Source organism: Streptomyces sp. NPDC002787 (genome assembly GCF_053592095.1).
Window position 1 is genome coordinate 1 of the sequence record NZ_JBSFVC010000018.1, and the last position, 57,671, is coordinate 57,671.

Genomic DNA, 57,671 nt, shown 5'->3' on the forward strand with positions numbered 1-57,671 from the left:
CAGCACGAAGCCCCCGGAACCAAGGGTTGGTCATACCCTTGTCTCCCCCCAGGCTCTCCCCAGAGCCCGCTATGAAATTGATGTGGCCATGCCGTACAGCAGTGGCGCAAGAAACGTATGGGACGCCTTTGACCGAATCAAGGGCATTTCGAGAGTGAGCCACCCCACGCCGCTTCCTGCCGGTCGGTCAGGTTCTCGCACGGGCGCCACGTCCTTGTCGTCGCCGACGGCCGTGATGACGACGGAGCGGACCGCGAGCGCCTCGGTCGCCGGGCGGCGCGCGCCGGTGTGGGTCCGGGCGTTGCGGACGACGAGGTCCGCGGCATCGTCCGTGGTCCCGGGGCGGGCGAGCCCTCCGACCGGCATCATGGACGACTTCGGGACCCCCCTCGTCAGGGTCGGCGTCGCCCTCGAAACCAGGCGGGGTCTCGCCGCCCATGTGCCCCGGCAGCGCACCGTGTTCGTCCTGCCGGCGCACAACGGTTCGCCGTCCACCGCATGTCAGTGCGCTCTCGGATCAACTCCGGTGCGTTGTCGGGCAATCCCCCCTCCCCTTCCGGTTCTAGCGTGCTGACCGAAAGCGCTGACCGCGTTTCACGCACACCACATCGGGAGAACCACATGTCCGACACCTCCGCGCCGACGCGGCCGGTCCTGGAGCCGGCGGCCGCCGCGTTCGCGGAAGCCACCGCCAACCCGCCCTTCCTCTTCGAACTGCCGCCCGCGGAGGGCCGGAAGGCGGTCGACGAGGTGCAGTCCGGCGAGATCGAGAAGCCGGCGATCGACGAGGAGTGGATCACGGTCTCGGGCGGCCCCACGGGAAGTGTCCGGGCGCGGATCGTGAAGCCCGCCGGTGTCGGGGGCACCCTGCCGGTGATCCTCTACATCCACGGCGCCGGCTGGGTGTTCGGCAACGCCCACACCCACGACCGGCTGGTGCGCGAGCTGGCCGTCGGCGCGAACGCCGCCGTGGTCTTCCCCGAGTACGACCTCTCCCCCGAGGCCCGCTACCCCGTCGCCATCGAGCAGAACTACGCGGTCGCCAAGTGGGTCGTCGAGCAGGGCGCGGCCAAGGACCTGGACCCGGCCCGCGTCGCCGTGGCCGGCGACTCCGTCGGCGGCAACATGACCGCCGCGCTGACCCTGATGGCCAAGCAGCGCGGTGATGTGCCGCTGGTCCAGCAGGTGCTGTTCTACCCGGTGACGGACGCGAGCTTCGACACCGGCTCCTACCACCAGTTCGCCACCGGGTACTTCCTGCGCCGGGACGGGATGCAGTGGTTCTGGGACCAGTACACGACCGACGAGGCCGAGCGCGCCCAGATCACCGCCTCGCCGCTGCGGGCGAGCGTGGAACAGCTCAAGGACCTGCCCCCGGCTCTGGTCATCACCGGAGAGGCCGACGTGCTGCGCGACGAGGGCGAGGCGTACGCCAACAAGCTCCGCGAGGCCGGCGTACCGGTCACCGCCGTGCGCTTCCAGGGCGTCATCCACGACTTCGTCATGCTCAACGCCCTGCGCGGGACGCACGCCGCCGAAGCCGCGATCACGCTGGCCACGGGCACCCTGCGCACCGCCCTGCACGGCCGCTGACCCACCAGACCCACGCCGGCCGCCCGACGGAGACCTACTGCCGCCGTCGCACCCGAACCCACGCCGGCGGGCCCACCGAGGCCCACAGCCGCCGCCCCACCCAGACCCACGGCCGCCGCCCCACCCAGACCCACGGGCGCCGGAGCCACCCGGCGCCGAGAAGGAGAACCGAGCATGTCCCCCACCCCCACCGTCCTCCTGGTGCACGGCGCCTTCGCTGACGCCTCCAGCTGGTCCGGCGTCGTCGAGGAGCTCCAGCGCCAGGACATCCCCGTCCGTGCCCTCCCGAACCCGCTGCGCGGCCTGGCCTCGGACGCCGCGTACGTCGCCTCCGCCGCGGCCCAGGTCGACGGCCCGGTCGTCCTCGTCGGCCACTCCTACGGCGGCGCCCTCATCACCGTGGCCGGCGCCGCCGAGAACGTCGTCGGCCTGGTCTACGTGGCCGCGTACATGCCCGAAGAGGGTGAGAGCCTGGGCGAGTTGCAGGGCCGCTTCCCGCTGTCCCCGCTCGTCGCCAACCTCGACGAGTGGACGTATCCGGTAGAGGGCGCCGACCCGGCCGTGGAGGTCACCATCAAGCCGGAGGCCTTCCCCGGCATCTTCGCCGCCGACGTCCCGGCCGAGGCCACCGGGATCCTCGCCGTCTCCCAACGGCCCCTGGCCGCCTCGGTCTTCACCGAGAAGGCCTCGACCGCCGCCTGGCGGACCAAGCCCTCCTGGGCCGTCGTCGCCGGCGCCGACGAGGCCATCAACCCCGACGTCCAGCGGTTCGGCGCCAAGCGCGCCGAAGCCACCGTCACCGAACTCGAGAGCGCCTCCCACGCGGTGGCGGTCTCCCGCCCCAAGGAGGTGGCGGCTGTGATCCGCGACGCGGTGAACGCGACAGGCTGACGGGACCTCTCGTTCACGCGCGTGCCGGTCAAGTGGCCGCCGGGCTCCCGTGATGTGCCTGGTTCGCCAGGGATGCGCCGTGGTTGACGGCGCTGAATCACGACGTCTGTCGGCTCTTGGCGCGCTCGGCGCGGACCGCGCCCTCGACGACGCCGGCCCGTACGGCCCGGGACATCCGGATGAGGGAGGGCTGGCCCGTGTCCAGGGTCTGTCCGCCGGCCACGGGACCCGCGTACCCGGCGGTGACTCCGGCGACGGCGGCGCGGGTGACGCTGTCCAGGGCGGCCGGATCGAGCCCCCCGGTGCGGTCGTCGCCGCCGGAGAGCGCGGCGACGGCGACCATGGCCGCGTCCCCGATGGCCCGGGCCTCGCTGATGCTGGAGCCGAGGGAGAGCGCCTGGCGGTAGGCGCGCTCGCGGACCGTCTCGTCGAAGTGGACGGACACGTCCCGCAGGCCGTCCCGGATGGCCGTCGCGCGATGGGTGAGGCGGAGTTCGACGTCGCCGAGGGAGCGCCAGGACAGCAGGGCGCCGCGCCTGTTCCGGCCGTTCCTGGAGCCGACGAGCCGGAAGAGCGGCCCGAGCCGGAGGAAGGCGACGAGGCTGTCGATGCGGGGTCCGAGCAGTGGCAGGACGTAGCCGACCGAGGTGAGGGCGGCTCCGACGGTGGCCAGGATCGGGGCCAGCCGGGTGCTCAGCGGGTCCCAGTCGTACCCGCTCCAGCGCCCGGCGACGGCGACCATCTTGACGACGCCGTACGTGCTGTTGCACAGCCATCCGACGGCGAGCACGGCCAGGGCCCGGCTCGTCCACCCGCTGATCTGGAGGGTCCAGCGCCAGCACAGGGTCGTGGTGGTGACGGCCGCCACCAAGTGGGCCACGAGGTAGAGGACGATCATCTCGCGGACGAACGGCGTGTCGGCGTAGTAGGTGTCGAAGTCCGTGAGCCGCTCGACGCGCGCGTCCCCGACGGCGAAGAGCGCGGTCTGCACCGCGATGACCACGGCGTACGCCAGCAGCCAGCCGCGGGAGACGCGCCGCAGGCGGGCCGGGTCGTCGGCGCCGCGCCAGTGGACGATCAGGACGAGGGACGCGGCCGAGAAGGCGTTCACGACCCCGTAGGTGACGCAGGCGGCGGCGTTGGGCACGCCGACGGCGCGGTTGATGAAGCCGACGGTGGGCGGGGCCCCGAGGGCGAAGCAGAAGCCGGCGAGGAAGATCACCGCGCAGAGGGCGCGTTTGAGCGGGTCGCGCCGGTGGTGCCACAGGTCGGGCAGCTGGGCGGCGAAGCCGGTCCACAGGACGGCGGCCGCCATGAAGTAGACCAGTCCGTTCACGTCAGGCCCACGGGCCTCGGCCGAGGGACGTCTCGGTCAGGGCGAGACCAGTGACCAGCCGGGCACTCAGCCTCTTCGTTTTTCGTTCGATATGCCCCGTCAACACCCTTCACACAGTAGTCACGTCGTCAACCCGGCAACAGGCGTACGAGCGACGACAGGTGAAGAGGCGTCGACAGGTGAAGAGCCGTCCACGGGTGAAGAGCCGTCGACAGGTGAAGAGGCCTCCACGGGTGAAGAGGCGTCCACGGCGAACCGGTCCGGCGGTACCGTGTCAGCCCTCGTCGGCGGTGAGCGTCAGCGAGATGCTGTTGATGCAGTACCGCTGGTCGGTCGGGGTGGCGTACCCCTCGCCCTCGAAGACGTGCCCGAGGTGCGAGCCGCACCGGGCGCACCGCACCTCGGTGCGCACCATGCCGTACGACCGGTCGTCGATCAGCTCCACCGCCGCGCTGTCCTTCGGGTCGTAGAAGGACGGCCAGCCGCAGTGCGACTCGAACTTCGTGTCGGAGGTGAAGAGTTCGGCACCGCAGGCGCGACAGGAGTAGACGCCCTTGGTCTTGGTGTCGGTGTACTCACCGACGAACGCGGGCTCCGTGCCGGCCTGCCGCAGCACGGCGTACTCGGCCGGTGTCAGCTCCGCGCGCCACTGCTCGTCCGGCTTCTCGACGTCGTACGACATGAGCCTCAGCCCCTCAGCTCGAAAGACGGTCCAGGATCTTCGGGCCCAGGTCCGTCACGTCACCCGCGCCCATGGTGAGAACGAGATCGCCCGGCTTCGCCATTCCCGCGATCACGGCGGGCACCTCGGCCTTGTCGTGAAGGGCCGTGACGTCCGCGCCCGCGCGCCGGGCCGCCTCGATGATCAGCTCGCTGGTCACACCGGGGATCGGGTCCTCACGGGCCGGGTAGATGTCGAGGACGACCGACGCGTCCGCCAGCGCCAGGGACTGCCCCATCTCGGCGCCCAGCTCCTGCGTGCGGGAGAACAGGTGGGGCTGGAAGACCACCAGGATCCGTGCGTCCCCGGCCGCGGCCCGCATCGCCTCCAGGTCGGCGGTCATCTCGGTCGGGTGGTGCGCGTAGGAGTCGATGACCTGCACTCCGGCGGCCTCGCCCTTCAGCTGCAGCCGCCGCTTCACCCCGGTGTACGCCGCCAGCGCCGGCGCCAGCTCCGCCGCCGGCACCCCGAGGGCGACGCCCGCCGCCAGCGCGGCCACGGCGTTGTGTGCGTAGTGCCGCCCGGGCACGGACACCGTGAAGACGATCTCCCGCCCGTCCAGCAGGACCGTGACCTCGCTCTTCAGTCCCTGCGCCACGACCGACAGCACCCGCACATCGGCGTCCTCGCGCTCGCCGTACGTCACCACGCGCACCCCGGAGAGCCGGGAGGTCAGCTCGCGCGCGCCCTCGTGATCGGCCGAGATCACCAGCGTGCCACCGGGCACGATCCTGCCCGCGAACGTCTCGAAGGACTCGTAGATCTCGTCCATGGAGGCGTAGTTGGCGTGGTGGTCCAGCTCCACGTTGAGGACGATCGCCACCTCGGGCGCGTACTTGTGGAAGCTGCGGTCGCTCTCGTCCGCCTCGGCGACGAAGATCTCCCCGTCCCCGTGTGTCGCGTTCGACCCGGGTACGTCGAGGTCGCCGCCGATGGCGTACGACGGCTTCAGCCCCAGCTCGCCCAGCGACACCGCCAGCATGGACGTGGTCGTCGTCTTCCCGTGCGTCCCGGCCACCGCGATCGGCCGCAGCCCGTCCATCAGCCGGGCCAGCGCGTCCGACCGGTGCACCACGGGAATCCCCAGCTCGGCGGCGCGTGCCAGCTCGGGGTTGTCGGCGCGGATGGCCGACGACACGACCACACACGTCGCGTCGTGCGCGAGGTGCTCCGCCGCGTGCCCGATGTGCACGGTCGCCCCGAGCGCCCGCAACGCCTCGGCCGTCTCCGACTCCTTGGCATCGCTGCCGGCCACCTTGGCCCCACGCTGAGCCAGGATCTTGGCGATCCCGGACATCCCGGCCCCGCCGATCCCGATGAAGTGCGGCCGATCCATGGCGGTAGGCAGTCCGGGTGCCATGCGTGTTCTCCAAGCGACGGTACGAAGACGATCCACGCCTCACAGCAGGCGCGCCCCCACCTTATTGCCTCTGTGGCTGCAGGCACGGGGCCACTTGTAGCGACGGGCCCGGGGCCGCGCTCCGGAGGGCGGGGCAGCCGCCGAAAAGGGGCGCCCCTCGCCTAGGCCCGACTGTGCGAGAACAACTTCAACACCGGCACTCCGACCTTGTGCCGAGCCCGCGACGCCCAGTCCCGGTGGAAGAACTCCTCCACGTAGTGAGGATCGGTCAGCACCAGCACCTCGTCGGCCCCGACCTCCTCCACCAGCGACTTCAACGCGTCCAGCGGATGGTCCTCGATCAGCCGCCCCTCCGCGGTACTCCCCGCCCCCCTGAGCGCCTGCAGCGACACCTCGAGCGCCCGCTCCCCGGCGTCCAGCGCCTGCTCCCCCTCCGGCGTCTCCCCCTCTCGCGCCGCCTCGTCCAGCTCACCGAGGGCGAGGTCGTCGATGGCCCGCAGCAGCCGGTCGGCCTGGTTGCCGCGCGGCTGGAGCAGCACGTGGAAGGCGGCCGGCTCGTCGCCGTGCAGGGTCGTGACGAACTCCACGTCCGCGGACGTCAGGGCCTTCTCGATCATCAAAACGCTCGTGAACGACACCTCAGGCGCCCTTCTCCTCGGAGGGCCCCGCGGGCCCTCACTCCTCAGGGTTCTAGTGTGCCCGGCGAAAGCTAAACGGAACGGCAGATTCCGCTCGCTTTCGCGTACGACGGCCCCGCCTTCACGTACGACCCTTCACGTACGACGGTCCGGTTTCACTTACGACGGTCCGGCTTTCACGTACGACGGTAACGACCGAACAGGAACCCGGCCTCCTCCAGCAGCGATGCCAGCGCGAAGCGCTTGGGCACGGGTACCGAGGGGCCCCCGGCGATCCGCTGGGCGTCTCCCGCCGTGAGCATCGGCGAGATGGTCAGGCAGAGCTCGTCCAGGACATCGGCGGCGATCAGCTGCCCCAGCAGCCGGGGTCCGCCCTCACTGAGCAGCCGGGTCAGGCCCAGGTCGGCGAGGGCCCGTACGGCCCGGGCGGGGTCGACGCCCATGCCGTCCCCGGCGACCACGACCCGGACGCCCGCCTTCTCGGCGGTGGCGACCCGGTCGGGGGCCGCGGCGGCTCCGGTCAGCAGGATCGTGGGGACCGACGGCGAGGAGAACAGCGGCAGCGAGAAGTCCAGATCCAGACTCGCGCTCACCACGGCGACGGCGGGTGCGGGCGTCTGCCCGGCCGCGCGGCGCGCCTCGGCGAACGCCTCACGCGCGCGTGCCGGGCGGTACCCCTCCTGGCGGACCGTTTCCGCGCCGACGATCACCACGTCGGCGAGCCCCCGCAGCGTGCCGAAGATCCGCATGTCGGCGTCGCTGGAGATCGGCTGCGAACGCCCGCCGTGCTGGGCCGCGCCGTCGAGCGTGGACACCATGTTGGCCCGCAGCCACGGCTCCCGCCCACCCGGCGACGGCTCGGGATAGGCATACGCCGCCGCCAGCTCGTCGAGCCCCCACTCCCGGTCGACGAACACCGCCCCCCCGACCGCACCGGACGTCCGTACCCCAACCGCACCCGCCCCCTCGCCGGGCCCACGAGCCCCGGCCGCATCCGGCCCCTCACTCCCACCCGACGTCCGGAGCCCCGCCGAGGCGTCACCACCACCCGACGTCCGAGCCCCCGCCGGGCCTTCACCACGAGCCGACCTCTTGGCCTCAGCCGAGCCGTCACCACCCCCCGGCATCCCGGCCCCCGCCGAGCCCTCACCACCCCCCGGCGTTCGAACCTCAGTCGCATCCGCACCACCGGTCGCTTCCGGTGTCCGGGCCGCTGTCTCTTCGGTCACAGGGAACAGGCGTCGCATGTCGTGCAGTGTGGCACGGCCCTTAGACTCGGTAACCGTGTCGTCGTCCTCAGCCACCGTGTCCGGAATCGGCCCGACAGCCGAAGCGGCCCCCTCGTCCCTGTGCACCCGCGAGCCCCACGTCCCCGCGGACCGGCTCGTCGCCGAGATGGTGCCGCCGCCCCGTTTCGACTCGGTCCGCTTCGATACGTACATCCCGGACCCGAACCAGCCCAGCCAGACCGAGGCCGTCCGCGTCCTGAGCGGCTTCGCCGCGGGCCTCGGCGGCGCCCACGCGACCGGCACCGGCAAGCGCGGCTTCTTCGGCCTCGGCAGGGCGAAGGCCCCCAAGGTCCCGGCCGGCCCGCGCGGCGTCTACCTGGACGGCGGCTTCGGCGTCGGCAAGACCCATCTGCTCGCCTCCCTGTGGCACGCGACCCCGGCCGAACCGTCCCTCAAAGCCTTCGGCACCTTCGTGGAACTGACGAACCTGGTCGGCGCCCTCGGCTTCCAGAAGACGGTCCAGACCCTCTCCGGGCACCGTCTGCTGTGCATCGACGAGTTCGAGCTGGACGACCCGGGCGACACCGTCCTGGTGTCGACGCTGCTCGGCAAGCTCGTCGACGCGGGCGTGGCGCTGGCCGCCACCTCGAACACCCTGCCGGGCAAGCTCGGCGAGGGCCGGTTCGCGTCGGCCGACTTCCTGCGCGAGATCCAGGGCCTGTCGGCCCACTTCCGGGCCCTGCGCATCGACGGCGAGGACTACCGCCACCGCGGTCTGCCCGAGGCCCCGGCGCCTTACTCGGACGAGGAGGTCACCAAGGCGGCGTACGCCACCGAGGGCGCCTCGCTCGACGACTTCCCGCATCTGCTGGACCACCTCGCGCGCGTCCACCCCAGCCGGTACGGCGCCCTCACGGACGGCCTGAAGGCGGTCTGCCTGACGGACGTCCAGCCGATCCCGGACCAGTCGACCGCGCTGCGCCTCGTGGTGCTCGCCGACCGGCTGTACGACCGCGAGGTGCCGGTGCTCGCCTCGGGACGGCCGTTCGACCAGCTGTTCAGCGAGGAGATGCTGAACGGCGGCTACCGCAAGAAGTACTTCCGCGCCATCTCCCGCCTCACCGCCCTCGCACGCGACGCCAAGCGACTCGTGGAGCACTGACCCCAGGTCAAGAGCCAATTCCAGCCAACCTGACCTCGCTTTTCAGGCTCTCTTCAGCTCGCAACGTTAAGTTAACCCTGCAAACAACTTTGCAGGGTTAACGTGTTTCTTGACCAGCGGTTGACCATCGGTTGACCAAGTCGAGCAACTGCCGACGCGTGGGAGACACCGAGAACTGCCAGTGGGGAGGCACATATTGCGAGGTACGACGACCCGGACCGCCCTTTCGGCCCTAGCCGCCGTTCTGCTCGCCCTCACGTTCTTCGCTCCCACGACATCCTTCGCAGCCGCGCACACGCTCAGTCATGTCAAGGCCAAAGCCGAGCCCGGAAACACCCCCAAGGTCAAGCCGGTGCGTGACAAGGCCGTCACCTACCGCACGTGCGGACCCTCGCAGGACCCGACCGGTCCTCTCCGCACGCGGGACCGGCACCGTACGGTCACCCACACCGTTCCCAAGGCGCCCGCGCGTCCGTCGCTGGGGGAGAACCCGGCGGCCGCGAGCGAACCGGAACGGCTCTCGACCCGGCACCCCCGGGCGTCGAGACCTCTCACGGCCCACACCCCGGCCGTTCTTCAGGTCTTCCGCTGCTGAGCCGCGGAGCCTGTTCCCCCCACACACTCTGTCGTGCAAGCCCGACGCGCCGCCGTGGCGCGCCAGGAGGAGTCACCACATCATGCAGCCCCTCATCGACAACGCCCGTACGTTCGGACAGCGCCCTGAGGAGTTCGCCAGGCTGGCCGAAGGCCAGTCCCCCGAGGTCCTGTTCATCACCTGCTCCGACTCACGGGTCGTCCCGGCCCTGATCACGGGCGCCCGCCCCGGCGAGCTCTTCGAGCTGCGCACCGCCGGCAACATCGTCCCCCCATACACCCCCGCCCACCCCACGGGCGAGACGGCCACGATCGAGTACGCCGTGGAGGTCCTCGGCGTCACCGACATCGTGGTCTGCGGCCACTCCCACTGCGGCGCCGTGGGCGCCCTGGTGCGCGGCGACGACCTGGACGCCGTACCCGCCGTACGCGACTGGCTGACCAACGCGACACCGCGCCCCCAAGGGGCGGTCGAGGACCCCACCGTCGCGGACGGAGTCCAGAACCACGTCCTCAGCCAGCTCCTGCGTCTGCGCTCCTACCCCTGCGTGGAGAAGCGCCTCGCGGACGGCCGACTGCGGCTGCGCGGCTGGTACTACGAGGTCCACACCGGTGCCGTGCGGGAACACCGCGTGGACACCGACAAGTTCGAGACGCTCTGAGCGGCGGCCAGGTGTCTGCAATGAATTCCCAGACCTCCACCACACCCGTCACGCCCGTCACGTCCAAGTTCCCTCATCTCCGGCAGGACTTCGGCGCCTCGCTCGTCGTGTTCCTGGTCGCGCTGCCGCTGTGCGTGGGCGTCGCCGTCGCCTCCGGGGTGCCGGCCGAACTCGGCCTGGTCACCGGCATCGTGGGCGGCCTCGTCGCCGGCATGATGCCCGGCAGCAGCCTGCAGGTCTCCGGCCCGGCGGCCGGTCTGACCGTGCTGGTCTTCGAGGCGGTGCGCCAGTTCGGCCTGCCCGCCCTCGGGGTGATCGTGCTCGGCGCCGGTCTGCTTCAACTCGCCATGGGCGCACTGAAGTTGGGCCGTTGGTTCCGCGCGATATCCGTATCCGTCGTCGAGGGGATGCTCGCCGGCATCGGCCTCGTGATCATCGCCGGCCAGCTCTACGCGGCGGCCGGTCTGAAGGCTCCCGCCTCCGGCATCGACAAGATCGCGGGCCTGCCCGGCGCCTTCATCGAAGCCGTGAGCAGCACCGCCGCGCTCGCCTCGATCGCGGTCGGCGCGGGCACCATCGCCGTGATGGTGCTGTGGAAGCGGCTGCCGAAGAAGGTCCAGCTGGTCCCCGGCGCGCTCGCCGCGGTCCTCCTGGCCACCGTGGCCACCCTGGCCTTCAGCCTCCCGGTGGCGAACGTCGAGGTGAAGGGCCTGCTGGGCGTCATCCAGCCCCCGGGCGCGGACGCCTTCGCCCAGCTCGCCGATGTGGCGCTGCTCGGCACGATCCTCGCCTTCGCGCTGATCGCCTCCGCCGAGAGCCTGTTCAGCGCGGCGGCCGTGGACCGGATGCACGACGGTCCGCGCACCGAGTACGACAAGGAGCTGATGGCGCAGGGCGCCGGCAACACGGTGTGCGGGATGCTGGGCGCACTGCCGATGACCGCGGTGATCGTGCGCAGCTCCGCGAACCTCCAGGCGGGCGCGAAGACGAAGACGTCCCGTGTCCTGCACGGCGTGTGGCTGCTCCTCTTCGTGGCCCTGCTGCCGGGCACCCTCGCCCTGATCCCGCTTCCCGCCCTGGCCGGCATCCTCGTCCACGCGGGCTGGAAGCTGATCCCGTTCCGCGAGGTCGCCTCGCTGTGGCGCGCGCACCGGGGCGAGGCGCTGATCCTGGTCGCCACGGCCGTCGCGATCGTCGCGGTGAACATGTTCGAGGGCGTACTGATCGGTCTGGCGCTGTCCGTGGCCAAGACCGCCTGGGAGGCCTCGCACATCAAGCTGGAGGTCATAGACAAGGGCGCCGGCCCTGTGCAGGCCTACCTGTCGGGCAACGCGACCTTCCTCCGCCTCCCGAAGATCCTCGACAACCTGGAGTCCCTCCCCCAGGACCGCCCGGTGGAGCTCCACCTCACCGGCCTCCACCACCTCGACCACGCCTGCCGCACCGCCCTCGAGAACTGGGCGACCCGCCACAGCGCGACAGGCACGGAACCGGTACGCATGACGGTCCCGGAACCGGAAAGGGCGACGTCACCAGCGCCCTGACCCGCCCGCACAACCCTGGAACGCATCCGTAGAACCCTGGTGCCCCGGTCCGAGGACCGGGGCACCAGCCCGTCGCCGGCCGGCTCGACCCACCCCTCCTCCGACGGAGGTCGACCAGCCACCACCACCGGCATATCGTGGTAATCCACCGCTGAAGGGACGGACGACTCGAAGGGGGTCGTCATGGTCGAAGAGCTGGTCGTAGCCGCCGCAGCGGTCGGCGCCACCGCCCTCGCATACGTCGTCGCCGCCGCCCGAGTCGTCAAACAGTACGAACGCGGCGTGGTCTTCCGCCTCGGCCGCCTACGGGGCGCCCCCCGGCTCCCGGGCTTCACCATGGTCATCCCCGGCATCGACCACATCCGCAAGGTGAACATGCAGATCGTGACGATGCCGGTTCCCGCCCAGGAGGGCATCACCCGCGACAACGTCACCGTACGCGTCGACGCGGTCGTCTACTTCAAGGTCGTCGACGCGGCGAACGCCCTGATCACGGTCGAGGACTACAAGTTCGCCGTGTCCCAGATGGCCCAGACCTCCCTCCGCTCGATCATCGGCAAGAGCGACCTGGACGACCTCCTCTCCGACCGCGAGAAGCTGAACCAGGGCCTGGAGCTGATGATCGACAGCCCCGCGGTCGGCTGGGGCGTCCAGGTGGACCGCGTGGAGATCAAGGACGTGTCCCTCCCGGAGACGATGAAGCGCTCCATGGCCCGTCAGGCCGAGGCCGACCGCGAACGCCGCGCCCGCATCATCAACGCGGACGCCGAGCTGCAGGCCTCCAGGAAGCTGGCGGAGGCGGCGAAGGAAATGGCCGACACCCCCTCCGCCCTGCAACTCCGCCTGCTGCAAACGGTGGTTGCCGTGGCCGCCGAGAAGAACTCCACCCTCGTACTCCCCTTCCCGGTGGAACTGCTCCGCTTCCTGGAACGAGCCCAGGCAGGCCCGCCGCCGGACCCCGCACCTCCGCGGCCCCGTCCGACGTCCCCGGCACCCCCCTCCCCACCCCCTCCAAGCGAGTGACGCGGGGACGACTCCCCCACCCCTCCTCTACGCGCGTGGTTCACGCGGCCGTAACCGCGTGATACACACAGGCGGGTCACATCCTGTCCGCCAACAGGAAGGTTGTCCCGTGTCAGTGACCCGCCGCCAGGCCCTCGCCCGTACCGGTGCCCTGGGAACAGGCATCGCAGGCATCGCGTTCACCGGAGCCCTGTCCGAACTCTTCGCGGGCACGGCGGCCGCGCAGAGCAACCTCGGCCACTCCGGCTACGGCCCGCTGATCCCCGACCCGAACGGCCTGCTCGACCTGCCGAAAGGTTTCCGCTACACCGTCCTGTCCCGCGAGGGCGACGCCCTCCGCTCCGGTGAGGGCCAGGTCCCCAGCAACCACGACGGAATGTCCGCCTTCCCCGGCAGACATGGCAGTGCTCGCCTCGTACACCTCGTCCGCAACCACGAGAACCGCCACAACGGCCGTATCCCGGTCCCCACGGTCAAGGGCCTCACCTACGACCCGGCGGGCAAGGGCGGCTGTACGTCCCTGACCCTCGACGCCCGGGGCAAGGTCCTCTCCGAACGCGTCGCCATCGCCGGCACCGCCGTCAACTGCGCGGGCGGCCCCACCCCCTGGGGCACCTGGCTCACCTGCGAGGAGACCGAGGACAAGGCCGGTACCAACGGCTACACCAAGGACCACGGCTTCGTCTTCGAGGTCGACGCGGCGAACCCGCACCGCTCGGGAGCCGTCCCCCTCACCGCGATGGGGCGCTTCCAGCACGAGGCGGTCGCGGTCGACCCGCACCGGGGCGTCGTCTACGAGACGGAGGACGCCTTCGAGAAACCCTTCGGCCTCTTCTACCGCTTCCTCCCCGACAAGCCCAAGGGAGGCCTCGGTTCACTCCGCGCGGGCGGCCGCCTCCAGGCGATGCGCGTACCGGGCGTACCGGACCTCTCCTCGATCCAGGAGACAGGCGCCTGCTTCGAACGGATCGAATGGATCGACGTCCCCGACCCCCTCGCGGCCCGAACCCCCATCCGCCACCAGGACTTCGGCCCCCAGGGCATCACCCACGCCCAGAAACTCGAGGGCTGCTACTGGGGCGACCGCTGCGTCTACTTCGTCTCCTCCTTCGCCCGCAGCGCGGAGGGCTCGGCCGCCGACCACTACGGCCAGATCTGGCGCTACGACCCCGACCACCGCACCCTCACCCTGGTGATCGTCTTCGGCCCCGACACCGACATCCAGCTCCCCGGCGAATCCCCCGACAACATCTGCCTGGCCCCCACCGGCGGCCTCATGGTCTGTGAGGACGGCAACGGCACCCAACACGTCTACGGCGTCACCCGCCAGGGCCACGTCTACGCGATGGCCCGCAACGCCCAGAACATCGGCACCCCCGACGAACCGGAATGGGGCGAGTTCGCGGGAGTCACCTTCTCCCCCGACGGCCACACGATGTACGTCAACTGCTACACGCCGGGCACGACGTTCGCGGTGACGGGGCCGTGGCGCCGATGACGGCCGCCTGATCGCCGACCAGAAAGACGACCAGAAGGACGACCAGAAAGACGTCGCCGCCTGGGCCCTCTTCATCGCCCAGGCGGGTGACTTCGTGTCGGACTCCAGGTGGTCCGGCGGCCAAACGGACACACCGCGGAGCCCCCGCCCTTACTTTCATGCGGTGATCAGTCCTGTACGAAGAATCACCGTGCTCCCCACGCTCTGCGTGCTCGGCGCACTCGGTGCCGCCCTCGTCGCCTGTGGCGCGCCGCAGGCCTCGACCCGCATCGTCAACGCCACCGCCACCGCCACGGCGCGCCCCACGGCCGTGTCGTCGTCCCGGCCGCCCACGCTCGCCCCGGGCCCCGCCGGGCTCACCCCGGTGTTCGAGCACGGCCTGCGTACACGTACCGACAAGACCGTCGCGCTCACCTTCGACGCGGACATGACCGTGGACCAGGGGGAGAGGGCCGCTGCGGGCGAACGGTTCGACAATCCGCAGCTCATCGCCGCTCTGCGGCAGCTGAAGGTGCCGGCCACGGTGTTCATGACGGGGCGGTGGGTCGAGGAGTACCCGATCCAGGCGCGGTCCATCGGGCGGGACCCCCTGTTCGAGGTCGCGAACCACTCGTACAGCCACTACGCCTTCACCGAGAAGTGCCCCGGCCTGCCCACGATGGCGCCGGGGCGCATGCGGGCGGACCTGGAGCGGGCCTATCGGGTGTTCCGGGCGGCGGGCGTGACGGACCCGATGCCGTACTTCCGGTTCCCGGGCGGCTGCTACGACGGCCGCGCCCTGCGCACGCTCAGCGCGTCCGGGGTGACGGCGGTGCAGTGGGACGTGGTGAGCGGCGACGCGTTCGCGACGGACGCCGACGACGTGGCGCGGGAGGTGCTGGAGGGGGTACGGCCGGGATCGGTCGTGGTCATGCACTGCACGCGGAGTGCCGCGCCGGTGACGGAGAGGGCCGTACGGAAGATCGTGCCGAAGCTTCGGGCGCGCGGGTTCCGGTTCGTGAAGGTGTCGGAGCTGGTCGGGGCGGCGACGGCACGGTAGGAGGCCATTCAGCCAGTCGTTCTACGCTGGACATATGAGCGACTACTGCGGCACCGACCCGAACCCGGAACCCCGGCCCGCATCGGCCGCGACCGCAGCGCGGACCACGGCCGACGGTCCGCCCTTCGCCGAGTGCGTCCTGTGCCGGAAGCCCACGGAGTACCCGGAGTCCCACAAAGGGATCACGCTGTGCCCGGTGTGCGAGTGGCGGGAGGCGGAGCGGATCGCCTGCTCTGGCTGAGGCGCGGCCCGCTCATACGGCGCGGCGGGTAGTCAGGGCGCAGGCCACGGTGGCGGCGGCCGCCGCGATGAGCCCCGCCGCGATCAGGGGCAGCACGGGCACCGGGATCGTCGCGTGCTGCGAGCCGTCGACCAGGGCGGTGACCGCGACCCGGGCCGGGGACCCGGCCACCACCAGGGCCAGCAGCGCGCCGAGGAGGAGAGCGGGGACGGCCCGACCCGGCGAGCGCAGCAGCGGCCAGTTCGTGAGCGCGCCGACGGCCGTGCCGAGGAGGGCGCAGACGAGGGCGACGAGCAGTCCGGCACCGCCCGCCGGGAGCGCCTCGACGCGTGTCTGGTGGTCCGTGCTCGTGGGGGCGCTGATGATCGTGACGGCGACGGTGGCCACCGTCCCGAGGAGCGCCGCCGCGGCGAACGCGACCAGGACGCAGGCCAGGTGCGCCCGGAAGGGTCCGGCCGCCGCTCCTGTGCAACTGCGGGCGGCCGGTGGTTCGTTGGTGACGCAGATCCGCATCAGCCAGGCGGAGACGGGCAGCAATGCGGCGGCCGTGTAACCGAGCGAGTCGAGTACCGGCTGCCCGTTCTGCACCCCGATGCCGAGGAACGCCGCGTACAGGATGACGGGCGGCAGCCAGCGCTGGGAGCGGACGAGGAGGGCCGCCTGGTAGCGGAGGAGGGCGGTCATCAGGAGCTTTCCACTTCCATTTCCGGTTCCACTTCCGGTTCCAGATCGGTGAGGGCCACGGATGCCGGTGGGTCGGACGGTTCGGACGGTTCGGGCGCCTCGCCCACGCTCACCACGTGCCAGGGCGGACGGGCCCCCAGCAACGCCCTGAGCAGCGCGTCCGAGGCGGCCTGCGGGGCGGTGAACCGGTGGACCCCGGAGCCCGTTTCCTCGATCGCCGTCGCCAACTTCCGCACTTCCTCCGGTACTTGAGCGCTGGACGGTCCACGCCCCTCTACGACGACAGACGCGGAGACGGCTGCCGAGGAGTCGCCCGCCTCCGTCCCAGAAGTCCCTTTCACTGCAAGGAGATTGAGCACTCCGCCGACCACCGCGTACACCGCGTCCGGCAGCCCGGCCAGGCGTCGCGGGTCATGGTCCACGAAGACCGCGGCGGCTCCGGCGGTCGTGCGCTCGACGACCACCCTCTCCAACTCCTCCCGGGCATCGGCGTCCAGGCCGGTCCACGCCTCGTCGAGGACCAGCAACTCCGGTTCGGCGAGCAGGGCTTGGGCGACGGCGACCTTCTGGCTGCTGCCCTTGGAGAGCTCCGCCATCGGCGTACGGGCGTACTCGGCCGCCCCGAAGCGCTCCAGCCACTCGTCGGCGGCGCGGGCGGCGGCCGGACGGTCCAGGCCGTGGACGGCACCGAGGTGGGTGAGGTACTCGGCGGCGGTGAACGGCAGCGCCGCGGGGAAGCGTTCGGGGACGTACGCCGTGCGCGGGCGTCCCCTCACCCTGCCCTCCGTGGGCGCGTCCAGCCCGGCCAGGACGCGGAGCAACGTCGACTTGCCGGTGCCGTTCGCGCCCTCCACCCGGATCAGCGCGCCGGGGCCGATCTCCAGGTCGACGTCACGCAGCACCCAGGAGCCACGGAACCCGTAACGGCGACCGACCCCCTCCAGCCTCAGCGGCAACTCACGTTCCATGCCCCCATCTTGGTACAACCGCGCGAGTACATGCCGGGGGAAGACGTCCGCATGCCGGGGGGAAGACGTCCGCATGCCGGGCGAACGCGTCCCCCACCCACCGACCTCGCTCCCTCGACTTCCGGACGCGGATCTTCCGCCTGGCAGACTGGGCGGGTGACCACGAGCGACCCGACCCCTGCCCAGGCCCCTGCCCCGGCCGCCGTCCCGGATTCCGCGGAGGACAGCCCCTTCCGGCACGAGCGGACCTCCCGCGACGACGCGCCGCAGTTCGTGCTGCCCCTGGTCGTGCGCATCGAGAAGACCGCGCCCCCGGCGCGTACCGACGCCCTGGAGACGGCGGCACGGGCGGTGCTGGTGATGCTGAGCGACGCGCGGTCGCTGGGGGACGGGGAGTGGGCCGAGGTGATGCGGGACTGGCAGGACGCCCGGATCCGCAAGGTGGTGCGGCGGGCGCGCGGCGCGGAGTGGCGCCGGGCCGAGGCGCTGCCGGGCATCACGGTGACGTGCGGGTCGGCCGAGGTGCGCGTCTTCCCGCCGGTCCCCCTCGACGGCTGGCCCAAGGACCTGGCCCGGCTGCAGGTCTCCGGCACGGACCTCGACGACCCGGAGCCGCCGGCCGGGCCCGACCTCTCCGTCCCGGTCATCTGGATGAGCCCGGACCTCGACATGTCCGCCGGCAAGGCCATGGCCCAGGCCGGTCATGGCGCCCAACTCGCCTGGTGGGCCCTCTCCGACGAGGCCCGCACGGCCTGGCAGGACGCCGGCTTCCCCCTCGCCGTCCGCACCGCCGACCCGGCGGACTGGTCCGCCCTGACCGGATCCGGCCTGCCGCTGGTCCGCGACGCCGGGTTCACGGAGATCGCCCCGGGTTCCTGCACGGTGGTCGCGGACCATCCCGCGTTGCGTTCTTGAGACATCCCGTGCCTGATTTCATGACTTTCTGATCGTCCGCCCGCACCAGCCGGAAGAATTCTGACCGCTTGCGACAATGAGGTGTGGACCCCACCCCGAGTGGAATAGAAACCGGGCACATCACATTCCGCCCGGGTCGGGCTCGATGTATCGGGGGGCGTCATCAGAATTTCCTTGGTCAGGGGCTCGGCGGTCGCGGCACTTCTCGTCGCACTCCTCAGCGGATGCGGTGGCGACGATTCATCCGGCGATTCCGGAATCGACGATCCGCGACCGCCCATCAGCGAGCCCGTGGACCCCGAAGAGACCGAAGACCCCACAGAGACAGCCGATCCCGTCGAGACGGAAGATTCCGCAGAGACAACCGACCCTGTCGAGACCGACGATTCCGCAGAGACAACCGACCCCGTCGAGACGGAAGACCTCGATGAAGCCGTCGTCGGGCAGGTGCCCGATGAACTCGTGGGCGAATGGGACGGGGACGGGGACGGCTCCGCCCGGATCGACAAGATCGCCTTCTTCGGCGACGGAACCGTGAGCCTCCTCTACAACAACAGGCAGGTCCTGGAGGGCCCGGCGGTCGTGGAGGAATCACGGATGACCCTTTACGTTCCCGGGGGGCCGATCACCTACGAGAGCTGGTACATCCAGCAGTCGGACATCGGATACGAATACGGATACGCATTCGAATCCCTCTTTCTGGACGGCGTGAGTTACGTACGCCAGATCAGCTGATCCACATCCACGCACAGAAAAATAAGGGGGGCGGCCATGAGTGATCAATTCACCGTGGTGGACGAAGACGTGGTGCGCGATGTGGCCCGAGCCGTGATCTCACGGGTCGCGCCCGAGGAACTGGTCCTCTTCGGAATGAACAGCCGGGCCTATTTCCGGGACCCCGCCGGGACGCTCGAAAAGGCGGCCGGAGACGGAGGTGGGTCGAGGGAGAGCATGATCGGGGCCGGGGGCGCCGAGGTCGTCGTGCTGCTCACTCCGTTCGCCCTCGCGATGGTGCAAGGGGCGCTCTCCTCGTTCATCGGGGCGTTCGCCGCGAACCTCGCCGACGGCAGCGGCACGGCCGTCCGGAGATGGTTCGGCGGACTGCTCGGACGGACCGACGGCGCCGAGACGGCCGACGGCCCGGGCGAGGCGGACGCGGACAGCGCACTGACCCCCGCCCAGGTGGAGTGGCTGCGGGAAGAGGCGTACCGGACCTTGCTGCGGGCAGAGCTCAGGGAGGCACAGGCCCGGCTGCTGGCGGACGCCCTGGCGGGCGCGGCCCGCGTACGCCGGTGACCTGCCGGAGGCCCCGGTGTCGACCGCTCCGCCCGACCCGTTCGCGCTGCCCAGCGGCGCCAAGTTCCGGTTCGTCCTCGTCGTCACCGCTCTCGTGGGGACGATGGTCTTCATCCACAACCTGCTCTACTTCACCTTCTCGCCCGACCGCGACCGGGCCGTCGCGCTCTACCAGCGCTGTGCGGCGGCACCGGCGGACGCGGACCAGGGCGCCGGGACGGATGCCCTCTCCCACGCCCAGGCCTTCCTGACCTGCATCGCCCCGTACGAGCGGCAGAAGGCGTGGTGGGTCCTCGGCGGGCTCCTGTTGCTGGCGGTGACCGCGACGGCGATCTACCTTCTGCTGCCCAAGTACCTGGTGCGGCGCGGCCGGTTGGAGCCGGTGTCGCCGTACGACCCCGATCAGGCCCCGCTGCTGGCGCGGTTGCACTCCCTGTGCCAGGAGGCCGGGCTGCCACGGGCTCCCGAGTTCCTGGTGAGCGATCTGGACGACCGCAAGGTGGACGCGTACGCGTTCGGGCGGAGCGGCCGGCACCGGGTGGCACTGGCCCAGGGCACGGTGTGGGCCTTCGGGCGCGCCCCACGGCAGGCCCGTGCCGTCGTCCTGCACGAACTGGCCCACCTGCGGAACAAAGACGTCGACATCACCTACCTCACCGTCGCCCTGGCCCTGGCCTTCGTGCCCACGGGACTGCTGCCGCTCGCCGTCGCGCTGATCGGCACGCCGGCCTCGAACGTCCTCTCGGTGGGCTGGCGGGCCCTGGTGCTGGTCGCCCTCGTCTGGGTGACCTGCGCGTCCGTGCTGCGCACCCGTGAGTACGGCGCCGATGTGCGGGCCGCCGGCTGGGGTGCGGGACCGGGGCTGCTGGACGTGGTCGGCACCGGGTCCGGCCGTCCTGTGCCCTGGTGGCGTCGCGGGCCGTTGGCCCCGCACCCGTCCGGGGCCGCGCGGGCGGCCGAGATCGTCCGGCCCCGGGAGCTGTTCCGTCTCGGCTTCACCGAGTGCTTCGCCGCCGGCCTGGCCGTCTCGGTCGCCGCGGGCGGGCTGCTCACTCTGCTGTGGCTGATGGTGAACCGGCTCGACGCCCTCGACGCGCGGTGGACGGTCGTGCTGCTGTGCGCACCCGCCGCCCTCGCCGTGGTCGGTCTCGGAATCTGGCGCGCCGTCCTGTTCGGCGGTGACACCCCGGCGGTCCTGCTGCCGGGCCTGGGCCTCGGTCTCGGACTGGTCGTCGGCGGACCGCTCGCGCCTCAGAACGGCATCGTCCTGACGGGCCGGCCCCTCGTGCCGGGACCGGCGGCCCTGTTGTGGTCTCTCGCGCTGTGCGCGCTCACGGTGGCCCTGTCGGCGTGGATCGCCCGGTCGGCGGCGGTCTGGTACGCGGCCGAGGAGCACCCGCCCGGAAAGGGCTGGCAGGCCGGGCTGCTCGCCGCCGCGCTTCCCTTCGCGGTGCTCCTGAGCGGGTGGATGCTGCTGTACGACACCGCCGACGGGCTGGATCCGGTCCACGCGTACGCCCGGGACCTGTACGGCATGGTCAGCGGCGCGGCACCGGTGGGCCCGTACTGGCTGTGGGCCCTCGTGGAACATCCCATGACGCTGCGGTTCACCCAGTGGACGCCGCTCGTCATGGCCCTCGTGGCCGTGTGGCTGTTCCCCCTCGCCGTGCTGGGGAAGCGCCGACTGCCGTGCGACGCCGGGTCGTTGCGGCACGTCCTGACGACGAGCACGGCCACCGCCGGCGTCTTCGCGTGGTTCCAGCTCCTGGAGCGGGTGGCGCTGCACGAGGGCGTGAGCCCGGGGGTGCGCGGCCAGGACGGGTTCATCCTCGCGTTCGCCTACTGGCAGATCGGCGCCGCGATGCTGTTCCAGGGAGTCGCCGCCGCGGTGGTGACGGTACGGGTACGGCGGCACGGCCGGCTCGCCGTCCCGTTCGCCCTGCTGACCGCCTTCCTGACCGGCTGCCTGCTGACCGTGGTGTTCTTCGCCGGGGTCGTCCTGGCCGGCTGCGCGGACGCCTTCGCCGTCGCCCCGGGTCCGTGCGCGCTGGACCTGCCGCTCTCCCTCGTACGCGACACGCTGCTGCGGATCCTGGTCGGAGGGTTCCTCTGCGCACTGGCGGGGGTGGCGGTGTCACTCGGCCTGCCGCGGCTACGGGGTGAGCGCCATCCCGTACCGCCGCCACCCCCCACAGCCCCCGCACCGCCCGCGCCACCCATGCGTCCCCCGTCCCCCCACCCGCATCTGACACAACGGCACCAAGGGCACCAAGGGCACCATCAGCACCCGATCGCCCTGGCCTGTCTTCCGGTGGCTCTCGTGCTGGGGTTCGCGCTCGCCGTCAGCCCCACCGAGCGGACGTCCGCCGGCTCCGACGGCTCGTCCCCGTCGGACGGCGCTCCCGTCGCTTCCTCGGCTGCCGCCTGCCGGAAGTTCGACGGTCTCCTGGGGTCCATCGACTCCCTGAGCCCGGCCGAGACCGACGCCCAGCTCTACGAAGCGGTCCACCTCGCCCTGCTGGCGGACGACAACCGGCTCGCCACCGCGTTCCAGGGGCTGTTCGCCGCCGCCCAGGCCGGGGACGCGGAAAGGTTCGGCTCCCTGACCGACAGCATCGACACCCGGTGCGCCGCCGAAGGAGCCCCGCTGCGGAACCTTCCCTAGCGAATTCACCGTCCGTGGGGGTGCGTTGCGCCGGGTCCGCCTGACCTGGACGTACTCAGCCCGTTCAAAGCTCGTTGAACAACTCCACCACTCCGCACGTATCTCCCTGCACTGGCCAAGCAACTGCCCCAACGACCAGTTGGCATCACCCGGGAGGATCACTTTGCGGCGTCTCAACGGCTCGCTCATCGCCAGTCTGGCTCTCGTCGTCACCGTCGGCGCGCTGGCTTTCCCCGTCTGGTCCTACGCCGACCGTTCGGGCACCGCTCAGGCCAACATGGCCTCCGGCACGGTGAACACCCAGTGGGGACCGCTGACGGCGGCCGACCGGGACCTCATCGTCCGCGTGCGGCTCGCCGGGCTGTGGGAGCTGCCCGCCGCCGAGCAGGCGATGCAGCGCTCCAGCAGCCCGGAGGTGAAGGAGGCGGCGGACCACCTGATCGTGGGCCACAAGGATCTCGACCAGCGGGTGCGGAACGTGGCGGCCCAGCTGGGCGTCGAGATTCCGAACGTGCCGAACGCCCAGCAGCAGGGCTGGCTGCAGCAGATGAACAACGCCACGGACGACCAGTACGACCGGGTGTGGGCCAACCTGCTGCGCTCCGCGCACGGCAAGATCTTCCCGGCCATCGGGCAGGTGCGGAACATGACCGAGAACACCCTGGTGCGCCAGCTGGCCTCGGACACCAACCAGACCGTGCTCGACCACATCACGATGCTGGAGAAGACCGGCCAGGTCGACTTCGACGCGATCGCCAACGGCACGATCTGACGCGGCCCCGGCGCCCACCCCGAGCGGCGGGCGCGGCCCCGACATCCACACCCGCGGTCACCAGCCGCACTTCAGCCAAAGTTCAGTCCCCAACGATCAGTTGGTTTCCTCCGGGAGGCTCATTTGCGACGCTCCAAGGGCTCAGTCCTCGTCGCCCTGGCGATCGCCGGCACGCTCACCGCGGTCGCCTACCCCATCTTCTACTCGTACCCCAACCGCAACGCCACAGCCGCGGCCGCGCTCACCGGTGACACGGTGACCACGCAGTGGGGGCCGCTCACCCCCGCCGACCGCGACCTGCTCATCCGCGTGCGGCTGGCGGGTCTGTGGGAGCTGCCGGCCGGTCAGCAGGCCCTGGAGCGCAGCGGCAGCCAGTCCGTCAGGGAGGCCGCCGACCACCTGATCGTGGGCCACACCGACCTCGACAAGCGGTCGCGGATCATCGCGGCGAAGCTGGGCGTCGAGCTGCCGAACCAGCCGACGGCGGAGCAGCAGGGCTGGCTGGACCAGATGACCGCCGCCAAGACCGAGGCCGAGTACAACAAGACCTGGGCGAACCTGTTGCGCGCCGCGCACGGCAAGATCTTCCCGGCGATCGCCACCGTGCGGAACTCCACCCGCAACACGCTGATCCGCCAGCTGGCCTCCGACGCCAACCAGACCGTGCTGGACCACATCACGATCCTGGAGGGCACCGGCGTGGTCGACTTCGCGACCATCGCCGACAACTCGGTCAGCGGTACCGCCAGCCCGACCGGTCCGCCGCCGCCCGTCCCCGGCCAGGTACCGCCCGCCGCGCCCCCGGCCGAGCCGTCCACCAACCCGGATGTGCAGTCGAAGCCGTCGCCCTTCGAGTCCAATGCGGTCCCCACCGGCCGTCCGGACCCGGAGGAGATCAACCAGGACCAGGGTCAGCCGCAGGTCCAGTAGCCCGACCGCTCGAGAGGCCCGAAAGCTCAAATGTTGCTCTGAAGGTCCCCTCCACGGGGTTCGGCCCCGGCTGCCGGGGCCATGACTCCGTCACGCCGGAACACAGGTCCGTCGTAAGGAGACACAGAGGGTCCTGGTGAAGCCGTGACCGACGTGACCGAGGAGGGGACGGGGACGATGGAGCAGATCGCACAGTTGGGAACGGGCATCGGCTGGCGGCCGGAGATCGCCGACGCCGTCGAGCGCATGGCCGGGCCGGCGGGCGGTGTCGACTGGGTCGAGGTCGTCGCCGAGAACGTCTGTCCCGGCCACATCCCCGAGTCGCTGCTGCGCCTGCGCGAGCGCGGCGTCACCGTCGTGCCGCACGGCGTCTCCCTCGGCCTCGGCGGCGCCGACCGCCCCGACGAGCAGCGCCTGCGCTCCCTCGCCGAGCGCGCGGAGGCCCTGGGCGCCCCCCTCGTCACCGAGCACATCGCGTTCGTACGGGCGGGGGGCGCCCTCACCGCTTCGCCGCAGCTGGAGGCCGGGCACCTGCTGCCGGTGCCGCGCACCCGGGACGCCCTCGACGTGCTGTGCGAGCACGTCCGCATCGCCCAGGACGCGCTGCCCGTGCCGCTCGCCCTGGAGAACATCGCGGCCCTCATCAACTGGCCGGGCGAGGAGATGACGGAGGGACAGTTCCTCTACGACCTCGTCGACCGGACCGGGGTCCGGCTCCTCATCGACGTGGCGAACCTCCACACCAACCACGTCAACCGGGGCGAGGACCCCGCGAAGGCGCTCGACGAGCTGCCGGTCGAGGCCATCGCGTACGTCCATGTCGCGGGCGGTTTCGAGCGCGACGGCGTCTGGCACGACAGCCACGCCCACCCCGTCCCCCAGCAGGTCCTCGACGTCCTCGCCGACCTCGCCTCCCGCGTGTCCCCGCCGGGCGTTCTTCTGGAGCGCGACGAGAACTTCCCCGAGCCGGGCGAGCTGGAGCGGGAGCTGGGGGCGATCCGGGGGGTGCTGGAGAAGGCCGAGGTGCGGGGGTCTGACACGCGGACCCCCGCCGCCGGGTCGGTCTCCGTCGCGGAGGCCGAGCCCGCCACACGGCAGCGGCTCGGGCTCGCGCAGGCCGCGCTGCTGTCGGCGCTGGTCGCGGGGACGCCGGTACCCGAGGGGTTCGACCGGGTGCGGCTGGGGGTCCAGGCGCGGGCCCTCGCGGCCAAGCGGGCGGACGTCGTGGCCAAGGTGGCCCCGGAGCTCCCGGAGATCCTCGGCTCGTCGTACCGGCCGGCCTTCGTCGCGTACGCGCAGGGCCACCCGATGACCGACGGCTACCGGCGTGACGCCCTCTCCTTCGCCGAGCACGTGCTGCTGACGGGCCGCCCCGCCGACGCGGACGTCCTGCGCGAGGTGCGCCGGTGGTGGCTGGAGCGTTCGGGCCCGGCCCCGCTCTCCCAGCGTCCGACGGCCCGGCTGGCCCGGGCGACCCGCAGGGTGCTGCTACGCCGCTGAGCCGGGGTGTTCACGCCCAGATGTGCTGCGATTAACAAACCCGTGCCCCACCCACGGGTTTGGCGTCCCTTTCGCTCCGCTTTCATCTGACCTGTCCGGCGCTCCGCGTACCCCATCCGACGCGCTTTGCCCCCTCCTCAACCATTCCTCCTCATACGGCAGTTGGCGTAGACCGGGCAGTAACATGCCAGATCGAAGGCCAATCAGCACCCGAGCGCATTAGCGTGCGGTGCCGCGAGCAGGAGGCACCATGCGAACCACCGACCGCCGAGGAGGACTGTTCAGTGGCACAGGGCTCATCGTCGCCGGACTGACGGCGACACTCCTCGCGCTGATCTTCCCGATCTGGTCCTACGCGGACCGCTCCGGCACCGGCGTCAGCGTGCTCAACGCGTCGACCGTGACGACGCAGTACGGTGCGCTGTCGGCACTGGACCGGGAGTTCATCACCAAGGTCAGACTGGCGGGGCTGTGGGAGCTGCCCGCCGGACAGCAGGCCCAGGCGAAGGGCACCACCGCGGCCGTACGGACCGCCGGGGACCATCTCATCGAGGGCCACACCTTCCTCGACGCCCGCGTCCGCAACGTCGCCGCGCGTCTCGCCCTGCCGCTGCCCAACCAGCCGACCGATCAGCAGAAGGCCTGGCTGGACGCACTGACGGCGGCCCAGGGCGAGCAGTACGACCGCGAGTTCGCCAACATCCTGCGCCTGGCGCACGGCAAGGTGTTCTCCGTCGTCGCCCAGGTCCGCGCCACCACCCGCAACTCGCTGGTCCGCGACCTCGCCGACGACGCCAACGCCACCGTCCTCGACCACATCAGGGTCCTGGAGGCCACCGGGCTCGTCGACTACGACGCGATCGCCCGGGACACGGCCTCCGCGGGCGCCCCGCCCCTCACCAACTCCCCCGCCACATCGGACCCGTCGGCCGACCCGGGCTCACCGATCCCGGTGACCCCCTCGCCGACGCCGCCCGCCCCGGCCCCCGCCGACGCGTCGCCGCGCTACCCACTGCCGCCGGCCGCGAACGGACCGGCGGAGGACGACGGCTAGCGGGACCGGTCGTTCACCCGTCGCGGTGAAGCCCCTCGCGGTGAAGCCCCTCGCGGTCCGTCCCTCGCGGGGCCCCCGCGGTCGCGCGGCCCGACCAATTGCGGGCCGCGACGGCGAACAAACGGAAGAGACCGGGAACCTTCCCTCCGGATTACGGACATCGCGCGCCGACACCCCCGGCCGGCGCATAGAAACACGCCATGTTCTGGGTTCTCTTCCTGCTCATGGCCTGGGCCGCCGCCGGTGTGTCCTGTGCCCGGCTGTGCCTGACCTCCCTGCGCGCGGCGGCGGCCGACACCGACGCCCACCCCGCCCACGCCCATCACTGCCACCGGCTCACCCTGTACGAGGCGGCGTTCCTGTCCGGCGGCCCCGCCCGCGTCGCCGACCTCACCCTGGTCGCCATGGCCCGTCAGCGCCGGCTCCTCCTCGCCCACACCGGCTGGGCGACCGTCGTGGACCCGGACGGCCGGGACGAGATGGAACGCTCGGTCATCGGAGCGATAGGCCCCGGCGGGCAGTCCCGGATAGCGCCCGTACGGCAGAGTGCCGCGGGCGCGGAGTGCGTACGGCGCCTCTCCGACCGGCTCGTCGCGGCCGGGCTGGCCGTGCCGGACGCGGCGCGGACGAGTGTGGCCGACGCGGTCACACAGGTGCGGGGCGCCGCGCTGGCCGTGTGCGGGCTGGGGGCGCTGGCGCTGATGCTGCCCTCGCAGGGGTTCGCGGAGCAGCGCGTGCTGGTCGCGTTGTGGTTCGCGCTGCCGCTGGCGCTGACGTTGTGCTGTCTGGTCATCGCGCGGGTCGAAGGGCGGCCGTACACGCGGTGGGCGTCGCCGGAGGGGCGGCGGGTGCTGGGGGCCGTGGCGGGGCGGGGCGGGCGTGAGGGGGCGGACCTTGTCTCGGTGGCCGTCTGGGGGGTGGGGGCTGTGGAGTCCCCCGAGGTGCGGGCGGCGTTCGCACATCGGTAGCGCCATGGTCCACGGTCCCGCGCCTCGGCGAACACACTGCTGGACGGTGCTTTACATTCGACCCCTTTCATAAGAACCATCCCTTTTGTCACTGTCGTGCTTCGAAGGGATTCTCGATGCGGGCTGCCGTTCTCTACGGGACCGTCGGGGCGGTGTTGCTGAGTGCCCTCGGCGCCGCGCCGGCCAGAAGTGACATGGGCCGGGCGGAGTGGGCGGTCGCCGTCGCGGCGGAGCGGGCCGCCGATGAGGGGATCGAGTTCGGGAAGTGTCCGGCTGAGGAGGGGCTGCCGGACGTGGTGGAGTGCGGGACGGTCGAGGTGCCGCTCGACTACGCGCGTCCGAACGACGAGCAGATCGCGCTGACCGTCAGCCGGGTCGAGGCCCGTGCGAAGGACGCCAAGGGGAAGAAGGTCGAGCGGCAAGGAGCCCTCGTGTTCAATCCCGGTGGGCCCGGGGCCTCCGGGATGTCCTTTCCGCTCATCGGCCACCTCCCCCAGTGGAATCGGGTCGCCGCCGCGTACGACCTCGTGGGATACGCCCCGCGCGGGGTCGGCCGGTCCGCGCCGCTGTCCTGCCAGGATCCGCAGCGGCTGCTCCGGGGGCCCTCACCGGCGCCGACGCACCCCTCGGAGTCGTACAAGAGGGAGCGGATCGCGCGCGCGAAGGCGTACGCGCGGGGGTGCGCCGAGCGGGGCGGGAGCGCGCTGCGGCACTACCACTCGCTCAACAACGCCCGCGACCTGGACGTGCTGCGCGCCGCGCTCGGCGAGCACCGGCTGACGTTCATGGGAGCGTCGTACGGGACGTACTTCGGGGCGCTGTACGCGTCGCTGTTCCCCTCGCGTGTACGCCGGATGGTCTTCGACGGCGCGGTGAACCCCGATCCCGATCAGATCTGGTACGAGAACAATCTCGACCAGTCGGCCGCGTTCGAGGAGCGCTGGGCCGACCTCCGCGCCTGGATCGCCAAGCACCACAGGGTGTACGGGCTGGGTGACACCTCGGAGAAGGTGCTCCGCAGCTACGAGCGGGCGTCGACCCGGCTGGCCTCTCGACCGGCCGGGGGCAAGGTGGGACCGGGACAGCTGCAGAGCACGTTCCTGCAGGCCGCGTACTACGACGACTACTGGCCGCAGCGTGCGCTGGCCCTCTCCGCGTATCTGAAGGGCGATCCGAAGCCGCTGGTCCAGATCGCCGGGCCCTCCCCGGAGGGGGCCGTGGAGCAGGAGAACACGCACGCGGTGTACACGGCCGTCGAGTGCAACGACGGGCCCTGGCCGACCGAGTGGCAGGTCTGGGACCGCGACAACACGCGGCTCGCGCGGACGGCGCCCTTCGAGACGTGGGACAACGCGTGGACGAACCTGCCGTGCGCGTACTGGACCGGGCCGCGTCAGCGTCCGCTGGATGTGCGTACGGGACCGGGCGAGCTACCGCCGACGCTGATCCTGGCCGCCGAGCGGGACGCGGCCGCGCCGTACGAGGGGGCGCTCGAGCTGCATCGGCGGCTGTGGGGATCGGTGCTGGTGACCGAGCGGGACGCGGGCAACCACGGGATCGCGGGCGGGCCCAACAAGTGCGTCAACGCGTACGTGGAGGCCTACCTGTTGGAGGGGAGGCTGCCGGAGCGGAGGGCCGCCTGTACGGCGCGGCCCGAGCAGAGGCCGAGCGCCTCGCGCGTCGCGGCCGCCGGGGAACTGCGGGTCGGTCGTGGCTGATCGCGCAGTTCCCCGCGCCCCTGTCGGGACTCAGGCCAGGCCCGCCACCAACTCGGCCACCGACTTCCTGCGGCCCGTGTAGAACGGGACCTCCTCGCGGACGTGCATACGGGCCTCCGAGGCACGGAGGTGACGCATGAGGTCGACGATGCGGTAGAGCTCGTCGGCCTCGAACGCGAGGATCCACTCGTAGTCGCCCAGGGAGAAGGAGGCGACCGTGTTGGCGCGGACGTCCGGGTAGCCGCGGGCCATCTTGCCGTGGTCGGCGAGCATACGGCGGCGGTCCTCGTCGGGCAGCAGGTACCAGTCGTAGGAGCGCACGAAGGGGTAGACGCTGACGTAGTCGCGGGGCGTCTCGTCGGCGAGGAACGCCGGGATGTGCGAGCGGTTGAACTCGGCGGGCCGGTGCAGCGCCATGTTCGACCACACCGGGGTCAGGGCGCGGCCCAGCCTGGTGCGGCGGAAGAGGTTGTACGCCTCCTGGAGCTGGTCGCTGGTCTCGGCGTGCCACCAGATCATGAGGTCGGCGTCGGCGCGCAGGCCCGACACGTCGTACGTACCGCGGATGGTCACGTCCTTCGCGGCGAGCTGGTCGAACAGCTCCTGGACCTCGTCGGCGTAACCGGCGCGGTCCTCCGGCAGCACGTCCTTCAGCCGGAAGACGGACCACAGCGTGTAGCGGATGACCTCGTTGAGGTCCTTGGCCAGCTTGCCCTTGTTGGGGATCCGGCCGGACTCGGTGGTGGGGGCGTCGTCGCTCATGGTTCTTATTCTCCCGCTCCGCCGTGGAGGCTTTGCACCGGGTTGGCGGTGAGGTGCCGCACTGCGCGCAGGTCACCGTGGATCTGGTCGACCGCCGCCGTCGCGCTCGCGACGCAGGCCGGGATGCCGACGCCGTCGTACGCCGCGCCGCAGACCGCGAGGCCGGGCAGCTTGCCGATGTGCTCGCGGACGCGGGCCACGCGCGCGTGGTGGCCGACCGGGTACTGGGGCAGGCCGTCGTCCCAGCGGGTGACGCGGGTTTCGAGGGGCGTGGCGGACAGGCCGGTGGCCTCGCGCAGGTCGTTCCTCGACACGTCCACGAGGTGGGCGTCGTCGTGGTCCAGGATCGCCGTCTCGCCGTACCGGCCGACCGAGGTGCGCAGGACCAGCAGGTCCGGGTTCTCGTCGGCGATCCAGCCCCACTTCTGGGAGGAGAACGTGGACGCCTTGATGGTGCGGCCGTCCACGGGCGGCACCAGGAAGCCGCTGCCCTCGGGCAGGGCGATGTCGGCGCGGCGGTAGGCGAGGGTGACCAGGGCCATCGAGGCGTACTCGACGGCGGACAGCTCGGCGGCGGCCTCGGGGGCCTCGGCCCGGAGGAGGCCGGCGGCGACGGGGGCGGGGACGGCCACGACGACGGCGTCGGCGTGCAGGACGCGGTCCCCGGTGCCCACGCGCCAGCCGCCGTCGGCCTCGCGTCGCAGCTCCGTGACCGGGGTGCCGGTGAGGATCTCGGCGCCGCGGGCCCGGACCGACTCGGCGACCGCGAGCGGCAGTTGCCCCACTCCGCCCTCGATGCCCAGGAAGACCGGCCCGGTCTGCTGGGCGGCGGCCGCGCGCTCCTGGATCCCTCGGACGGCCTCCGTGAGGGAGGTGTGCGTCCGGGCGGCCTGGAAGAGCTGCGGGACGGCCGAGCGCATCGAGATGCGGTACGCGTCGCCCGCGTAGACACCGCCGAGGAGGGGCTCCACCAGGCGGTCGACGACCTCGCGGCCGAGGCGGGCCGCCACGTACTCCCCCACCGCCACGTCGTCGCCGACCTCGGTGCGCGGCAGGCCGGCGTCCCGCTCGATACGGGCCAGGCCCTCCTCGGACAGGACGCCGGAGAGCGCCGCGGCGGTGCCGGGGACACCCATGACGTGCCCCTTGGGCATGGGCCGCAGGGCGCCCCGCGTCCAGAGGGAGGCCGTGGCGGTGGCGGGCGCCTGGAGCCGGCCGGCGAGACCGACCTCTCGGGCGAGGGCGACCGCCTCGGGGCGGCGGGCCAGCATCGACTCGGCGCCGAGGTCGACGCGTGCGCCCGCGATCTCGCCGGGCAGCAGCTTGCCGCCGACCCGGTCCGAGGCCTCCAGGACGGTCACTCCGGCACCCCGGTCCAGCAGCCCGTGCGCGGCGGCCAGCCCCGCGATCCCGGCCCCGACGACAACGACGTGCCCGGCGGCGTGCCCGGCGTCCGTACGTGATCCGCTCATGGTTCCACCTTCTCAGATCGCCCGCGTGGCCCGGCCGAGTCCCGACCGTGACCGCTTCGGGACCCGTTCCGGCCAACGTTCCGGCACGCTCCCACGTCGAAGGACCGTCAGCAGGACAAGCAAGCCGGTCTCGACCCTCGGGGGGTACGCCGCAATGGCCGAAACACACGTACGACGTTCGAGGCGGCCCGCAGGGGCCCTGGCCGCCCTCTTCCTCGCCGCCGCCCTGGCGCTCGCGGGCTGCGGCGCCAATGACGACGCCTCGGGCGGAGAGACGGCCGCCGACAGCAAGGCGGACACGACCGCCCGGCAGGAAGGCGCCCTGAGCGGCGAGAGCGGCAGCGACCAGAGCGGCGGCAAGGCCGCCGACGCACCGCCCCGGATCAATCCGAGCCACATCATCCGCACAGCCTCACTGACCGTGCGGGTCAAGGACGTGCCGAAGGCCCTGGACGAGGCCCGCACCGCCGTGGAGAACGCGGGCGGGTACGTCGGTGACGAGTCCACGACCCGGGACGGCGAGGACCGCGAACGCACCCGGGTCGTCCTGCGCGTGCCCACCGACAAGTACGAGGAGGTCCTCGGCGATCTGGAGGGCACCGGCACGCTGATCGAGCGCAAGACCAAGGCCGAGGACGTCACCGACCAGGTCGTCGACGTGGACAGCCGCATCAAGACGCAGCAGGCGAGTGTCGCCCGCATCCGCGAGCTGATGGACCGGGCGACCAAGCTCAGCGATGTGGTCACCCTGGAGGGGGAGTTGAGCAGCCGTCAGGCCGACCTGGAGTCGCTGCTCGCCCAGCAGAAGTCCCTGAAGGACCGCACGAGCCTGGCCACCATCACGCTCTCGCTGTCGGAGACCGCGGTGAAGAAGGCCGACAAGGACGACGAGCCCGGCTTCACGGACGCGCTGGCGGGCGGCTGGAACGCGTTCGTCGCCGTGTTCCGCTGGCTGGGCATGGCACTCGCCGCGATCCTCCCCTTCGCCCTGGCCGCGGCCCTCGTCCTGCTCGTGTGGTTCCGCTTCGTCCACTCCCGCCGGCCCGCCCCGGCGACGGCTCCGGCAGGCACCTCCGGCTCGCTCCCGGCCGCCGACCCCGACAAGGAGGACTGAGGCCGGCCGAATCGGCGGCACGGGCCGGCGGCGCCGAAATGCGGGGCCCCCGTAGCGTGTTCCCATGAACATGAGCCGCGCTGAAGAACGTTCGAGGGAACGCCTGGTGGTCGTCGGAGGCGACGCGGCGGGCATGTCCGCCGCGTCGCAGGCACGCCGGCTGCGGGGCCCCGACGAACTGGAGATCGTGGCGTTCGAGCGGGGCCACTTCACGTCCTACTCGGCGTGCGGCATCCCCTACTGGGTGGGCGGCGACGTCGCCGACCGCGATCTGCTCATCGCCCGCTCACCCGATGAGCACCGGGCCCGCGACATCGATCTGCGGATGCGTACGGAGGTCGTGGAGATCGACGTCGACGGCGCACGCGTGCGCGCGCGTGACCTCGATTCCGGTGCCGAGGCGTGGACTTCGTACGACAAGCTCGTCATCGCGACCGGGGCCCGCCCGATCCGCCCCGACCTGCCCGGCGCCGACGCCCCCGGTGTGCACGGCGTCCAGACCCTGGACGACGGCCAGGCGCTGCTCGACACCCTGACCGCCACCGAGGGCCGGTGCGCGGTGGTCGTCGGCGCGGGGTACATCGGTGTGGAGATGGCCGAGGCGCTCATCAACCGCGGCTACGAGGTCACGGTCGTCAACCGCGGCGAGGAGCCCATGTCGACCCTCGACCCGGACATGGGCCGCCTGGTGCACAAGGCCATGGAGGGCCTGGGCATCACCATGGTGAACGACGCCGAGGTCACCGCCCTGCGCACCGGCGACGACGGCCGCGTCCGCGCGGTCGTCACCGAGGACGCCGAGTACCCGGCGGACGTGGTCGTCCTGGGCATCGGCGTACGCCCCGAGACGGCACTGGCCAAGGCGGCCGGGCTGCCCCTGGGCGACCACGGCGGCCTGCTCACCGACCTCTCCCTGCGGGTCCGGGGCCACGAGAACATCTGGGCCGGCGGCGACTGCGCCGAAGTCCTCGACCTGGTCTCCGGCCGCCATCGCCACATCCCGCTCGGCACCCACGCCAACAAGCACGGCCAGATCATCGGCGCCAACATCGGCGGCGGCTATGCCACTTTCCCCGGCGTCGTGGGCACCGCCGTCAGCAAGGTCTGCGACCTGGAGATCGCCCGCACCGGCCTCCGCGAGAAGGACGCGGACCGGGCAGGTTTCCAGTACGTGACGGTCACCATCGAGTCCACCAGCCGCGCCGGCTACTACCCCGGCGCCGCCCCCATGACGGTAAAGATGCTCGCCGAACGCCGCACGGGCCGCCTCCTGGGCGTCCAGATCGTCGGCCGCGAGGGCGCGGGCAAGCGCGTGGACATCGCGGCCGTCACCCTCACCGCGGGCATGACGGTGGAACAGATGACCACTCTCGACCTCGGCTACGCCCCACCCTTCTCGCCGGTCTGGGACCCGGTCCTGGTGGCGGCGAGGAAAGCGGTGGCGGCGCTGAGGTCGGGCGCCTGACAGCCAGGGCTCTGGCACAGCACCCCTACGGCGAACCCGCGTCGACCCGACAACCCCGCCTAAACAGCGGACGTTCCGTTGATCCGATCGATGACCTGCCGAGCCTGCTCCGCCGGCGGGCGACTGGGCAGCGAGGACACCGACGCGGAGGCCGTCACAGCGGGCGGCGCGGTGGGCGCCGTCGCCGGCTTCGCATGAGCCGCCGCCGGTCGAGCCGACCGCAGCCGATGGCTCACCGCCTCATCGAGCGTCACCGGCCGCTGCATCCGCGCCGCCAACCGCCCGGCCTCCTGGCCGAGCGCGACCACGTCTTCCCATGGCAGCCGCACCACCAGCGATATCTCGGCCTCACCATCGGGGGTGGCGTGCATCGGAGGAGTAACTCGGTCGTTCATCGCCTGTTCCTCACGTAGATCCGCGGTTGAGAAGTCATACGCACCACCCGTCCCGCACGTTCACCGGAACCGGCGCCCAAGCCCGCCTACGTGCGGCACACCTGATTCCGGCCCCGTATCCAGGGCAGATGTCCGGTGTGGTCATCCCCGTCCATGACGTGAACCCCGTGCGCCGTACGCCCTACGTGACCTACGCGCTGATCGCCGTGAGTGTCTTCGTCTTCGTCTTCATGCCGGGTCTCGCCGGTTCCGTACCCGGTGACAGCGAGCTGGCACGGCTGTGCCACACGCAGGCGTTCCTGGAGCAGTACGCGGCGGTTCCACAGGAGTTGATCCGCCATCAGCTGCCCCAGCTGGTACCGACCGGCGAACTCACCCGCTCGGGCGGCTGCGCGCTGGGCCCGCCGGGCTACGACAAGTCGCCCGCGCTGTCCGTCCTCACCGCACTGTTCCTGCACGGCGGCTGGCTGCACCTGCTGGGCAACATGTTGTTCCTGCTGATCTTCGGCACCAACATCGAGGACCGGCTGGGCCACGTCCGCTTCGCGCTGTTCTACGTCGCCTGCGGATATGCGGCCACCTACGGTTTCGCCCTGGCGAACCCCGGCTCGGGTGACCCGCTGATCGGCGCCTCCGGGGCGATCGCCGGGGTGCTCGGCGCGTATCTCGTCCTCTACCCGAAGGTCAGGGTCTGGGTCCTGGTGCCCTTCCTGGTCTTCCTGCCGCTGCGGCTGCCGGCCTGGCTGGTCCTGGGCTCCTGGTTCGTGCTCCAGGCGGTGTACTCCTCGGGTGAGGGCGTCTCCGACACGGGCACCGTGGCGTACGCGGCCCACGTCGTCGGCTTCGCCGCGGGCATGCTGCTGGCCTGGCCACTGCGCCCCGGCACGCCACCGCCACCGGAGCCGCAGGGATTGCTGTTCGGCAGGCGGGCGCGGTCGGACTGGTGAGATCAGCGGGGCTGGCTCCCGCGAGACGTCGGCACGCTGGAGGGCTCTCCGGTCGACGGCATCAGACGGCGATGATCTGCCACTGTTTCTCCGGCCCGCCGTTGTAGGTGAACTGGTTGATGTCGGCCCCGTCCGCGGTCGAGCCCGCGTCGACGTTGAGCGACAGTCCGCTGAACCGGTTGGTGAGGTAGTAGTAGCCGTCGCCGGTCGGCGTGACCGCCCAGTGCTGCTGGGGAACGTTGTGGTCCGCGTAGATGGCGACGTTCCCGCCGTCCACCCGCGAGAGTCCGGCCACCTCCATCAGCTTGCCGCTGTTCACGTTCTTGATCTCGTAGTAGCCGTCTCCGGTGGAGGCGAACGTCCACTTCTGGGCGGTGTTGTTCAGCCACGGCCACTGCTGGATGTTGGTGCCGTTGGCGGTGCCGAAGTCGTACACGTCGGCGACCTTGCCGCTCTTGCGGTTGACGATGCGGTAGACGGTGCCGTCGCCCGGCAGGACTCTCGACAGCAGTAGCGGCTTGGCCGTCCGGCCGCCGATGTGGACGCCGCCCATGTTGGCGTAGCCGCCGGTGGCCGCGTTGGCCTGGAGCCGCACGAAACCCACGTTCCGCGCGGGCCATTCGGCCACCTTGGTGGCTCGGCCGGCGGCCCAGGTCCCGGTGGCGACCTGCGTGAAATTCGTACCGTCGGTGCTGGTGGAGATGGTGTACGAGGTGATGTCGCCGTCGGTGGTGTTGCTGCGGTTCCACTGCTTGGGCAGGTACTCCAGGGTGGAGACGTTGCTCCACACCCCGCCCAGATCGATCGTGATCGAGTGAGGCAGGGCCGGGGACAGTCCCCACGTCGACCAGCAGGTCTCGTAGCCCCTGTCGCTCAACCCGTCGATGGCGTTGAGCGGTCCCTCCCGGTCGCGGAATCCGGTGGCGTAGGCGCTGACGGGCGTCACGGGGTGCTCGGCGCGCAGCATCTGCGTCGGCAGCGGGGGCCTGGAGGTGTTGGGGCTCCAGGCCGCCCCGACCTCGGCGAGTCGGTTGACGATGTTGGTGTCCAGCCTGCCGTTGCGGTTGGGCGGGCAGTTGAGGATGAACGAGGTGTACTTCGGCTCCAGGTCGGCCAGGTGGGACAGGATCGCGTCCTTGCTCATCAGGCTCTCGGTCGGCGTGGCCGGATGCCAGAACCAACCGTTGCTGATCGTCTGTCCCTGCGTGGCGGCGTAGGTGTTCCCGGCCGGCGCCGAGACGCCCAGCGGCTCCTCGAAGTAGATCGCGTCGCCGAGGAACGGCACCGACAGCGCACCGTGGTCGATCATGACGATGTCCGGCTGGAGGGACTTCACGTGCTCGCGGATGCGCTGGTAGGAGACGGCCTGCTGGCCCATCTGCCAGGCGTAGCCGTCGGTGACGAACATGTCGATGGTGCCGTAGTTGGTGAGCAGCTCGGTGATCTGACCGAGCATGAAGGTCATGTCACTGGGCTGGATGGCATCGGTGATCTCGAGACCGGACACCTTGTGCCGGCTCTCCCACGCCTCGACGCCGAAGGTGCGGTCCCATATCGAGTAGTAGAACCCGACCCTCAGCCCCTTCGCGCGGAAGGCGTCACAGTACGCCTTCACCACGTCCTGCTTGTAGGAGCTGTTCGCCACGTTCTGGGTGCCGTAGGCGCTCGGCCACAGTGCGAAGCCGTCATGGTGCTTGGTCGTCAGGATGCCGTAGCTCATCTTCGCCGCCGCGGCGGCGGAGGCCCACTGGGCACAGTCCACGGCGGTGGGGGCGAAGAGAGCGGGGTTCTGGTTGGGGGCGGCCCACTCCTCGTTGGTGAACGTGCCCAGGCTGAAGTGGTTGAACATGCCGAACCGCATGTTCACCAGGTTCTCCAGATTGGTCTGGGGGTCCGCGGCGGCGGCCTTCGCCAGCAGGGGCGACAACGGGGGGATCACGGGCAGCGCGGTCGCGGCAGCAGCGGCGCCCGCGGCACCCAGCAGCGCGCGACGGGAGAGTCTTCCTGACGACATGGGTGTACTCCCTGTTCGGGGTGGCTGTGGTGTTCGGGGTGAGGGGGCTGGGAGCGGCAGCCCGAGGGCGTGCGGTCTCCAGACCTTCAGGCGCGGCCCTCCCCCTGGGCTCCGAAGCGCCGGATGTTACGCATGAAGTTCGATGACGTAACCGCCCCGTGTCAACAGGTAAGAGGATGAAAGTGCTACCGCAGAGAGCGGGTTGGTCGGGTTCACCCCTCTAAGCACCTGTTCGTTCTGCCGTAGACATGCCATGTTTCGCAGAAGCGGAGGGCGAGCTCCGGGCGGCCTGCGCCAGCATGCAAAAAGGCACCTGAGCCCGCGGCACAGACCCCAAAGGGTAGGAGCGCAAGGGTCAGCGCATCACGGATGCGCATCATTGATGGGATGGATTGATCCCCCAAGAGGCCGCCCGGCGAGCACCACTAGATCATCTCACCCCTTTTTTCAGGAGACTTCCCGTTCTCCTCTAGACGGCTCATCAACCAGCGTCTATAAACATCCCATCTCTCCGGGGGCGACACACAGCAGTCGCATCTCCGAAACAATCCCCCGCTTCGGGACCAGCGCGAGGAAGTACCGATGAGACTCAGAAACGCCCTCTGCTCCACCGTCGCCACTCTGTCCGCCCTGGCGCTGCTCAGCGCCTGCGGCGGATCCGCCGCCACCGAGGAGTCGTCCAGCGGCACCCCGCTGGTCGGGGTCGACTACCCGCGCTCCGACACCGACTTCTGGAACTCGTACATCAAGTACACGCCGGAGTACGCCAAGGAGCTGGGCCTCTCCCTCAAGACCACCAACTCGCAGAACGACGTCGCCAAGCTCACCGCCAACGCGCAGACGTTCATCAGCCAGGGCGTGAAGGGCCTCGCGATGGCCCCGCAGGACACCGCCGCCATCGCCCCGACCCTGGCGCAGCTGGAGGCGAAGAAGATCCCGGTCGTCACCGTGGACACCCGCCCGGACAGCGGCAAGGTCTTCATGGTGGTGCGCGCGGACAACCGTGCGTACGGCGAGAAGGCGTGCCAGTACCTCGGCACGAAGCTGGGCGGCAAGGGCAAGGTCGTGATGCTCCAGGGCGGCCTCGATTCCATCAACGGCCGTGACCGCACCGAGGCGTTCAACGACTGCATGAAGAAGAACTACCCGGACATCACGGTGTTCGGCGAGGCCACCAACTGGGACGGCGCGGTCGCCGCGCAGAAGCTCCAGACCCGGCTCACCCAGCACCCGGACATCAAGGGCGTCTACATGCAGTCCAGCTTCGCGCTGTCCGGAACGCTGCAAGTCCTCAAGCAGAAGGGGATGTTGGTGGATCCGAAGGACAAGAAGCACGTCTTCGTCGTCTCCAACGACGGCATTCCCGAGGAGCTCAAGTCCATCGCCGAGGGCAAGATCGACGCCACGGTCTCCCAGCCGGCCGACCTCTACGCCAAGTACGCCCTGTACTACCTCAAGGCCGCGATCGACGGGAAGACGTTCAAGCCCGGCAAGACGGACCACGACAGCACCATCGTCCAGGTCCGCGAGGGTCTGCTGGAGGACCAGCTCTCCGCCCCGCTCGTCACCGCCGACGGCGGCACCTACGGCGGCGTGCCCAGCGTCAAGAGCGACGACACCTCCCTGTGGGGCAACAGCCTCGGCTGACCTGCCCTGCCAGGTACCCAACGGCTAACGAACACAAGGCGGTTGTGATGAGTGACGGGGAGCGAGCAGTCAGCCCCGCGCCCGCCCCGGCGGACGACGGACGGTCCCAGGTGGGCCCGCCCGTCGTCGAGGCGGCGGGCATAGTCAAACGATTCGGTCCGACGGTGGCCCTCGATGGCGCCCGGATCACCATCAGGCCCGGCGAGACCCACGCGCTCGTCGGCCGCAACGGAGCCGGCAAGTCGACGCTCGTGTCGGTCCTCACCGGCCTGCAGGCCCCCGACGAGGGAACGGTCACCTTCGGCGGCAGCCCCGCACCACGACTCGCGGACCGCGACGCCTGGCGCCGGCGCGTGGCCTGCGTCTACCAGAAGTCGACGATCATCCCCACTCTGACCGTCGCCGAGAATCTCTTCCTGAACCGGCACGACCATGGCCGCAGCCGGCTCATCAGCTGGCAGGGTGTGCGCCGCCGGGCGCAGGAGCTGCTGTCGACCTGGTCGGTGGAGGTCGACCCGCAGACCCCGGCCGGCGATCTGACCGTCGAGCAGCGGCAGTTCGTGGAGATCGCCCGGGCGCTGTCCTTCGGGGCGCGGTTCATCATCCTCGACGAGCCGACCGCCCAGCTCGACGGGGCCGCCATCAACCGGCTCTTCGACCGCATCCGCGACCTGCAACGCCAGGGTGTGACCCTTCTGTTCATCAGCCACCATCTCCAGGAGGTCTACGAGATCTGCGACATGGTGACGGTGTTCCGGGACGCCCGGCACATCGTGACCGCGCCGGTCGCGGAGCTTCCCCGCACCGAGCTGGTCGCCGCGATGACCGGCGAGGCGGCGATCGACCGGCTGCAGGCGCGGTCGAGCACCCTCGACCGCACCGCCACACCCGCGCTGTCCGTGCGGGCGCTGGGCAGTGACGGCGCTTACGGTGACGTGACCTTCCAGGTGGGCGCCGGGGAGATCGTCGGGCTGGCGGGCGCCGCCGGGAGCGGGCGTACCGAGGTCGCCGAGACCGTCGTCGGGCTCCGGGCGGCAGCGGCGGGCGAGGTGGAGATCGCCGGGAGGCGGCCCCGACCGGGCAGTGTGCCCGCGGCGCTCGCCGCCGGCGCCGGGTTCGTCCCCCAGGACCGGCACCACCAGGGCTTCGTGCCGGACATGTCGATCGCGGACAACGCCACCCTGTCCGTGCCCAGGCGTCTGGGCCAGGGCGGGTTCCTGAACCGCGGCCGCCGTGACCGGCTCGCCGAGAGCATGATCGCGAAGCTGGCGATCAAGACCCCGGGGCCCGAACTGCCGGTCTCCGCGCTGTCCGGGGGCAACCAGCAGAAGGTCGTCATGGCGCGGGCCCTGGCCGACGACCCGCAGCTGCTGGTGCTGATCAATCCGACCGCGGGCGTGGACGTGCGCTCCAAGGAGTTCCTCCTCGGCAAGGTCGAGGAGACCGCGGGGACCGGCACGGGGGTGCTCATCGCCTCCGACGAACTCGACGACCTGCGCATGTGCGACCGGGTCCTGGTGATGTTCCAGGGCCGTGTGACCTCAGAGATCGCTCGCGGCTGGCACGACCACGAACTCGTGGCCGCGATGGAAGGAGTGGACCTGCATGCCTGAAACCGTCCTCGCGGACACCGCCCCGGCCCAGGCCACCCGGCCGCGGGCCCGGCGGACGGCCCTGTTCGGCGGCCGGGTCCCTCTGGCCAGGATGCGCGACCTCGCGCTGGTACCGGCCATCGTGGTCATCGCGATCGTCGGCCAGATCGTCAACCCGGTCTTCCTCCAGGCCGACAACCTGGTCAACGTCCTCCAGACGATGTCCGAGATGGCCCTGCTGGTCCTCGCCCAGACGATGGTCCTGATCGTCAAGAAGATGGACCTGTCGCTGGAGTCCACCATGGGCCTCGCGCCCGGCGTCGCGGCCTGGCTGGTGGTGCCGACCGGCGCGGGCCACGGGCTCGGACTGCTCCCCGGCGCCTGGGCCGTGCCCCTCACCCTCGCCGTGGGCGCACTCGTCGGGGTGATCAACGCCCTGCTGATCATCCGCTTCGGCCTCAACGGCTTCATCGTCACCCTCGGCATGCTGATCGTGCTGCGCGGTGTCCTCACCGGTATATCCGGTGGCCAGACCTTCTTCCAGCTGCCGGAGTCGATGCTCTACCTGGGCACCGCCCAGTGGTTCGGGATCCCCGCCTCCATCTGGCTCTGCCTCACCCTGTTCGCGGTCGCCATCGTCGTCCTCGGCTGGACCAGCTTCGGCCGTTCCCTGTACGCCATCGGCGGCAACGTCGACGCGGCGAAGGCGGCGGGCATCCGCACCGACCGGGTGCTGTGGATCGTCATCGTCACCGGCAGCCTGCTCGCCGCGCTCGCCGGGCTGATGCTCTCCGGACGCCTCGCCTCAGTGGCGTCCGCGCAGGGCAACGGCTACATCTTCACCGTCTTCGCCGCCGCCGTCATCGGCGGGATCAGCCTCAACGGCGGCAAGGGGACCATGTTCGGCGCGTTCTGCGGCATCCTGCTGCTCTTCATGATCCAGAACGTGCTCACGCTGGCGGGCGTCCCCGCCCAGTGGATCGGCGCCCTCAACGGCCTGATCATCCTGGTCGCCCTCGCCATCTCCCGCATCACCGGCGGCAAGGTCCAGGAGTGACCCGGGCGGCCGTCGCCGGCCGCCCGACCTCCGCCGCGTTCACGTCTCTCGCGAGGGGACCGATTCCCCCTTGCCGCTCACAGGAGTTGCCGCCATGTCCTCCACCGTGCCCTCATCCGCCCGCATCATCGCCCTGGACGTCCTGGACGTGCGGTTTCCCACCTCCGAACACCTCGACGGTTCGGACGCCATGAACCCCGAACCCGACTACTCCGCCGCCTATGTCGTCCTGCGCACCGACGCCGGTGACGGACTGGAGGGCCACGCCCTCGCCTTCACCACCGGCCGCGGCAACGACGTACAGGCCGCCGCCATCGCGGCCCTCGCCCCGCACGTGGTCGGCCTGTCCGTCGAGGAGGTCTGCGCCGACCTCGGGGCCTTCTCCCGCTCCCTCGTGCATGATCCCCAACTGCGCTGGCTGGGCCCGGAGAAGGGCGCCATCCACATGGCCACCGGAGCCGTCGTCAACGCGGCCTGGGACCTCGCCGCCAAGCGGGCCGGGAAGCCCGTGTGGCGCTTCCTCGGCGAGATGTCGCCCGAGGAACTGGTCGCGCAGGTCGACTTCCGCTGGCTCAGCGACGCCCTCACCCCCGAGGAGGCCCTGCGGATCCTGCGCCGCGCCGAGCCCGGCCGCGAGGAGCGGATCGCCCGGCTGCTGGAACGGGGCTACCCCGCCTACACCACGACCCCCGGCTGGCTCGGTTACTCCGACGAGAAGCTGGCCCGCCTGGCGCGCGAGGCCGTCGCCGACGGCTTCACCCAGATCAAGCTGAAGGTCGGGGCGGACCTGGAGGACGACGTACGGCGGATGCGCACCGCCCGGGAGACCGTCGGCGACGGCATCCGCGTCGCGGTGGACGCCAACCAGCGGTGGGACGTCCAGGAGGCGATCGACTGGATGCGCGCCCTGGCCCCCTACGACCCGTACTGGATCGAGGAGCCGACCTCCCCCGACGACATCCTCGGCCACGCCGCCGTCCGCAAGGCCGTCAGCCCCATCAAGGTCGCCACCGGTGAGCACATCGCCAACCGGGTCGTGTTCAAGCAGCTCCTCCAGGCCGGAGCGGTGGACATCGTCCAGATCGACTCCGCGCGGGTCGGCGGCGTCAACGAGAACATCGCGATCCTGCTGCTCGCCGCGAAGTTCGGTGTGCCGGTCTGCCCGCACGCGGGCGGCGTGGGCCTGTGCGAGATGGTCCAGCACCTGTCGATGTTCGACTACGTCGCCGTCTCCGGCTCGACCGAGGACCGCGTCATCGAGTACGTCGACCATCTGCACGAGCACTTCGTGGACCCGGTCCGCATCGCCGACGGCCACTACCGGGCGCCCCAACTGCCCGGACTCAGCGCGCAGATGCACCCCGCGTCGCTCAAGGAGTACGTCTACCCCGACGGCCCCGTCTGGACGGCCCGTGTCTGACGTCCAGGGCCTCGTCGACGCCCACCACCATGTGTGGGACCTGGGCATCCGGCCGCAGTCCTGGCTGGACGAGCCCGGCCACGAGCCCATCCGCCGTACGTTCGGCACCGCCGACCTGCGCACGGCGGCGACCGCGGCCGTCGCGGGCCGGCGGCTGGAGCGCACGGTGCTCGTCCAGTGCGTGACGTCGGTCGACGAGACGCGCGAGTTCCTCGCGCTCGCCGGCAGTGACCCGCTCATCGGCGCGGTCGTCGGCTGGGCGGACCTCACGTCCCCGGCGATCGGTGACGTACTCGACGCACTGCGCGCCGGACCCGGCGGAACGTACCTGCGGGCCCTACGGCATCTCGTCCAGGGCGAAGAGGATCCGGCATGGCTGCAACGGCCGTCCGTGGAACGGGGTCTGCGGGCGGTGGGTGAACGCGGCCTCGGATACGACGTGCTGATCCGCGGCCACCAGTTCCCCCAGGCGACCCGCCTGGCCGAACGCCTCCCCGGCCTTCCCCTGGTCCTCGACCACGCCGGCAAACCACCCATCGCGCGGCGGGACCTGGACGACTGGGAGCGGGGCGTGCGGCGGCTGGCCGCGCATCCCCAGGTGCGGTGCAAGGTGTCGGGCCTGGTCACCGAGGCCGACCACGAGAAGTGGACCGTCGACGACATCCGGCCGGTGTGGGAGGTCCTGCTGGACGCTTTCGGCGCCGACCGGCTGATGTTCGGCTCCGACTGGCCGGTCTGCGTCCTCGCCGGCGGCTGGAACCGCTGGGCCGCCACCGTCGAGGAACTCCTGGCCGGCTGCTCCGCCGCCGAGACCGAGGCGGTCCTCGCCGGTACCGCCACCACGTTCTACCGCCTCGATCCCGCACTAAGGAAGGAGGGCACTCCATGCTGCTGACCGAACTCCTGCACCCGGGCATCCTCGAAGCCCTGGCGGGCGCCGGGCACGGAGCCCGGGTCCTGCTCGCCGACGGCCACTACCCGGCGAGCACCGCCACCGGCGACCGCGCCAGGACCGTCCATCTCAACCTGGCGCCGGGCCTGCTGGACGTCAGCACCGTGCTCGACGTCCTGCTGCGCGCACTGCCCGTCGAGTCGGCACACGTGATGGTGCCGCCCGAGGGTGAGCCGGAGCCGCCGGCCATCGCCGAGTACCGCTCGATGCTGGCGCCCGTCCCCGTCGAGACCCTCGGCCGCTTCGAGTTCTACGACGCCGCCCGCTCCCCCGACCTGGCTCTCGCCATCGTCACCGCCGACATCCGCACCTACGCCAACCTGCTGCTCACCATCGGCGTCCGCGCTGAAGGGACCCTGAGAACACGATGACACTCGCAGTCCGCTACCTCGCCGCCCGCACCCTGGACACCTCGCCCGCCGAGAGCCCGCCCCCCGGCCCCGGCGAGGTGGAGATCGCCCCCGCCTACGTCGGTATCTGCGGCACCGACCTGCACATCTTCCACGGCGACATGGACGCCCGGGTCGCCGCCCCCGCCGTCCTCGGGCACGAGATGTCCGGCCGGATCGTGCGGGTCGGTGCGGGAGTGGAGGGCTGGTCGCCCGGTGACGCGGTCACCGTGATGCCGCTGCGCTGGGACGACACCTGCCCGGCCTGCCAGGCCGGCCACCAGCACATCTGCCAGCAACTGGACTTCATCGGCATCGACTCCCCCGGCGCGATGCAGCAGCGCTGGACCGTACCCGCCACGACCCTAGTGCGGCTGCCCGACTCCCTCCCCCTGGACCGGGCCGCCCTCGTGGAGCCCACCGCGGTCGCGGTGCACGACGTCGGCCGCGCCCAGATCGCCGAGGACGAGAAGGCCGTCGTGGTCGGCGGCGGACCCGTCGGCATCCTCATCGCCCTGGTCGCCCGGGCCGCCGGAGCCGACGTCCGGGTGGTCGAGCTCAGCTCCCACCGGCGGCTGCTCGCCGAGGAGTTGGGGCTGACCACCTGGGACCCGGCCGCCGATGACCTGCCCGAGCTGGTCCGCCAGTGGACCGGCGACGCCGGCGCGGACGTCGCCTTCGAGGTCTCCGGCGCGCAAGGCGGAGTGAACACCGCCGTCGAGGTTCTCGGCGTGCGCGGCCGGTTGTGCCTGGTCGCCATCCACCCACGGCCCCGCGAGGTGAACCTGCACCGCTTCTTCTGGCGTGAACTCACCCTCGTGGGCGCCCGGTTGTACGACCGTGCCGACTTCGAACGGGCGGTGACCCTGGTGGCCGACGGCACCGTTCCGGCCGAGCGGCTCATCAGCAAGGTCGTGCCGCTCACCGAGGCGCCCGCGGCCTTCGAGGCCCTGGAGGGCGGCGGCGACGTGATGAAGATCCTCGTGGACTGCACCGACGACTCCCAGGGAGCCGCCCAGTGAACGCCTTCGACCTGACCGGCAGGCTCGCCGTCGTCACCGGCGCCCGCCGCGGCATCGGCCGGGCCATGGCCCGCGCGCTCGCCGAGGCCGGAGCGGACGTCATCGGGGTGAGCGCCTCACTGGAGGAGACCGGCAGCGACGTGGAGAAGGACGTCGTCGCCGCCGGGCGCGCCTTCGAGGGCATCCGCACCGACCTGGCCGACCCGGACGCCGTACGGGCACTGGGCGCGGACCTCGCCGCGCGCGAGCGGCCGGTGGACATCCTCGTCAACAACGCGGGCACCATCCGCCGCGCCCCGGCCGCCGAGCACACCGACACCGACTGGGACCTGGTCCTCCAGGTCAATCTCACCGCGCAGTTCGCCCTCAGCCGGGCGGTGGGCGCGGCGATGGTGGCGCGCGGCCGGGGGAAGATCATCTTCACGGCGTCGCTGCTCAGCTTCCAGGGCGGGATCACCGTGCCCGGTTACACCGCCGCCAAGCACGGCATCGCCGGCCTGACCAAGGCCCTGGCCAACGAGTGGGCCCCGCGCGGAGTGAACGTCAACGCCATCGCGCCCGGCTACATCGCCACCGACAACACCCAGGCCCTACGGGACGACCCCGTCCGCAGCAAGGCGATCCTGGACCGTATTCCGGCCGGGCACTGGGGCAGCGCCGACGACCTCGCGGGCGCCACCGTGTTCCTCGCCTCGGACGCCTCCGCCTACGTGCACGGCGCCGTACTGCCCGTCGACGGCGGATGGCTCGGCCGATGACCGGCACCGACCTGGCCACGGTGCTGGCCGGCGCCCGCGTGATGCCGGTGCTGACCGTGCCCTTGGCCGCGACCGCCGGTCCGCTGGCCGACGCGCTCGCGGCGGGCGGCGCCCGGTGCGCCGAGGTCACCTTCCGCACCCCCGACGCCGAGCAGGTACTCAAGACGATGGCCGCCCACGGCGGCCTGGCCGTCGGCGCCGGTACGGTCCTCACGCCCGAGCAGGTGGACCGTGCGGTGGCGGCCGGGGCCCGTTTCGTCGTCTCCCCCGGCTTCGACGAGGACGTCGTCGCCAGGTGCCGCGAGCTGGGAGTGCCCGTGGTGCCCGGCATCGCCACCGCCACCGAGCTGATGCGCGCCCTGCGGGCCGGCCTCGACACCGTCAAGCTCTTCCCGGCCGAACCGCTCGGCGGCATCCCGATGCTGCGCGCCCTCGCGGCACCCTTCCCCCGGGCACGGTTCGTGCCGACGGGTGGCATCGACGCCCCGCGCCTGCCCTCCTACCTCGCCGTCCCGGCGGTCCTCGCCGTCGGCGGCAGCTGGATGGCCACCCCTGCCCATCTCGAGCGGGACGACTACGTGGAGATCCGCAGGCTGACCGCCGAGGCCGTGCACGGGAGCGCGACGTGACCGACGTGATGGCCCTCGGCGAGGTGATGCTCCGCTTCGACCCGGGCGAGGGCAGAATCCGCACCGCCCGCACCTTCCAGGTCTGGGAGGGCGGGGGTGAGTACAACGTCGTACGCGCACTGCGTCGCTGCTTCGGCCTGCGTACGGCCGTCGTGACCGCGCTCGCCGACAACGCGGTGGGCCGGCTGGTCGAGGACCTGATCCTCCAGGGGGGCGTCGACACCTCGCTGATCCGCTGGGTGCCCGCGGACGGCATGGGCCGCAGCGCGCGCAACGGCCTCAACTTCGTCGAGCGCGGCTTCGGCATCCGGGGCGCGCTGGGCGTCAGCGACCGCGCGGGCACGGCCGTCTCGCGGTTGCGCAAGGGGGACGTCGACTGGGACGCGGTCTTCTCCTCGGGTCCGCGCTGGTTCCACACCGGCGGCATCTTCGCCGGTCTGTCGGACACCACCGTGGACGTCGCGGACGAGGCCATGGCGGCCGCGCGGCGGCACGGCGTGACGGTCTCCTACGACCCCAACTACCGCCCCAGTCTCTGGGACGGCCGGGGCGGCGCGGACCGGGCCCGCGAGGTCGACCTGCGCCTCGCCCCGCACGCCGACGTCGTGGTGGGCGCCCTGGGCCTCGCCGGACCGTACCCGGGAGCGGTACGCGTCGAGGCGGACGAGGTGCGGGACGCCCTCGTCGAGGTGGCCGGGTTCCTGCCCCGGGCCGAGGTGCTCGCGACGGCCCTGCGGAAAGTGCCCTCCGCCGGGGTCAACGACTGGTCCTCGGCCGCCTGGTCGGCCCGTACCGGGTTCGTCCGCGGCCCGGAGATGTCCGGCTTGCACGTCCTGGACCGCATCGGCTCAGGTGACGGCTTCGCGGCCGGCCTGATCTACGGACTGCTGACCGACGGCGGTGACGAGGGCGGACCGGCGGCGGGTGCCAGGCCCGTGGCGGACCTCGACGTCGCCGGACTGGACCGCGCCCTGGCCTACGGGACCGCGCACGGCGCCCTCACCATGACCACCCCCGGCGACGTGTCCATGGCCTCGCTCGCCGAGGTGGAGGCGCTCATGGCGGGCGGCTCGGCCGCGGTCAGACGGTGACAGGCATGTGGCGGTCACGCCGTCCCCGCTTCTTCAGGGAGATCAGTTGACACAGCGAAGCATGGGGTGCCGGAGGATCGGGGGCACTCACGTCGAGCTCACCGAACTCGGCTTCGGGGCCTCCGTCATCGGCAACCTCTACAGAGTCACCCCGGCGCACGAGGCGCAGGCCGCGGTCGAGGCGGCCTGGGCGGCGGGCATCCGGTACTTCGACACCGCACCGCACTACGGCCTCGGCCTCTCCGAGCGGCGCCTGGGCGCGGCTCTGCGTGACCGGCCGCGTGACACGTACGTCGTCTCCTCCAAGGTCGGCCGTCTGCTCGTCCCCAACGAGCACCCGCGGGGCACCGACGACGAGGGCTTCGTCGTGCGGGACGACCTGCGCAGGCAGTGGGACTTCAGCCGGGACGGGGTCCTGCGGTCCATCGAGGACACGCTGGAACGTACGGGACTGGACCGCCTGGACGTCGTCTACCTGCACGATCCCGACGACCACTGGAAGCAGGCGGCCGAGGAGGCCATGCCGGCCCTGGCGGAACTGCGCGACCAAGGGGTGATCGGCGCGATCGGCGCCGGCATGAACCAGTCCGCCATGCTCGCCCGCTTCCTGCGCGAGACGGCCGCCGACGTGGTGATGCTCGCCGGCCGCTACACCCTCCTCGACCAGTCGGCGCTGGACGACGTCCTGCCCGCCGCGCGGGAACTCGGCAAGAGCGTGGTGGCCGTCGGCGTGTTCAACTCGGGACTGCTCTCCCGCGACCGTCCCGCCGAGGGCATGAGGTACGACTACCAGGAGGCTCCCCCGGCCCTGGTGGCCCGCGCTCGGACGATCGCCGAGGTCTGCGCGGCGCACGGTACGACGTTGCCCGCGGCAGCGGTCGCCTTTCCGTACAGCCATCCCGATATCATCAACGTCACCCTTGGTATGCGGACCGCGGAACAGGTCGGACGGAACGTGGAACTCCACCGTCAGCACATCCCCGAAAGTCTCTGGGACGATCTCCGCGCCCGGGGGCTCATCAGGTCGGACGTGCCCGCGGCGAACGGGTCCGGAAGGAGCGCGCGGTGTCTCTGACGGACAAGGCGATAGCGCAGATCCGGGAGCTGATCCGCAGCGGAGCGCTGCCGCCGGGCTCGAAGCTCCCGCCGGAACCGGAGCTGGCCGCCCAGCTCGGCCTCTCCCGCAACCTCGCCCGGGAGGCCGTGAAGGCGTTGGCCGTCGCCCGGGTCCTGGAGGTCCGGCGGGGCGACGGCACCTATGTGACCAGCCTGCAGCCGAGCCTGCTCCTGGAGGGGCTCGGCGGTGCGGTGGAACTGCTGCAGGGTGATTCCGCCGCGCTGCAGGACCTCATGGAGGTACGGCGGCTCCTGGAACCGGTCGCCACCGCGCTGGCCGCCACCCGTATCTCCGACGAGCAGCTCGCCGAGGTCGAGCGGCATCTGGAGGCCATGCGCGAGGCCCGTGACGACGTGGAGCGGCTCAACGTCCACGACGCCGCCTTCCACCGCGCCGTCATCTCGGCCACGGGCAACGAATCTCTGCTCACGCTCCTGGAGAGCATCTCCGGGCGTACGCTGCGCGCCCGCATCTGGCGCGGTCTGGTCGACACCCAGGCCTCGGGCCGGACCCTCGCCGAGCACGAGGCGATCTTCCGGGCACTGTCCGTCCGCGACGCTTCCCTCAGCAAGGCCGCCGCGCTGCTGCATGTCAGCAACACCGAGCAGTGGCTGAAAGCGCACCTGCGTTCGCGGGAAGCCCTCCCGTGGGGCATGACAGCCGAGGAGTGACGGGTGGGGCCCGCCCGACCGTGCTCCGACACTGCTCGACCACCGCGGCGGACAGAACAGCGGTCCCGGGGGCCGCGCCGTCCGAACGGCACCGGCGGGGTAGAGCCCCGCCTGCCCCGCCAGGCTGTTCCCTGCCACTTTCGCCGACCGCGACCAGCCCCTTCAGTTCCCCGGGGTAACGCTGCCGGAGGTATTGACGCCTTCTGTTTCCCCCACTTAACGTCTGCCCGACCCCACGAACACCGTTCGGCATATCGGTCAATGCTCAAGAAGGGACGCCGGGAAGGACGCCAAAGCGGCACAGGCGAAGAGCCGCCTCACAGGCGCAGAGAGAAGCAACAGACCGTCTCGCCGCACCGCGCCCACGCGCACTCCGATCGACAACCGCCCAGTCGGCCTCGCACCACTACCGCCCCCGCTCGGGCGACAACCGTGCCCTCACCTACAAGCTGTCGCCAAGGACGCGCCGGCATCGTGTGCCCAGTCCCGCCGTCGCCACGGCGAAGCGCACCGCACACGGAAGACACCCCGCCCCCCGGACTCAGTCGGCTCTTCCGCGTCGCGCGGCATCGGGTCGTGTCCCGCCAACACGGACACGGAGCTTCGCCCCCCGCGATCCCACAATCGTGCGCTCCCCGCCCGGTGGCGGCCTTCGCAGAACGACAGGAGATGAACATGTCCGCGCTTCGCGCCCGGCTGTCGGCGATACTCCTCGCCGCGTGCCTGCTCTTCGCCTCCCAAGCCTTGATCACGCCGGACCGGGCGGCCGCCGCCGACCCGGGCTACCTGATGACGCACTTCATCGGAGAGGGGTCGAACGGCCAGCAGATCTACTTCTCGTACAGCACGGACGGCCTGAACTGGACCGATCTCAACGGCGGCGGAACAGCCCTTCGCTCCACGGTCGGCACGAAGGGGGTGCGTGACCCCGCACTGGTGAGATCCCCCGACGGCAGCAAGTACTGGATCATCGCGACCGACCTGTGCATCAGCTGCGGGCAGTCGTGGGCGGACTCCATCAACAACGGCAGCCGCAACCTGGTGGTGTGGGAGTCGACGGACCTGATCAACTGGTCGGAGCCGTGGCTGCTCAACGTCGCCGGAGCCATCCCCGACGGACGCAACGCCTGGGCGCCGGAGGCGATCTGGGACTCCGAGACCAACGACTACGTCCTGTACTGGGCGACGAACGTGCCCCTCAACGGCAAGACGAAGCACCGCATCTTCTACGCCCGCACCAGCGACTTCCGCACCATCACCACCCCGCAGATCTACATCGACCGCCCCGGTACCCAGGAACTCATCGACACCCAGATCGTCGAGGTGCCGGCCGGCGTCGGCAACTACCGCTACGTACGGGCCTCAGGTGACGGCCAGATCACCCTCGAAGGCAGCAACTCGATCCTCGGGACGTGGACGAACCTCGGCAACCTCTCCGGCATCGGCCTGACCGGTGCCCAGGTCGAGGGCCCGATGTGGATGAAGTTCCGCGACCGCGACGAGTGGGCGCTCTACCTCGACCAGTACGCCTCCGGACGCGGTTACATGCCGGTGACGACGACCAACCCCTCCGCCCCCGGCACCTACCAGCTTCCGGCGTCCGGCAGCTACAACATGGGCGGCACCAAGAAGCGCCACGGCTCGATCCTGCCCCTCACGGCCGCCGAGGAGACCCGCGTGCTCGCACGCTGGAGCGACATCCCGGCCAAGCGGCTCCAGTCGTTCAACTTCCAGGACCGGTACGTGCGGCACGCCAACTTCGATGTGCGCATCGACCAGAACATCACCGGCCCGGACGCACAGTTCCGGCTGCGGCCCGGCCTTGCGGGCTCCGGCACCGTCTCCTTCGAGTCGGTGAACTACCGCGGCCACTTCCTGCGGCACGCCAACAACGACTTCCAACTGGTCCGCAACGACGGCACCGCCCAGTTCGCCGCCGACGCCACCTTCCGCCAGGTCGCCGGCCTCGCCGACTCCACCTGGTCCTCCTTCCAGTCCTACAACCACCCCGACCGCTACATCCGCCACTACGCCTACCAACTCCGCCTCGACCCCATCACCACCGCGACAGCACGCGGCGACGCCACCTTCCGCGTGACGAACTGACCCGACTCCGGCAGGGAACCCGACGCCTTCACCGCTCCCCCTGGAAAGCGTCGGCCCGGTCACCGGAGGACACCACCCTGCCGGCCAACACCACCCGCTCGCTCCGGTCGGTCAACTTCCCCTGCCGCCATGCCGTCGCGCGGTCCGACAGTCGCGGCTTCATCGACCCGGTGACGTCCTCCAGCACCACGGCGGTCAGCCCCTGGGCATGAGCGATACCCTCCGCCAGACATCCCATAAAAGGTCGGATCGTAGGCCCAAATCACGCGGCAATTCCGGGATTTGCGGTGTTATCCCTTGACAGTGATGGGATGAAAAGGCAATCTCCCTCCGACTCTCGACGCGAGCGATACGCGGCGGACCATCTCCAACCACCCGGAAGGGCCGCATGAAACTCCTCCAACGAAGCGGGATTCAAGTCGCCGGTACGGCCGTGGCCGTCCTCGCCGGCGTGGGCTCGCTCACCGCGGTGCCCGCATCCGCCGCCACACCGGGGAGCTGGACCTCGGTCCAGCCCGGTGTCGCACAGACCGGCTGTGACGGCGTGCGCGCCACCGTGGCGCTGGACGCGAACGGCGCCCTCACGCTCGGTGCGACCTGGAACTGCCGCCAAGCCCTGATACCCGCTCCGATCGGGCTGGTGACCAGCCAGGTCGACTACACCACCGGACTGGAGTTCGTCCGTCGCACGGATACGCCCGTCTCGTACGACTACGAGGTCAAAGCGGGGAAGTCCCGCGACCGGACGCGGTCCGCGACCGAGACGAGACTGGTGTTCGCGAAGGGCTCCGCGCAGCTCACCGTGCACGTCCGCACGTCCGCGGACGGTATGGCCCTGCGCTACGAGCTGCCGTCGGGGGCGACGGTGCTGAGAGAGGCGACGTCGTTCGAGCTGCCGACCGACGCCCAGCTGTCCCGGCAGGTGTTCAGCCCCGATCACGAGAGGGGTTATGTGACCTCTACGGTCACCGACGTCCCGGCGGGCTCCTACGACATGGGCATGTTGGCCCAGCAGACCAACGGCGCGCGGGTGCTGCTGGCCGAGTCCGGTGTGGACGGTGGCTATTCGGGTGGCTGGTTCACCCACACCCAGGGCACCGGCCGGTTCACCGTCGCGCTGGCCGACGCGCAGATCGCGCGGTCCGGCGCGTTCACCACGGCCTGGCGCACCGCCACCATCGGCAGCACGGCGACGGTCGTCGAGTCCACGCTGGTCGACGACGTCGCGCCCGCCTCGAAGATCTCCGACACCTCGTGGATCAAGCCGGGTATCGCCGCGTGGCCGTGGCTGGACGGCATGTTCGAAACCCAGCGCGACCTGACCAAGCTCAAGCAGTGGGCCGACTACGCCTCCTCGCAGGGCTGGCCCTATCTCCTCGTGGACGACGGGTGGAAGGCCAACCAGGCGATCATTCCCGAGCTCGTGACCTACGCCCGGGAGCGCGGCGTGCGGATCATGCTCTGGTATCACTGGCAGGACCTGGACACCGCCGCCGAGCGGGACGCCGAGTTCACCAAGATCACCGGGTGGGGTGCCGTCGGCGTCAAGATGGACTTCATGGGTTCCGAGACCCGGGCCCGTCAGCAGTGGTACGACGCGGCCCTGGCCGACACCGCACGCTACAGACTGATGGTCGACCTGCACGGCTCGCGCCTGTCCGTCGGTGTCCACCGCACCTGGCCGCACGTGCTGACCAATGAGGCCGTCCGGGGCGAGGAATACCCTGGCGGCCGGGACATCGGACACGTGGCCGCACTGCCGTTCACCCGCGGTGTACTGGGCCCCGCCGACTACTCGCCGATGAGCTTCCAGCAGCGCAACCCGAACAGCGACGCCGCCGAACTCGCCCTCGGTGTACTCCTGGACAGCGGCATCATGCTGCCCGGCAGCCGCATCCCGGACTACCAGGCCCGGCCCGAGGCACAGCGGTGGCTGCGCATGCTGCCGACCGCGTGGGACGAGACGAAGTACGTCTCGGGCGACCCGCTCACCGGAGGGGTCATCGCGCGCCGCGACGGCGACCGGTGGTTCGTCGGGGCCCTCAGGCGCGGCGGCGCCACCACCATCAGCTACCCGACCACCTTCCTCGGCTCCGGTACCTGGCACGCGGAGATCACCACCGACGGCTCCGACGGCCTGACCCGCACCAGCAAGGTCATCCAGGCCGGTGACACGCTGAGCGTCCCGGCGGTGGCCAACGGCGGCCATGTGGTCAAGCTGACCAAGGTCCCGGTCATCCCGACCGGGAACCGCACGGTGACCGTCTCCGGCAGCAGCCACGTACTCGACGTGAAGAGCGGAAGCCTCGCGAACGACGCCGCGATCATCCGCTGGCCCGGCACCGGCGGCACCAACCAGCGCTTCGTGTTCGTGCCCCTCGGCGACGGATACACGCGGATCGTCAACCAGGCGAGTGGCAAGGACGTCGTCACCCGGTGGGCCTCCCGCGACGCGGGCGCGAAGGCCGTCCAGTACCCGTACGAAGCCAACGCGAACACCAACGACGAATGGCTGGCGGAGGACGCGGGCAACGGCCGCATCCGGCTCCTCAACCGCCACAGCGGTCTCTACCTCACCGCGGGCAGCGCCCAGGGCGACCAGCTGGAGCAACGCCCGTTCGACGGCGCCGACCACCAGATGTTCACCGTCTCCTGATGCCGCTGAACGAGACAGCCAGGCCGCTCACGCGGGGCGGGGGTTGCCACTCCCGCCCCCGGGGTCTCAACCGGGCGGCGCGAGCCGCACCAGAACGGAAACCGTCGGAAACATTGACGGAACCCTGGCACAAATCTATCTTCTGCTCGAAGTTCCGCACATTGTTCGACATTTCGACCAACGCGTCCCCACACGGCGAGCGGCCAAGCGGGACTGGCCGAGCCCGGAGGAAGAGTTGAACAGAACCACAAGAACGCTCTGCGCCCTACTGGGCCCGCTGCTGGTCCTCCTGGGCTTCCCCGCCCTTCAGGGCACCGCCACGGCCGCCGCCCCACCGGCCGGGCAGGCCACGCGGTACACGATGACCGCGTTCACCAACAGCAGCGAGTCGAACATGTACGTGTACGACTCGCCGGACGCCACCGGATTCACCCTGCGGAAGGGCCCCGCCTACACCCCGCCGTCCGGTCTCATCCGGGACCCCAGCATCTTCAAGCACACGGACGGCTTCTACTACATCACCTACACCACCAACTGGACCGGGAACACCATCGGTTTCGCTCGGAGCACCGACCGGGTGAACTGGACGTTCCTGTACAACTACACCCTCCCGATCAGCGGGTTGACCCGCACCTGGGCGCCGGAGTGGTTCGTCGACAGCGACGGCAGCGTCAACGTCATCATGTCGCTGACGTCGGCGAGCACCGCCACCCACTTCACCGCCTGGAAGATCACGGCGACCAACTCCGCGCTGACCACCTGGTCGGCCCCCACCCAGCTCTCCGGCATCGGCCCGAACTACATCGACACCTTCGTCGTCAAGATCGGCTCCACGTACCACGCGTTCACCAAGAACGAGACGACGAAGTACATCGAGTACGCCACCGCCTCCAGCCTCACCGGCCCGTACACGATGCGGAAGACGGGCAACTGGGCCGGCTTCGGCGACTGGGTCGAGGGCCCGGCCCTGGTCCAGCTCGACAACGGAGGCTGGCGCATCTACTACGACGGCTACCGCGCCGGGAAGTACTGGTACAGCGACAGCTACGACAACTTCGTCACCTGGACCACGCCCACCGAGGTGCCCGGGCTGACCGGCTTCATACGCCACGCCACCGTGCTGAAGGAGACGGTCTCCGGCGGTGTCACCCTGCCCACCAACACCACCAGGTCACTGCAGTCGGTCAACTTCCCCGGACGGTCCGCCGTGGTGCGCTCCGACAGCCTCGGCTACATCGACCCGGTGAGCGCCTCCAGCAGCACCGCCGTCAAGCAGAGCGCGACCTTCACCGTCGTGCCCGGCCTCGCGGACGCCAACTGCTACTCCTTCCGTGACTCCGCCGGCCGCTATCTCCGCCACTGGGACTACCGGGTCCGCTTCGACGCGAGCAACGGCACGGCCGTCTTCAACAAGGACGCCACGTACTGCGCCCGTCCCGGCAGCACATCCGGATCCATCAGCCTGGAGTCGTACAACTACCCCGGCCGCTACCTCCGCCACTACGACTACGCGCTGCGCGTGGACCTCTACCAGAACACCGACACCTTCCGAGCCGACAGCTCCTTCACGGTGGTCAGTCCCTGGGCCTGACCTGTCCGGCCCACCCCGCCGTGCCGTCGCGGACCCCACCCGCGGCGGCGCGGGCCTCCGCGACCTCCACGGCCGCTGCGACGGCCACTCCCTGATCATTCTGTCGCAGGCGTACACCGACAGCGACCTCGGCACATCCAATGTTTGGCTCGGCGCCAGGGCGCCTTCCGGACACACATCGGGAAGTGGCCGAGTATTTCGTGTCGCACGACTAGACACGGGCAACGTTCGTACCCGCTAATCCATCCCATGTATTTGTGGAGCGGACTGAGGGGACCGAGACCCCCACGGACCCCAGGCTGTCGTCGCCCGTCGGCCATGTGAGCCAACAGACCAACGACCGAGCAATCGCTCCTTCCCACCGAAAGGTGCAAGATGGCCTCCTCCGTCAGCAGACGGCGCCTCCTGCAAATAGCCGGGGCCACCGCCGCCGCCTCTGCCACCGGATCCTTCATCGGCGCATCTCCCGCCCACGCGGCGGTCGTCCCTCCCGCAAGGGCCGACATCGGGGTCTCCGCGCACCCCTTCGAATTCGGCCAGGTCCGGTTCACCGCGAGCCGGTGGCTGGACAACCAGAACCGTACGCGGAACTACCTGCGGTTCGTCGATGTCGACCGGCTGCTGTACAACTTCCGCGCCAACCACCGGCTGTCCACCAACGGCGCGGCCGCGACGGGCGGCTGGGACGCGCCGGACTTCCCCTTCCGCACCCACGTCCAAGGGCACTTCCTCTCGGCATGGGCACAGCTGTACGCCGTGACCGGGGACACCGTCTGCCGGGACAAGGCCACCCACATGGTCGCGGAACTGGCCAAGTGCCAGGCCAACAACAGCGCCGCCGGTTTCAACGCCGGGTACCTCTCCGGTTACCCCGAGTCCGACTTCACCGCTCTCGAGCAGCGGACCCTGAGCAACGGCAACGTGCCGTACTACACCATCCACAAGACCCTCGTCGGCCTGCTGGACGTCTGGCGCCACATCGGCAGCACACAGGCCCGTGACGTGCTGCTCGCCCTGGCGGGATGGGTCGACTGGCGCACCGGCCGGCTGACCAGCCAGCAGATGCAGACCATGCTGCAGACCGAGTTCGGCGGCATGAACACCGTGCTGACCGATCTCTACCAGCAGACGGGCGACGCGCGGTGGCTCACCGTCGCCCGGCGGTTCGACCACGCCGCGGTGTTCGACCCCCTGGCGGCCAACCAGGACCGGCTCAACGGACTGCACGCCAACACCCAGGTACCCAAGTGGATCGGTGCCGCCCGGGAGTACAAGGCCACCGGCACCACCCGCTACCGGGACATCGCCACCAACGCCTGGAACATCACCGTCAACGCGCACACCTATGCCATCGGCGGCAACAGCCAGGCGGAGCACTTCCGCGCCCCGAACGCCATCGCCGGTTTCCTGAACAAGGACACGTGCGAGAGCTGCAACACCTTCAACATGCTCCTTCTCACCCGGGAGTTGTTCGCGCTGGACCCGAACAGGGCCGCGCTGTTCGACTACTACGAGCGGGCGTGGCTGAACCACATGATCGGCCAGCAGAACCCGGCCGACGACCACGGCCACGTCACCTACTTCACCTCGCTCAACCCGGGCGGCCGACGCGGTGTGGGCCCGGCGTGGGGCGGCGGCACCTGGAGCACCGACTACGGCACCTTCTGGTGCTGTCAGGGCACCGGCCTGGAGATGCACACCAGGCTGATGGACTCCATCTACTACCGCAGTGACAACACGTTGATCGTCAACATGTTCGTGCCCTCGGTGCTCAACTGGTCGGAGCGCGGAATCACGGTCACC

Annotated in this window: 51 protein-coding genes (1 of these 51 running past the window's edge); 39 read left to right on the plus strand and 12 right to left on the minus strand. The window is 70.9% G+C overall.

The window, feature by feature from the left end:
* Positions 1 to 621 precede the first annotated feature (621 nt).
* Both ACWD26_RS24885 and ACWD26_RS24890 read left to right on the plus strand, forming a co-directional pair.
* On the plus strand, positions 622 to 1,593 hold the full coding sequence (locus tag ACWD26_RS24885; protein ID WP_451273581.1) for an alpha/beta hydrolase: 972 nt from the start codon (positions 622 to 624) through the stop codon (positions 1,591 to 1,593).
* Between the two features lie 174 nt (positions 1,594 to 1,767).
* Positions 1,768 to 2,484, plus strand: a complete 717-nt coding sequence (locus tag ACWD26_RS24890) for an alpha/beta fold hydrolase (protein ID WP_451273583.1) — start codon at positions 1,768 to 1,770, stop codon at positions 2,482 to 2,484.
* Between the two features lie 97 nt (positions 2,485 to 2,581).
* On the opposite strand, the gene ACWD26_RS24895 is transcribed toward ACWD26_RS24890, so the two are convergent.
* From ACWD26_RS24895 to ACWD26_RS24915, 5 genes are all read right to left on the minus strand, one after another.
* Positions 2,582 to 3,820 (minus strand): MAB_1171c family putative transporter, encoded by a 1,239-nt coding sequence (locus ACWD26_RS24895; RefSeq protein ID WP_451273585.1) that lies wholly within the window; start codon positions 3,818 to 3,820, stop codon positions 2,582 to 2,584.
* A gap of 274 nt (positions 3,821 to 4,094) precedes the next feature.
* On the minus strand, positions 4,095 to 4,502 hold the full coding sequence (gene msrB, locus ACWD26_RS24900; protein ID WP_451273587.1) for a peptide-methionine (R)-S-oxide reductase MsrB: 408 nt from the start codon (positions 4,500 to 4,502) through the stop codon (positions 4,095 to 4,097).
* Between the two features lie 13 nt (positions 4,503 to 4,515).
* Positions 4,516 to 5,901 carry a UDP-N-acetylmuramate--L-alanine ligase gene (gene murC / locus ACWD26_RS24905; RefSeq protein ID WP_451273589.1) on the minus strand — a complete coding sequence of 462 codons (1,386 nt, stop codon included), beginning with the start codon at positions 5,899 to 5,901 and terminating at the stop codon, positions 4,516 to 4,518.
* A gap of 161 nt (positions 5,902 to 6,062) precedes the next feature.
* Positions 6,063 to 6,518 (minus strand): indole-3-glycerol phosphate synthase, encoded by a 456-nt coding sequence (locus tag ACWD26_RS24910; protein WP_451273591.1) that lies wholly within the window; start codon positions 6,516 to 6,518, stop codon positions 6,063 to 6,065.
* Between the two features lie 197 nt (positions 6,519 to 6,715).
* Complete coding sequence (locus ACWD26_RS24915; protein WP_451273593.1) at positions 6,716 to 7,456, minus strand: pyrimidine reductase family protein; 741 nt, start codon at positions 7,454 to 7,456, stop codon at positions 6,716 to 6,718.
* Between the two features lie 328 nt (positions 7,457 to 7,784).
* On the opposite strand from ACWD26_RS24915, the gene zapE reads away from it, so the two are divergent.
* From zapE to ACWD26_RS24955, 8 genes are all read left to right on the plus strand, one after another.
* The gene (gene zapE / locus ACWD26_RS24920) at positions 7,785 to 8,930 is read left to right on the plus strand and encodes a cell division protein ZapE (protein WP_451273595.1); all 1,146 of its coding nucleotides are present in this window, start codon (positions 7,785 to 7,787) and stop codon (positions 8,928 to 8,930) included.
* Between the two features lie 196 nt (positions 8,931 to 9,126).
* Positions 9,127 to 9,525, plus strand: coding sequence for a hypothetical protein (locus ACWD26_RS24925; protein WP_451273597.1), 399 nt, complete (start codon positions 9,127 to 9,129; stop codon positions 9,523 to 9,525).
* 82 nt (positions 9,526 to 9,607) lie between these two features.
* Complete coding sequence (locus ACWD26_RS24930; RefSeq protein ID WP_451273599.1) at positions 9,608 to 10,186, plus strand: carbonic anhydrase; 579 nt, start codon at positions 9,608 to 9,610, stop codon at positions 10,184 to 10,186.
* Positions 10,187 to 10,206: 20 nt separating this feature from the next.
* Positions 10,207 to 11,730 (plus strand): SulP family inorganic anion transporter, encoded by a 1,524-nt coding sequence (locus ACWD26_RS24935; RefSeq protein WP_451273601.1) that lies wholly within the window; start codon positions 10,207 to 10,209, stop codon positions 11,728 to 11,730.
* A gap of 183 nt (positions 11,731 to 11,913) precedes the next feature.
* Positions 11,914 to 12,753, plus strand: a complete 840-nt coding sequence (locus tag ACWD26_RS24940) for a slipin family protein (RefSeq protein WP_451273603.1) — start codon at positions 11,914 to 11,916, stop codon at positions 12,751 to 12,753.
* A 115-nt stretch (positions 12,754 to 12,868) separates the two neighbouring features.
* A complete protein-coding gene (locus ACWD26_RS24945; RefSeq protein ID WP_451273927.1) occupies positions 12,869 to 14,251 on the plus strand; it encodes an alkaline phosphatase PhoX in 1,383 nt (460 codons plus the stop codon).
* Positions 14,252 to 14,414: 163 nt separating this feature from the next.
* Positions 14,415 to 15,290, plus strand: coding sequence for a polysaccharide deacetylase family protein (locus ACWD26_RS24950; RefSeq protein ID WP_451273605.1), 876 nt, complete (start codon positions 14,415 to 14,417; stop codon positions 15,288 to 15,290).
* A 34-nt stretch (positions 15,291 to 15,324) separates the two neighbouring features.
* Positions 15,325 to 15,531: a hypothetical protein gene (locus tag ACWD26_RS24955; protein ID WP_451273607.1), complete on the plus strand. Its 207-nt coding sequence runs from the start codon at positions 15,325 to 15,327 to the stop codon at positions 15,529 to 15,531.
* Positions 15,532 to 15,543: 12 nt separating this feature from the next.
* Here ACWD26_RS24955 and ACWD26_RS24960 read toward each other — a convergent pair whose 3' ends face one another.
* Both ACWD26_RS24960 and ACWD26_RS24965 read right to left on the minus strand, forming a co-directional pair.
* Positions 15,544 to 16,215: an ABC transporter gene (locus ACWD26_RS24960; RefSeq protein ID WP_451273609.1), complete on the minus strand. Its 672-nt coding sequence runs from the start codon at positions 16,213 to 16,215 to the stop codon at positions 15,544 to 15,546.
* On the minus strand, positions 16,215 to 17,183 hold the full coding sequence (locus ACWD26_RS24965) for an ABC transporter ATP-binding protein (RefSeq protein WP_451273611.1): 969 nt from the start codon (positions 17,181 to 17,183) through the stop codon (positions 16,215 to 16,217). The genes ACWD26_RS24960 and ACWD26_RS24965 overlap by 1 nt, the downstream gene beginning before the upstream one ends.
* Positions 17,184 to 17,339: 156 nt before the next feature.
* On the opposite strand from ACWD26_RS24965, the gene ACWD26_RS24970 reads away from it, so the two are divergent.
* The 10 genes from ACWD26_RS24970 to ACWD26_RS25015 all read left to right on the plus strand — a co-directional run bounded on the left by ACWD26_RS24970 (position 17,340) and on the right by ACWD26_RS25015 (position 29,001).
* Positions 17,340 to 18,098, plus strand: a complete 759-nt coding sequence (locus ACWD26_RS24970; RefSeq protein ID WP_451273613.1) for a peptidyl-tRNA hydrolase — start codon at positions 17,340 to 17,342, stop codon at positions 18,096 to 18,098.
* Positions 18,099 to 18,389: 291 nt separating this feature from the next.
* A complete protein-coding gene (locus ACWD26_RS24975) occupies positions 18,390 to 18,833 on the plus strand; it encodes a hypothetical protein (RefSeq protein WP_451273615.1) in 444 nt (147 codons plus the stop codon).
* A 36-nt stretch (positions 18,834 to 18,869) separates the two neighbouring features.
* Positions 18,870 to 19,394: a hypothetical protein gene (locus tag ACWD26_RS24980; protein ID WP_451273617.1), complete on the plus strand. Its 525-nt coding sequence runs from the start codon at positions 18,870 to 18,872 to the stop codon at positions 19,392 to 19,394.
* A 16-nt stretch (positions 19,395 to 19,410) separates the two neighbouring features.
* Positions 19,411 to 22,059: a M48 family metallopeptidase gene (locus ACWD26_RS24985; protein WP_451273619.1), complete on the plus strand. Its 2,649-nt coding sequence runs from the start codon at positions 19,411 to 19,413 to the stop codon at positions 22,057 to 22,059.
* Between the two features lie 163 nt (positions 22,060 to 22,222).
* Positions 22,223 to 22,831 (plus strand): DUF4142 domain-containing protein, encoded by a 609-nt coding sequence (locus ACWD26_RS24990; RefSeq protein WP_451273621.1) that lies wholly within the window; start codon positions 22,223 to 22,225, stop codon positions 22,829 to 22,831.
* 123 nt (positions 22,832 to 22,954) lie between these two features.
* Entirely contained in the window at positions 22,955 to 23,761 is an 807-nt protein-coding gene (locus ACWD26_RS24995; protein WP_451273623.1) for a DUF4142 domain-containing protein, read from the plus strand.
* 177 nt (positions 23,762 to 23,938) lie between these two features.
* A complete protein-coding gene (locus tag ACWD26_RS25000; RefSeq protein WP_451273929.1) occupies positions 23,939 to 25,261 on the plus strand; it encodes a DUF692 domain-containing protein in 1,323 nt (440 codons plus the stop codon).
* Between the two features lie 250 nt (positions 25,262 to 25,511).
* Positions 25,512 to 26,315 (plus strand): DUF4142 domain-containing protein, encoded by an 804-nt coding sequence (locus ACWD26_RS25005; RefSeq protein ID WP_451273625.1) that lies wholly within the window; start codon positions 25,512 to 25,514, stop codon positions 26,313 to 26,315.
* Positions 26,316 to 26,515: 200 nt separating this feature from the next.
* Positions 26,516 to 27,283, plus strand: coding sequence for a TIGR04222 domain-containing membrane protein (locus tag ACWD26_RS25010; protein ID WP_451273627.1), 768 nt, complete (start codon positions 26,516 to 26,518; stop codon positions 27,281 to 27,283).
* Positions 27,284 to 27,399: 116 nt separating this feature from the next.
* A complete protein-coding gene (locus ACWD26_RS25015; protein WP_451273629.1) occupies positions 27,400 to 29,001 on the plus strand; it encodes an alpha/beta hydrolase in 1,602 nt (533 codons plus the stop codon).
* Positions 29,002 to 29,031: 30 nt separating this feature from the next.
* Here ACWD26_RS25015 and hemQ read toward each other — a convergent pair whose 3' ends face one another.
* Both hemQ and hemG read right to left on the minus strand, forming a co-directional pair.
* Entirely contained in the window at positions 29,032 to 29,763 is a 732-nt protein-coding gene (gene hemQ, locus ACWD26_RS25020; protein ID WP_451273631.1) for a hydrogen peroxide-dependent heme synthase, read from the minus strand.
* A 5-nt stretch (positions 29,764 to 29,768) separates the two neighbouring features.
* Positions 29,769 to 31,235, minus strand: coding sequence for a protoporphyrinogen oxidase (hemG, locus tag ACWD26_RS25025; protein ID WP_451273633.1), 1,467 nt, complete (start codon positions 31,233 to 31,235; stop codon positions 29,769 to 29,771).
* 154 nt (positions 31,236 to 31,389) lie between these two features.
* Between hemG and ACWD26_RS25030 the strand changes: the two genes are divergently transcribed.
* Positions 31,390 to 32,349 carry a DUF4349 domain-containing protein gene (locus tag ACWD26_RS25030; RefSeq protein ID WP_451273635.1) on the plus strand — a complete coding sequence of 320 codons (960 nt, stop codon included), beginning with the start codon at positions 31,390 to 31,392 and terminating at the stop codon, positions 32,347 to 32,349.
* Between the two features lie 64 nt (positions 32,350 to 32,413).
* Positions 32,414 to 33,814 carry an FAD-dependent oxidoreductase gene (locus ACWD26_RS25035; RefSeq protein WP_451273637.1) on the plus strand — a complete coding sequence of 467 codons (1,401 nt, stop codon included), beginning with the start codon at positions 32,414 to 32,416 and terminating at the stop codon, positions 33,812 to 33,814.
* Between the two features lie 59 nt (positions 33,815 to 33,873).
* Here the strand turns inward: ACWD26_RS25035 and ACWD26_RS25040 are convergent, their stop codons facing one another.
* The gene (locus tag ACWD26_RS25040) at positions 33,874 to 34,209 is read right to left on the minus strand and encodes a hypothetical protein (RefSeq protein WP_451273639.1); all 336 of its coding nucleotides are present in this window, start codon (positions 34,207 to 34,209) and stop codon (positions 33,874 to 33,876) included.
* Positions 34,210 to 34,346: 137 nt separating this feature from the next.
* On the opposite strand from ACWD26_RS25040, the gene ACWD26_RS25045 reads away from it, so the two are divergent.
* Complete coding sequence (locus ACWD26_RS25045; protein ID WP_451273931.1) at positions 34,347 to 35,156, plus strand: rhomboid family intramembrane serine protease; 810 nt, start codon at positions 34,347 to 34,349, stop codon at positions 35,154 to 35,156.
* A gap of 61 nt (positions 35,157 to 35,217) precedes the next feature.
* Here the strand turns inward: ACWD26_RS25045 and ACWD26_RS25050 are convergent, their stop codons facing one another.
* A complete protein-coding gene (locus ACWD26_RS25050; protein WP_451273640.1) occupies positions 35,218 to 37,170 on the minus strand; it encodes an RICIN domain-containing protein in 1,953 nt (650 codons plus the stop codon).
* 582 nt (positions 37,171 to 37,752) lie between these two features.
* On the opposite strand from ACWD26_RS25050, the gene ACWD26_RS25055 reads away from it, so the two are divergent.
* From ACWD26_RS25055 to ACWD26_RS25115, 13 genes are all read left to right on the plus strand, one after another.
* Complete coding sequence (locus tag ACWD26_RS25055) at positions 37,753 to 38,817, plus strand: sugar ABC transporter substrate-binding protein (protein ID WP_451273642.1); 1,065 nt, start codon at positions 37,753 to 37,755, stop codon at positions 38,815 to 38,817.
* A 47-nt stretch (positions 38,818 to 38,864) separates the two neighbouring features.
* Positions 38,865 to 40,430, plus strand: coding sequence for a sugar ABC transporter ATP-binding protein (locus ACWD26_RS25060; RefSeq protein ID WP_451273644.1), 1,566 nt, complete (start codon positions 38,865 to 38,867; stop codon positions 40,428 to 40,430).
* Positions 40,423 to 41,466, plus strand: a complete 1,044-nt coding sequence (locus ACWD26_RS25065) for an ABC transporter permease (RefSeq protein WP_451273646.1) — start codon at positions 40,423 to 40,425, stop codon at positions 41,464 to 41,466. The genes ACWD26_RS25060 and ACWD26_RS25065 overlap by 8 nt, the downstream gene beginning before the upstream one ends.
* 94 nt (positions 41,467 to 41,560) lie before the next feature.
* Complete coding sequence (locus ACWD26_RS25070; RefSeq protein WP_451273648.1) at positions 41,561 to 42,886, plus strand: L-fuconate dehydratase; 1,326 nt, start codon at positions 41,561 to 41,563, stop codon at positions 42,884 to 42,886.
* Entirely contained in the window at positions 42,879 to 43,781 is a 903-nt protein-coding gene (locus ACWD26_RS25075; RefSeq protein WP_451273650.1) for an amidohydrolase family protein, read from the plus strand. The genes ACWD26_RS25070 and ACWD26_RS25075 overlap by 8 nt, the downstream gene beginning before the upstream one ends.
* On the plus strand, positions 43,772 to 44,209 hold the full coding sequence (locus ACWD26_RS25080; RefSeq protein WP_451273652.1) for an RbsD/FucU domain-containing protein: 438 nt from the start codon (positions 43,772 to 43,774) through the stop codon (positions 44,207 to 44,209). Before ACWD26_RS25075 ends, ACWD26_RS25080 begins: the two co-directional genes overlap by 10 nt.
* Positions 44,206 to 45,249 (plus strand): zinc-dependent alcohol dehydrogenase, encoded by a 1,044-nt coding sequence (locus tag ACWD26_RS25085; RefSeq protein WP_451273654.1) that lies wholly within the window; start codon positions 44,206 to 44,208, stop codon positions 45,247 to 45,249. Before ACWD26_RS25080 ends, ACWD26_RS25085 begins: the two co-directional genes overlap by 4 nt.
* Positions 45,246 to 46,007, plus strand: a complete 762-nt coding sequence (locus tag ACWD26_RS25090) for an SDR family oxidoreductase (protein WP_451273656.1) — start codon at positions 45,246 to 45,248, stop codon at positions 46,005 to 46,007. Before ACWD26_RS25085 ends, ACWD26_RS25090 begins: the two co-directional genes overlap by 4 nt.
* Positions 46,004 to 46,636, plus strand: coding sequence for a bifunctional 4-hydroxy-2-oxoglutarate aldolase/2-dehydro-3-deoxy-phosphogluconate aldolase (locus tag ACWD26_RS25095; protein ID WP_451273658.1), 633 nt, complete (start codon positions 46,004 to 46,006; stop codon positions 46,634 to 46,636). The genes ACWD26_RS25090 and ACWD26_RS25095 overlap by 4 nt, the downstream gene beginning before the upstream one ends.
* The gene (locus ACWD26_RS25100) at positions 46,633 to 47,727 is read left to right on the plus strand and encodes a PfkB family carbohydrate kinase (protein ID WP_451273660.1); all 1,095 of its coding nucleotides are present in this window, start codon (positions 46,633 to 46,635) and stop codon (positions 47,725 to 47,727) included. Before ACWD26_RS25095 ends, ACWD26_RS25100 begins: the two co-directional genes overlap by 4 nt.
* A 61-nt stretch (positions 47,728 to 47,788) precedes the next feature.
* Positions 47,789 to 48,802, plus strand: a complete 1,014-nt coding sequence (locus tag ACWD26_RS25105) for an aldo/keto reductase (protein ID WP_451273933.1) — start codon at positions 47,789 to 47,791, stop codon at positions 48,800 to 48,802.
* Positions 48,793 to 49,515, plus strand: coding sequence for a FadR/GntR family transcriptional regulator (locus tag ACWD26_RS25110; RefSeq protein WP_451273662.1), 723 nt, complete (start codon positions 48,793 to 48,795; stop codon positions 49,513 to 49,515). Before ACWD26_RS25105 ends, ACWD26_RS25110 begins: the two co-directional genes overlap by 10 nt.
* Before the next feature lie 675 nt (positions 49,516 to 50,190).
* A complete protein-coding gene (locus tag ACWD26_RS25115; protein WP_451273664.1) occupies positions 50,191 to 51,621 on the plus strand; it encodes a glycoside hydrolase family 43 protein in 1,431 nt (476 codons plus the stop codon).
* A gap of 28 nt (positions 51,622 to 51,649) precedes the next feature.
* Here the strand turns inward: ACWD26_RS25115 and ACWD26_RS25120 are convergent, their stop codons facing one another.
* The gene (locus ACWD26_RS25120; protein WP_451273666.1) at positions 51,650 to 51,859 is read right to left on the minus strand and encodes a hypothetical protein; all 210 of its coding nucleotides are present in this window, start codon (positions 51,857 to 51,859) and stop codon (positions 51,650 to 51,652) included.
* Positions 51,860 to 52,009: 150 nt separating this feature from the next.
* On the opposite strand from ACWD26_RS25120, the gene ACWD26_RS25125 reads away from it, so the two are divergent.
* The 3 genes from ACWD26_RS25125 to ACWD26_RS25135 form a co-directional block, all read left to right on the plus strand.
* Entirely contained in the window at positions 52,010 to 54,277 is a 2,268-nt protein-coding gene (locus ACWD26_RS25125) for a glycoside hydrolase family 97 catalytic domain-containing protein (RefSeq protein ID WP_451273668.1), read from the plus strand.
* A 235-nt stretch (positions 54,278 to 54,512) separates the two neighbouring features.
* Complete coding sequence (locus tag ACWD26_RS25130; RefSeq protein WP_451273670.1) at positions 54,513 to 55,868, plus strand: glycoside hydrolase family 43 protein; 1,356 nt, start codon at positions 54,513 to 54,515, stop codon at positions 55,866 to 55,868.
* Between the two features lie 375 nt (positions 55,869 to 56,243).
* Positions 56,244 to 57,671 carry the 5' portion of a beta-L-arabinofuranosidase domain-containing protein gene (locus tag ACWD26_RS25135; protein WP_451273672.1) on the plus strand. Its footprint extends 882 nt past the window's final position, so 1,428 of the gene's 2,310 nt are visible here — the first part of the coding sequence; the start codon lies at positions 56,244 to 56,246; its stop codon lies off the right edge, out of view.

Excerpts from the sequence above, each read along its gene's own strand:
- ACWD26_RS25095 (WP_451273658.1), top strand. The coding sequence starts at position 46,004 with ATGACCGGCACCGACCTGGCCACGGTGCTGGCCGGCGCCCGCGTGATG.
- ACWD26_RS25125 (WP_451273668.1), top strand. The coding sequence starts at position 52,010 with ATGAAACTCCTCCAACGAAGCGGGATTCAAGTCGCCGGTACGGCCGTG.
- ACWD26_RS24930 (WP_451273599.1), top strand. The coding sequence starts at position 9,608 with ATGCAGCCCCTCATCGACAACGCCCGTACGTTCGGACAGCGCCCTGAG.
- ACWD26_RS25000 (WP_451273929.1), top strand. The coding sequence starts at position 23,939 with ATGGAGCAGATCGCACAGTTGGGAACGGGCATCGGCTGGCGGCCGGAG.
- murC (WP_451273589.1), bottom strand. The coding sequence starts at position 5,901 with ATGGCACCCGGACTGCCTACCGCCATGGATCGGCCGCACTTCATCGGG.
- ACWD26_RS25040 (WP_451273639.1), bottom strand. The coding sequence starts at position 34,209 with ATGAACGACCGAGTTACTCCTCCGATGCACGCCACCCCCGATGGTGAG.
- ACWD26_RS24910 (WP_451273591.1), bottom strand. The coding sequence starts at position 6,518 with ATGATCGAGAAGGCCCTGACGTCCGCGGACGTGGAGTTCGTCACGACC.
- ACWD26_RS25050 (WP_451273640.1), bottom strand. The coding sequence starts at position 37,170 with ATGTCGTCAGGAAGACTCTCCCGTCGCGCGCTGCTGGGTGCCGCGGGC.
- ACWD26_RS24890 (WP_451273583.1), top strand. The coding sequence starts at position 1,768 with ATGTCCCCCACCCCCACCGTCCTCCTGGTGCACGGCGCCTTCGCTGAC.
- ACWD26_RS25105 (WP_451273933.1), top strand. The coding sequence starts at position 47,789 with ATGGGGTGCCGGAGGATCGGGGGCACTCACGTCGAGCTCACCGAACTC.
- hemQ (WP_451273631.1), bottom strand. The coding sequence starts at position 29,763 with ATGAGCGACGACGCCCCCACCACCGAGTCCGGCCGGATCCCCAACAAG.
- ACWD26_RS24955 (WP_451273607.1), top strand. The coding sequence starts at position 15,325 with ATGAGCGACTACTGCGGCACCGACCCGAACCCGGAACCCCGGCCCGCA.
- ACWD26_RS25010 (WP_451273627.1), top strand. The coding sequence starts at position 26,516 with ATGTTCTGGGTTCTCTTCCTGCTCATGGCCTGGGCCGCCGCCGGTGTG.
- ACWD26_RS25015 (WP_451273629.1), top strand. The coding sequence starts at position 27,400 with ATGCGGGCTGCCGTTCTCTACGGGACCGTCGGGGCGGTGTTGCTGAGT.
- ACWD26_RS24940 (WP_451273603.1), top strand. The coding sequence starts at position 11,914 with ATGGTCGAAGAGCTGGTCGTAGCCGCCGCAGCGGTCGGCGCCACCGCC.
- ACWD26_RS25060 (WP_451273644.1), top strand. The coding sequence starts at position 38,865 with ATGAGTGACGGGGAGCGAGCAGTCAGCCCCGCGCCCGCCCCGGCGGAC.
- ACWD26_RS25005 (WP_451273625.1), top strand. The coding sequence starts at position 25,512 with ATGCGAACCACCGACCGCCGAGGAGGACTGTTCAGTGGCACAGGGCTC.
- ACWD26_RS24965 (WP_451273611.1), bottom strand. The coding sequence starts at position 17,183 with ATGGAACGTGAGTTGCCGCTGAGGCTGGAGGGGGTCGGTCGCCGTTAC.
- msrB (WP_451273587.1), bottom strand. The coding sequence starts at position 4,502 with ATGTCGTACGACGTCGAGAAGCCGGACGAGCAGTGGCGCGCGGAGCTG.
- ACWD26_RS25030 (WP_451273635.1), top strand. The coding sequence starts at position 31,390 with ATGGCCGAAACACACGTACGACGTTCGAGGCGGCCCGCAGGGGCCCTG.
- ACWD26_RS25085 (WP_451273654.1), top strand. The coding sequence starts at position 44,206 with ATGACACTCGCAGTCCGCTACCTCGCCGCCCGCACCCTGGACACCTCG.
- ACWD26_RS24885 (WP_451273581.1), top strand. The coding sequence starts at position 622 with ATGTCCGACACCTCCGCGCCGACGCGGCCGGTCCTGGAGCCGGCGGCC.
- ACWD26_RS25065 (WP_451273646.1), top strand. The coding sequence starts at position 40,423 with ATGCCTGAAACCGTCCTCGCGGACACCGCCCCGGCCCAGGCCACCCGG.
- ACWD26_RS25055 (WP_451273642.1), top strand. The coding sequence starts at position 37,753 with ATGAGACTCAGAAACGCCCTCTGCTCCACCGTCGCCACTCTGTCCGCC.
- hemG (WP_451273633.1), bottom strand. The coding sequence starts at position 31,235 with ATGAGCGGATCACGTACGGACGCCGGGCACGCCGCCGGGCACGTCGTT.
- ACWD26_RS24935 (WP_451273601.1), top strand. The coding sequence starts at position 10,207 with ATGAATTCCCAGACCTCCACCACACCCGTCACGCCCGTCACGTCCAAG.
- zapE (WP_451273595.1), top strand. The coding sequence starts at position 7,785 with ATGTCGTGCAGTGTGGCACGGCCCTTAGACTCGGTAACCGTGTCGTCG.
- ACWD26_RS25070 (WP_451273648.1), top strand. The coding sequence starts at position 41,561 with ATGTCCTCCACCGTGCCCTCATCCGCCCGCATCATCGCCCTGGACGTC.
- ACWD26_RS25115 (WP_451273664.1), top strand. The coding sequence starts at position 50,191 with ATGTCCGCGCTTCGCGCCCGGCTGTCGGCGATACTCCTCGCCGCGTGC.
- ACWD26_RS24960 (WP_451273609.1), bottom strand. The coding sequence starts at position 16,215 with ATGACCGCCCTCCTCCGCTACCAGGCGGCCCTCCTCGTCCGCTCCCAG.
- ACWD26_RS25035 (WP_451273637.1), top strand. The coding sequence starts at position 32,414 with ATGAACATGAGCCGCGCTGAAGAACGTTCGAGGGAACGCCTGGTGGTC.
- ACWD26_RS25080 (WP_451273652.1), top strand. The coding sequence starts at position 43,772 with ATGCTGCTGACCGAACTCCTGCACCCGGGCATCCTCGAAGCCCTGGCG.
- ACWD26_RS24980 (WP_451273617.1), top strand. The coding sequence starts at position 18,870 with ATGAGTGATCAATTCACCGTGGTGGACGAAGACGTGGTGCGCGATGTG.
- ACWD26_RS25120 (WP_451273666.1), bottom strand. The coding sequence starts at position 51,859 with ATGGGATGTCTGGCGGAGGGTATCGCTCATGCCCAGGGGCTGACCGCC.